The following is a 55,436-nucleotide window of genomic DNA, read 5'->3' as shown; positions in this document are numbered from 1 at the left end:
GATCTCACGCAAGGTGTAGCCGGTCAGCCGCTCGGCGGCGTGATTCATGTAGATGCACTGCTGGCGCTCATCCATCAGGAAGATCGAAGCCGTCGCGTTGTCCAGAACCGCTTCCAGCCGGCGGTGTACGTCGTCCAGCGGACGCGGAGGACGCAAAGTTTCGTTCATGCCGTGACCCGCTTCATTCAACCCACCTCCTCGATTAGCTGCGCTAACGCCTTTGCCGGGCGTTTGTGCCCTAGGAGGAGCAAGACTCGCCGCCTTTCCGCACCGCCGGCCGCGCCGCCCCGATCCGGACCCGCGCCGCTGCGGAAGTCCGGCCCGCGCGGTGGGGAATCGGGTCGGCGAGCGCGGGCGACGCAAGAAATATGCGACGTGGCGGTTGACAGAACCATGGAACCCGCACAAATCCCGCCGCCGCGGCCCGATGGCGGAGTGGTTACGCAGAGGACTGCAAATCCTTGCACGCCGGTTCGATTCCGGCTCGGGCCTCCACATTCCGGCTTGGCAACGCGGCCCTTCCGCGACTAAAGGCCGCGCGGGCGCCGCTTTAGCTCAGTTGGTAGAGCATCGCATTCGTAATGCGGGGGTCACAGGTTCGAGTCCTGTAAGCGGCACCACTCCCGGTCAAAGATGGGCACTTCGCCCTGAGCTGGCCCGTGGTCATATGCGAGCGTCTTCTCGAGGCTGTTCGTCGGTCCCAAGATCCGGATTTCTTCGGCCGAAAGCTCAACACGGCTGACGAAGAGCCGGACGTAAGCTGCCCTGAACGTCGGCTCCCCTTCGCGAAGGGCGCGAGTCATCTTCTCACCGAACTCCGCGATCATTTCCTCCGTGATGCGCTTCTTCGAGGTCGAAAGCTGGCGCTCCAGACTCTGCACATCCGCTTGGAGGGCAGCCTTGCGGGCCCGGTTGTGTGCCATCCGTTCCACGAACAGCGGCTCGTCTGGCCGCATCGCTCCACCCTCGATCGCCAAGAGCAGGTTGGTGATGGCCTTGGAAACTGTGGTCAGTTCCCCCTTGGCGAGTGCGAGATCCTTGCGTCGGCGCTTGATGACATGTTCCGACCTATCGAGCAGGTGTCGAAGCAGCTTTGCGAGCCGCTCTTTCTGGAAAATCCAATCGACGAGCGCGTCCAGAACGAACTTATCGAGCTCCTCCCGGCGGATGGGCTTGAGATCGCATGAGGCTGCACCTTGATTCACGCGGACACTGCAATTGTAGTAATGATAGCGTCCACCCTTGCCGGTGCGGACTGTGAGACCAGCATCGCATTCCGGTTGCCCGCATCGAGCGATGGCAGCTGGAAGCATGGTGACGCCGTTCACGACGCGAGGCGGGGTGGCCTTGGGCGACCGCTTCGCACGCAGCGCGGCAACATCCAAGAATTCCTCCTCGGAAATGATGGGCGGACACGGTACCGTGATCCACTGATCTTCCGGCAGTGGTTCCTTGAACTCGTTTTGCTTCCCGTCGAGGTAGTAGCCTGCATAGTGTGTACGGCTGAGGATCGCGGCCGTGTTCGAGTTGCTGAAGCGGCCGCCACGCAGGCTATAGCCCCGGGAATTCAGCCACTGCGCGATGCCCCGCGCGCCCATGGGCCCCTCGCCGTCTCCATGCTTGGCCAAGCGAAAGATGCGCCGGACGATCTCCGCCTCATCCTCCCGGATGGCGAGCTTCTTCTTCTCCTTGTCCTTACGCTTCTCTACAGTCACAGACCGATAGCCGAAGGGTATCGGCCCGCCGTTCCAGTATCCTTCCGCGGCATTGGCATTCATCGTGCGGATGGTGTTCATCGCCGACTGGTCGGACAGGTGCTGGTTGAAGGCACCGACCATCGAGCGCATGAGATTGGCGTTCGGGCCCTTGCCGAAAGATTCGCTCACCGAAGCCAGTTCGACGCCGGAAGCCTTAAGCTTCTCGAAGGCTGTCGTCTGGATCGCGAGATGACGCGCGAACCGACTGAGTGAATAAACGATAACGACGTCAAACGGGCGTGCGGTCGAGCTCGCCCGGCTCATCATTGCGTTGAACATCGGCCGGCCGATATCCTTACCCGAAAGGCCCGGCTCCTGTACCGTTTCGACCAGCACCCAACCCTTGGCCTTGCAGAATTCCTCGATCTTCTGGATTTGGCTCGGGATGCTGATACCATGCTGCGCTTGGTCGTCAGTGGAAACCCGGACGTAGGCGCAGGCTTTCATCCGGCCCTTGTCCGCGCTCTCTAGCTTCATGCCGCACAGTCCTCGACAGGCGTGCCGGCCCGGGTGACCAGCCTCAGCCGGATGCCGGCAGCACGAAGCCGCAGCCGCGTCGCGGCGAACTGAGCCCGATCGAAAATGACCGGGTCGACAATCATGGTGAGTTGGTGCGTGCATTCGGGGGCGCCCGGCCCCTGCCCGGTTCTTTTCATCGCTTGATCCTTCCGATGTGTTGTTGGAGTTGAAGCGTTCCGTACCCGACGGCTATTGCTGACCGCCGGGCGCGGGTTGATCAGCGTAGGAGGACCCACGTCGGCGCCGTGTCAGCGATGTTCATCGGGTCCAGAACGACGAGGGTCACACGAGCCTCGGCGAGCCGGCCCCTGATCCTTTCGAACTTCACGAGGTCGCGGGTGAGCCTGCTTGCCGCGTCCACGACGAAGATATCGAAGGGGCGCTTGTCCGAGGTTGCATGATGCAGCAGTCGCTTGAGCTTGCGCTGCTTACCGCAACGTTCTGCCTCGATCACGGTGCGCGTCAGGATATGATGACTGTTGAGGCAGTAATCCCCGATGCGAAAGGACTGCTGAATCAGCGGCGTATCCGGAATGGCGTCGGACGTGGAACTGCGGACATAGCCGCAAGCGGTTTGATAGTAGCGGAGTTCGTGCATTTTACTTCCTTTGCGCTTTGACCGGGTCGAGGGCTGCCGCTCCGTCGCCGCCGGCCAGGTCGGCGATCAGTCCTGTGAGCCAGGTCTCGATGAGTTCCACCTCGCCGGGGAGCACATCGAGAGGGGCGGGCAGGTCGCACCTCACGCGCCGCGTAACGGCATCCGATGAGGATGACCCGGTAGGTGGCTTCGGGAGAGGCGAGTGGAACGACATGGCGACCTTATGCGCCCTGCCGAACCGCCAGTTGGCGACCGGGTGCTTTGGTACTTTCGCCTGCCACGTCGCCGAGACGGCGGCGATGAAGATGGCTAGTGCTTGGTTCCCATCAGCAGTTAGCGGGTGTTCAGCATTTGGACGATCCGCCGGCCGGAGATCTTGGCCAGAGGCGAACCAGGGCGGAAACGTGGATCGGTTGTCCGTCCGCAGAACGGCGCTTCCAATTGCTCCGCACTCCGCCAAAGACGGCCGGGCAGTCCCCGTACTGGCACCGCCCAGTCACAAGTAACCAATCGTGCATATCGGCTCTAACTCATCGGCCGGAGCTATTTCATCCGACATCAGAATGTCACCTCGATCGACGGCGGCGGCGCAGTGGTGAAAGTGGGCAATTCGCAGAAGGCTGCGAGGCTGGGATTGTCGCGCGTGTGCGGCGTGAGCCAACGCGACAACAGTTCCCAGCGCCCGCGCCCGAACCCCGGGTGCTCGCAGGAGTCCCACATCTGCGCCGCGAGCCAAGTGGCGACGACGTCCGTCTCGCAGTAGTGTTCAATATCGCGCCAGCGACCCTCGGCGGCAAGGCTGGCGACCGAGTTACCCGCGCCGCCGCTCTTGGCTGGGATCGAGAAGGCCGCGCACAAGTGCGCGAGCTTGATGCCGGCGCCGGATCCCTTGATCTGCTGATGTAGATCCTGGTGCAAGCCCGGCCGGCACTGATGACCAAGCCTGGCCAGCGTCGGCACGTACTCTTCGGCGATCGCGGCGCGGGCGAGCAGCACCGGAATGTCGAATGCTCGGCCGTTGTACGTCAAGACCTGGTCGGCCTGTTCTACGGCGCGTTCGACGGAAGCGATGATGCCGCGCTCTGTCATCTGAAGCAGCGAGTAGCTGTGCAGGTTGAAAGCAAGATCGTTCAGGTCAACACGGTCGATCGTAAGCGTTGAAGCGCATGCAAGGCGGTGAAGCGGCCAGGGCGCGAATACGCCGGGCTCTTCCTGGTAGCCGCAGCGTTCCATCGCCGCGCTGTCGGCGATGGTCTCGACATCGAGCACGACAGTCCTCATTTTGCGACTCCCTTGCGGAACGCGCCCGCTTCACGGACGGCGCGAGCGCGCGCCGTTGGCGCCCTGTCGCCGTGGTGAGTAAGGCGGCGAGAAGCAGAGCGGCGCCGAAGCACGCCGACCGCGGTCATCGCGTCGGAACGGAACGATCGAACGTTCATGGTTTGAATTCCTCGTTGATGGTAGGCGCTCCTCAACCCGACCTTTTTCCTTTCGCTCGGGCGGAGCACATCGCCCACTGCTTCCTTTGCTAGGACCGCCCACGTGCACTTGGGCAGTGGGGCCCGCGCTCCTCATGCGCAGGCTAAAAAAGTTGCGGAGGACCGTCGCAGATGCGGCCGCCCTCCGTTCTCGTCGGCATCTCAGGCGGGAGCGCTGAGACGCACGCGTGCCGAACCATCGCACTGCCAGCCGAAAGCCGTGATGAACCGCCAGTCGGCAGGCTGGTTGCAAAGTTCGGCCCAGCAGTGGTTGAACAACTCGTGGCCGCGGCGGCTTTCCTCTTCGGAGAGCTCCAGAGGCACCATGGCATCTCCGGGATCGGCACCCTTCAAGTGCTTGGGAAGGTGTTCGCCGTCCTGAAGGAACTCGATGCGGACGACATGAAAGAGCTGGCGCAGGCGGAACTTGGACCACTGCTTGAATCGCTTCCCTTTGCATGGCCTGAGCACCTCCGGGAGGTGTGTGTCGAGCATCTTGCGCAGGTCGTCGGTTGTGTCCGCTTTCGCTGCAAGCCCAGCGAGGTCACAGGTGCGGGCGCAGACGATGGCGGTCCGGTGCACTGCCGAGATGGGCGCGGTGAGCACGTCCGCCCGCCGGCCGGCCAGGCTTACGCCGTCGGGACCAACAAGGAACGAACGATAGCGGCGATGGTAAACATCGGCTTCATCGGCGAAGTGTTGCAGAAGCGCTGGGATGCAGCCGAACCGGTTTTCTCCGAACGCCGAGAGGATTTCCTTTTCGCTCGCGCGATTGATCCCCCCCAAGCCCATCTTGCGAAGCCTTCGCTCGAGGCGGTTGACGGTTCGTTTATCTTCGATCCTCTCGACATCGTTCTTGAGATTTTCGAAGTAGAGCTTCAGCATCTCGTGAGCGAACGCGTGTCGCTTGGTCTCAGGCTTGAAGATCTGGCCGATCGTCCAGCGCTGGCTAGTTGCGTCGCCCCACACCTCGTCTAGTTGCTTGTGAATGAGCCGCCAGCCGAGGGCTGCTTCACGCTGCTGCTCTAACGCTGCCCAGCAGACGAACATCCAGGCCACTGGGCCGACCAGACCTCTCCTGACGGCCCCCTTATGCACGGCATCATCAATCAAGCCTGGAGCGTCGTCCAGATCGCCGCGGAAGAGCGCCGCGACCAACTCGGGCTGGGTCACTTCCAGCGCCGCGAGATCCTCGGCAAGGGTTTCTGGATTGAATTGGCTTTGAGAAGCGTCGTCGTATCGAGGTCCGGCTTCGTCATCGGGCCCGATCTCGCCCTCGGGCGCGACCTGGCAAACCATCACATCGATCGCTTCCGCTGCGCGATTCACTCGCTCCCAATTCGATGACCGCGAACCTGCGTGCCACATCCAGTCGATCCGCTCGCGCATCGCGTCCTCAGCCACCGGCACATCCAAGATGCGGATCCGCTCCGCCTCGAGATGCACGGCCTTCACTGTGCGGAACTCGGCCGAAGCGAGTATCGCCTCTCCGCTATCCTCGGGTGTAGGCGCGTCTTGCAAAGCAACGAGCAACTGCTCGCAGACCAGCGCTTGGGCAATGGTGATGGTGCTGGCACCGGGCAGCAGAGGCTGACCGGCGTCGAAGACTTCGAATTTGTCCTGAAACATCTGGTAACTCCTTCCAAAACGGTTCTTGCATGAACCATTCTGGTGAGTCCCAGAGCGCCACAAAAATAGAACGCGGCCGGCTCCCGTCAAGAACAAATTACCGAGCATTAGAAATCTACGAGCAGTTCGATCGCGCGATTGAGCTGACCGCTGGCCGTGAGGTGGTCTTTGTGCAGACGCGCGAGAAGTGACGCGATCAAGGCGTCGCTGGCCGGCAGTGCTTTGAGTTCGGCGAGGTTGGCGGCAACCGCCGTCTGACGCCGTTCGATGTCCTCGATCAGCGTCAGGAGCTCGTGGGTGTGGGCGAGGAAGTCGTGAAGGTCCATGGCTCAGCTCTTCCACCATTTGGCAGGCAGCGGCGGCTTCACGAGGAACCGCGGGTTGCCGCCGTTGGCGGCGATGAACTCATATGCCTGCCCGCGGTTGGCGAGATCCGGTACCGGCACCCCAAGGATGCGGTGGATCTCACCAATCAGATAGCGTTGAGGACGAGTGATGCCTTTGCGCCGCCAACCGCTGCGATGGAAGGCGTCGGATTTTCGGAAGTCTTCGACCTCCTCGCGGTAAATTGCCTCGAGCCGCGTCCACTGGAGCCAGACGCCTTGCGCGCGGGCCCATTCGAGAACCTCAGGCTCAAGCAGCGCGAGACTTAGCCCGTCGATAAGCCGCTCCGGCCTTGGGGCATCATCCCCCAAGCACGCCACGAAAGCCTCCCAAGGCAGCGACAACAAGCCCGTCAGCGCCAAACTGTCGACGTTGAGCGCCTCATTCGCCTCGAACGCGAAGCCGAGATGATATTTGAGGTTGTCGCGGCTTGCCTCGATGTCGCAGCGCCGTTTACCATATTGGTGGACCTCGCGCCGGAGATCATCGAGCGGCGTGATCGCAGGGTCCTCGTCAATTCCGAAGCGCTCGAGAAGGGACCGGATGCGATGATCCGGGTGAGAATGGGCTGACATTTGTTCCTCCGTTGCAGTGGAGGAAGTTCAGGTAGCCGATGGCTCGAGCTCAGTTGGCGACCGGGTGCCGCGGTACTTTCAGGTCATGGTGCCTGGCAGTTGGCCTCGATGGTAGGCTCTCACGCTGTACAACATCAATGCCGTTCTCGTGCATCAATCCGAGCGCGGAGCGTCCGCCAAACAACGGAGCTCGGTTCGTGGCGCGCATCCACGCGTTAGCGTGTTCCGGATCGGAGATTAGCGCGCCGATCAAGCGAAAGATGCCGAGCAGGAGCACAAGGGTCGGCGTGGATGTCGTCGCCCCAGCTTGGCGGATGCCTGATAAGCTCCGCCGGTGAACGAGCCCAAGCAGGGTGATTTGCTTGAGCTGGTCAATTGCTCAGACACGGGCGAGGCCCGCACAATGCGCCGCACGGCTGCGCTCGGCCGGCAAGAGGCGGTCTAGCCAGCTCATCTTTGGGACTGCAGCTTTCATCAGCCATTGGAGGCATCCCGCCACGCCGCCCATTCTGCATCGAGCAACTCACGGCCCTGATCGGTCGCCAGTGGCCGGGCGAACTTTCCGAAGCCGGTCGGCAGAACCTCTCGCGCAGGGATCAGCACGTGGACATGAGGTGCGCCAGGCCGCGCGGCACGGGCCGGTACATGCATCACGCAGACCGCGCCCACATTGTGGGCCCTGACCAGCCGTTCGAGCGTGAATGCGCGGGTCATCTCCCAGACATCGTGAAGCCTCAGCGGCTGCGGCAGCGCTTCGACTTCCGGAAAGCGCAGTGTGACCACAACGACAAGGTCGACGAGGCTGAACCCCTGCTCGTCGTAAGCGCGAGCGAGCCGCTGCGGGTCGTACCAGTCATCGCTGGCTCCGAACGGGAGCAGCACGTCGTGGCGGAAACAGGTCGGCCGTGACCAAGGCAGCGCCGGTTCGTCGGGCTTGAGGATCGGGTAGAGCCGGCGGAACATCGCGCCCTCGGCGGTGTTCACCTTCTTGGTGCCGGTTGTGGCTTGAACTACGCCGAAGCTCAAGTCTTCGCGCGCTCCGGTGATAGGCGCGTAGTCGAGCCCGGGAGGAGGTGCGTGCTTCTTCGTCGCCATCTCACCGGGCCTCCCAGCGCAGAAGCGGAAGAACGTGGACGAGCCTGAACACATGGTCGTCAGAGACCACGCCTTTAGCTTCGCGGGAATACATGTTTGAGGAACCCCTTCACTACAGTTCGGGCGTGCCACCGTGGCGCGTCCGGGCTCCCCCTTTTTTCATTCAGCAGGAAGCTCACCTGCTCCCCTTCGTCCCTCCGTCCCTGTTCTTTAGGTCCCTTTGGCGCGGGCCGCGCTGGTCATCCATTATCTGCCCTGTTCTCCCCTGCCGGAGGTCCGGATCTTGCCGGATGCTATCCCTCGGATCATCAGATCCCAGTCCTCATCTGCTTTTGTTTGCGGTGCAGACAGCGGCGCGGCAGCGAGTTGGAGTGGCGCCTGGGGTTCGGCGACGACCGGACCCACAGGGGTCGACGCAGCAGCGGTCTCTTCCGCCCGCTCATCCGCCGGACCTTGGTCGAACCGAGACGACCTGCGGCTAGACCTCTGCTCATCCAGTAACCGGTCCTCTAATCGGAGAGCGGCGGTGTGACAGGCGAGCATCGCTTCCCGTACGCCGTCCAGAACGACAACTTCAGGCGGAAAGAACGCGCGAAACTCCGGCAGCAGATTCAAGCGCCCATCGAATAGGATGATCGGCTGCTTCTGCAGCTGCGCCAGCCTCTGCTGGCGGATAGCTTCCTTCTCACGCGCGATTCGCTTCTGGCGATCGTGCTCTGCCACGATCCGCCGGTGAGCTTCGGTAAGGGCCTCCTGCACGATGTCGGGCAGCGCCGGTGCGTGGATCAAGTGGCGGTACTGGGGCTTTAACTTCTCTTCTACCAGTTCGGGCTGCCCGTCCCTGTCCCTGATCAATCCGACGCCGTCTCGCTGGAGTACAACCATCAGATCGAAGGCTGGAGAGTACCATCGGTCGGCAGCGGTATCAGCTGCCGTGAAATCCGCGAAGTGGAGTGCCGATAGACCCCTCAGCCGAAGCGGGTCCGGGAAACGCTCGCGTAATGCAACAAGCGCCGGCGGCAACCCAGGTTGGGACCGAGACCGAGACTGAGACTGAGGCTGAGGCTGAGGCTGAGGCTGAGGCTGAGGTTGAGGCTGACCCTCGACTTCGGCTTCTGCCTGCCCGGGCGGGACCTGAGCGCGCGTTGCTGTTGCATTCTCGATCTGGGCCCCGAGCGAAGCTTGGCGTTCCGCGGCACGCACGACGTGGGCGGCAAGGCCGCGCATCAGCCGGTCCCGTTCAGCACCGTCTTCCTGTTCCTTGCGCTTGCGCGCGGTGCCCACAGGCCCGTCGTGAGCCTCACCAGTCGATGGTACCCCGCGCCTGGCCTGCGACAGTCCAGAGTATCGCAGCGGATTTTGCTCTTCTTCGAGAGCGGCATTGAAGGCGTCGGCGGCTCGTTCGCGAAGCCAGCCGATTCCGGGGGCAAGGTTGAACTCTGTCGCCTTGGCTGCCTCGAAAGTCCAGGCGAACGGCCCCTCGACCGCGAACGGCCTGGTCGCCATCATGATGTGCGCGTGGAAGTTGCGGACATCCCCTTGTGGGTCTGGCTTATGCAACGCCGCGGTGAACGGCAGGTGCAACTCGTCAAGGTTTGCGCAGAAGTCCTCCAGTGCGCGCTCCCGCCCCTCGGGGCTGAGTTCATGTGGCATGGCGAGGATCAGGTGTGAGTAGACATTGCCGCCTGGTTCGGCTTCGGCCTCGAAAGCCTCGAGGGCATTCCAGAAGGCCACAAGCTGAGCAACGCGTCGCTCGATGTCAGCCTCGGGCAGCGAATGCTCGCCGTCCACCTCGATGATGTTCGTAAAGCGGGCGATAACACCTTCTTCGAGCCCAAGCTCCCGCAGGATGTAGCGCACGAGATCCGCGGCTTCGCCGGCTCGATATCGCCGGGTGTTCTGCCCGCGGCCGCCGTAACCGCGCATGATCTTTCGCAGCACGATGTTCTTGAAGCCGTCCGCGGCGATGCGCGAGCGAGTCATCGCCTGTGCTGTTCGCGCTGAAATCTCCGGATAGAGCCGGGAGTACAGACTGCGGGGACAGATCGATTGGAGCTTGGGCTCGGCGCCGGGCATCCACCGGGCTAGCGTGCGCTGCATAGCTTCGGCCTCGCGAGCGGATCGCCGACTGAGATATCCAATGCGCGCAAGCAGCCTGTCGAGTTCGTGAGCCTCGCGTTCGTCTTTGCGGCGCTTCTTCGCAGTCGCTGTAGCGAGTGCCTTTGCCTCCCTCTGTTCAGGGGTCCGCGCCCGGTGCGCTCGCTTCGGTGCCGGGCCTTTCGGTTTGCGTTGACTGCGGAGCCAATCCCTGGACGCCGCGCTGACCAACGTCTGAAGCTCGTCGGCTGTGACTGTCCGTCCGTCGATAGTGAACGAGGGGCGCTTCATGCCCTTTTGTGCCGTTTGCTCATATGAGAGGGGGTGGTCGTAAAGGATGAAAAGCGCCCTAACGGCCGGGCGGTTTTTGTCCTTAATTGCGCACCACCCCCTTCACTCTCTTGCACGGGCGCATAGTGGCCGACCCAGCAACTGCTTCATCGACTCCGGCGGAATTCAGGCGGGGCGCCAGCGCCGTCTAACGCGCCGTGCTCCAACGGGGTTCGAAACTCTCCAATGTGTCAACAATCCGGGTCAACGCCGTGCTGTCGAAGATGTCGCTAACACCGTTCGGAGCCGAATCCGTGAAAGGCGGCTCATAGAGGGCGGCAGGATCCATCCTCCCGGACGAGGTGAGATATTCAACGATCAGCTCGACGAAGTGGATTTGATGCGGCGACAAGGCGGTACCGGCTAGCGCCTCGTTGAAGGCAACCTGCGCCGCGCGCCGATCCAATCCGACGAGCGAACGGATGAACTCCGGAAGTTCTGGAATTTGGCGGATGCGCTCGAACTCGGTGTTCTCGGCAATCCCCACCTTGAGGAAAAGCTTCTGCAACTCGTCAAGATCAGTTGGCGTAAGAGGACGACCCTGCCGCAGTCGAGCCAGCGTGACGTGATCGGCGTGAGCATCGACATAGGCCCGCGCCTTGCGCCGGAACTGCGCCAGCGATGATGCGCCGCCCAGGTCGACCAAATCGATCTCGCGCTTTTCGCCCATGATGTCGGCGAGGTTCGTGTTGATCACCACCTGCTTCTCCGGCTCAATGAGGCTCATCAGCGATCGCAACCGGCAGCGAACCTCCTCGACCATGTCGAGCGTGGCGCCGGTCCACCAGTCGGTGGTCTGGACTTCGAGGATCAGCTCCATCTCGCGGACGACATCGGGTACCGCGGCCTTCGCTTCGAGCTGGTGAACCTGATTGACCAGCGCCTTGCGCAGCGGCTCGTATGCAGCCTTGCGCAGCATCGCAAGCTGGATGCGCAAGCACAGCAGGTCGAAGCGCTTTGCGTCGGTGTCGGTGTCGGTCTCGCTAGTCGGTAGCCCCGCGACGTGTTCGGTCAGCTCGTGGCGATCCTCGTCGCCAAGTCGGTCCCAAATTTCAGGCTTCTGGAACTTCTCGACCCAGCGGCGCTGTGCACGCACAATGAAATTGTCGAGCGGCATGCCTGCCACTTCGCGGGCCAGGTGTTCCTTAACGCTCTGGTATAACGCATCATCGGGTAGCGCCTTGATCAGAGCATCGCCCGCGTAGAGCAGACCCAGCAGGTCGACACGTGCGTTGAACAGCCGTTCGCTTAGCGGCGTGGCGGCGCGTGCCTCGGTGCCTGCGATCTGAGCGTTGAAGAAATCGAGATTGCCCAGATAGTCGAAGACGTAGAAGAATTCCTTGTCCAAACGATTCCCGTCGGCGTCCACGAAGATGCCGGGGCGCAGGCGCGTTCCGCGGCCAATCATCTGCCAGAACTTCGTTTTCGACCGGACGATCTTGAAGAACACTAGGTTCAGGATGTCAGGGATATCGATGCCGGTATCAAGCATGTCGACGGAAACGGAGATATGTGGCGCCTTTTCCGGAACCTCGAACTCGTCGATCAGCGCGTGCGCGTACTTCACCTGGTTGTCGATCAGCTTGCAAAAATGGCCGCGCAGCGCCGGGTAATTCGCATCGAAGCGTTCGACGATGAACTCGGCGTGGCGGTGGTTCTTGGCGAAGATGATCGTCTTGCCGAGCAGGTCGCCGCCTGCGACCTTCTGCCCGTCCTCCATCAGCTGCTTCAGCATCTGATCGATGGTGTTCTGGTTGAACAGCCAGTCGTTGACAGCGGCGCCATCGACGCTGTCGGGTGGCCCGTCCTCGCCCCAGTCCAGCGCGTCCCAGGCTTCTTTGTCCTCGTCGGACAAGTCGTCGTACTTGATGCCGTCACGCGGGAATTGCAGCGGCACGTCGACTGCCCTTGGTGGCACTAGGAACTCGTCGCGCACGGCTTGCGGCAGGTCGTAGGCGTCGGTGGGAACGCCGTCCTCGAGCTCGAACAGGGTGTAGGTGTTCTTGTCGATCTCGTCCTTGGGCGTGGCGGTCAAGCCGAGTAGCGGCGCATCGAACCAGTCGAAGATCGCCTTGTACTTGCGATAGACCGAACGGTGCGCCTCATCGATGATGATGAGATCGAAATAACCGGGGCCAAAGCGTTGATTCCCGTCCTGCCGGGCCTTCTCGATCAGGTTCATCATCGTCGGATAGGTGGAGATGAAGATGCGTCCGTCCGCATTGGGATCTAAGATAAGGTTGACGGTCGCCGCCGTGGGCAGGTGCTTGCGGAAATTTCCCGCAGCCTGCTTCACGAGCGGAATACGGTCGGCGAGGAATAGGACGCGCTTGGCCCAGTTGGCGCGCATCAGCACGTCCGAAAGTGCAATGGCGATGCGCGTCTTGCCTGAGCCGGTGGCCATCACCAGCAGCGCCTTGCGCTGGTTCTCGCCGCCATGCTCCCCATCCTCGAATCGGTGGCAGACGGCGCGGATGGCCTTTTCCTGATAGGTGCGGCCGTGCCCGCCAGCGATCTCGCGGTTGGTCAGCGCATCGGCGAAGGGCGTACGAGTGTTGCGGCGCTGGATCATCAGCGCCAGTTCGTCCTTGGTGCGAAAGCCGGAAACCTGCCGCGGCGGGTAGCGCAGATCGTCCCAAATCCAGTGATCGTAGCCGTTGGTGTAGAAGATCACCGGCCGCTGGCCGAACTGCGCCTCAAGGCAATCGGCATAGAGCCGCGCCTGTTCCTTGCCCTCACGCGGGTCCTTGCGAGCGCGCTTCGCCTCGATCACCGCCAGCGGCTTGCCGTCATCTCCCCACAGCACATAATCGACGAAGCCCGCGCCCTTGCCGTCCGCGCTGCGGTCGTTGGGCATGCCGTAGACGGGGAACTCGAGGTCTCGCGTGTCGGCCAGCGGCCAGCCTGCTTCGCGCAGCAGCACGTCGATGAACTCGATCCGGGTAGTCGCCTCGTCATAGTCGTGCCCAGCGTCGCGACCTTCGTTGGCCTGGCGCAGCGCAGTCATATCGGCCTTCACGACGGCGAGTTCAGCCTCCAGCGCAGCGCGGCTGCCGGCATCGGCCATCCGGGCCTTGCGTTCGGCCTCCAGTGCTTCACGCGCCTTTTCGGCCTCTTCTTCGAGACGACGGGCCTGATCGGCACTGGTTTGCGCGCCCGCGTCGCTGCGCGGTAGGCGATCGGCGGAAAAAGCTAGATCGGCGGGCGGGGGAACTTGCGAATAGCGCGTGGCGAACCACAGGCCGATGTGGAACAGTTCGCGTAAGGAACTAACGGCCTGGCTGGGGGCGAACTGGCCGGGATGCGCGGCGCGGTTCCCGATCTTCCGCACAAGGTCGATCTTGGTGCGGATCATCGTGCCGGCAAGCCTAAGGAACGTCGGCTCAGCGGTCAGCGCGGCAAGGTGATCGTCATAAGGCGCGCGCAGCGCGGTATCGTGATCATAGAGCCAGCGGACCATCGCCTCGACCGCTAGGCGGGCATGCACGGCGGCGCCGCGCGGATCTGATAGCGCCTGCCGCTCGGCCATGACGACGTGTTCGGCCATGAAGCCGAAGGAGGCAAGAAAGGTGAACTGCGCAGCGGGCTCGAACGTGGATGGATCGGGCGCGGCGGCCGCACCCCCAACTGATAGCGTCTTGCGCCCGCCTTGTTCGTGCTTGCTCATACGTCAGAGTTCCCCGCGGAAGGCGCGATGCTGGAGGGAGGCGAAGAGGCCTTCATACCGTAGCAGTTCAGATTTTAGTTCTTCTTCTTGCTTCCAAGTTGCTTCAATAAATCTACGAAATCCAATTTGCTTGTCATATGGCACCTGTGGAAGTGGGAAGGATTTCAGTTTGGACCAGTAGACCGCCCAGACACTCGTTGTCCCGCTTTTGCGCTTCTCCAATTCACGCCTGCCCGCTCGTGATCGGAAATATGCTTCCACGAAAGCTGAATCCCAATGTGTGCCGAAGCGGATCCGCATGATGTTGTTATTGAACACAGCGTCTTGCATTCCGCGAAAGATGGCAGTTTTACCGACAAGATCGCGCGAATTTCGAGTGTTGAAAAGCAGGTCGCCATCCTTAAGCGTGTATCGGTCTAGCTCTGCGGCGTTGACGTTAGTTCGCTGAACCAACGCAGGCGCGAATTGGCCATTCCTCGTGATCGCGTCCATTCTCACATATGGGTGCGAGAAATGCTCACCGAATTGTTCCGCGCTGCGAACGAGGCCGATGAGCGTTCCCTCAACAGCATCTTCCAGCGGCACCGTCCCTTGGACAGCACCAAACATTTGTTCGAACCGCGCCTGCCCAAGGCCGGAGAGGCCGGAGAGGGATCGACGGCGCAGGAGGCGCAGCGCGTCCGCCTCGTCCAGAATGGCCGCAATCCGCCGCTGCTCCGGCATAGACGGAAGTGGGATTTCCAGTTGCCTCAAGACATCAAGGGTGATGCCTTTGACGGTCGCGCCAGTCGCAAACCGAACGAGTTTCTCGCTAGATGCAAGCAGTGCGTGAAGCAAATAGCGGGTGTCAATGTCGCCTTTCGGGAACAGCGCCTTAAGGTCCTGATTAATCGCGAGGTCCATGCCAGCGATCGCCGCCTTGCCAACCGCCATGCGGGTGGGCACGATAATCGTTCCGCGGGGGATCAGATTGCTGGCAGAATTTTTTAAGCCAAGCTCTGAAATAGTGTCCACGGTGCTGTCGAGTTCAGCGGACTTAAAGTCCTTCACCGAGGCCCACGGAATGCCGCCATTCCAATAGCGTTCCACCTTCTTATCAGGTGTTCCTCCGCCTTTGAACTCAACCAGTTCACCGAGTGAAACAGTTGACCAACTCACGCCAGCATCTCCTCGAGCGCTGTGAGGCCCTTCGCGATCTCGCCCTCCAGCGTGCGCAGCTCGCGGATGATATCTGCGGGGGCGGCGTGCTCGACCTCGGCGTGCACCACTTCTTTGTAGCGGTTGATGGACAGGTCATAGCCCGCCGCGATAATGTCTTCCCGCGATACGCAGAAGCTCTGCGCGGTCCGCGGGTTGTCACATTCGACGCCGCTGCGATCTGCCCAGCGGGCCAACAGGTCTGGCAGATTGTTCTTCGCGTGCTCGTCCTCGCTTAACGCACGCGATGGGGCGGGGCCGAGCAATGTTTCCTCGAGCAGCGGGTTGCGCTTGTCGTCTAGGCTCCAGCCATCGGCCTGCACATCGTAATACCAGACCTTGTCGGTGCCGCCGCGTCCTGTCTTAGTGAACACGAGAATGCCGGTTGATACGCCTGCATAGGGCCGGAACACGCCCGAGGGCAGCGAGATCACCGCCTCCAGCCGATGCTCGTCCACCAGGGTCTGACGCATCGCCTTGTGCGCCTTGGAGGATCCAAACAGCACGCCTTCAGGCACGATCACCGCCGCTCGTCCGCCGGTCTGCAGCAGGCGCAGGAAAAGAGCGAGGAACAGCAACTCGGTCTTCTTCGTCTTGACGACCTTAAGCAGGTCCTTCGAGCAACTCTCATTGTCGAGGCCGCCGGCAAAGGGCGGGTTTGCCAGAATCATCGAATAGTGGCCGACATCAGCCCCGCCACCTTCGGCCAAGCTGTCGCGGTAGAAGATGCGGGGTTCCTCGATGCCGTGGAGCATCATGTTCATCGCGCCGATGCGCAGCATCGTCTCGTCGAAATCATAGCCGGTGAAGGCTGCGCTCTCGAAATGCTTGCGGCTGTCGGCATCATAGAAGACGCCGGGATGTTCGCGCCGGACGTGCTCGGCCGCCATCATCAGGAAGCCCGCCGTGCCCGCCGCCGGATCGCAGATCGTGTCGCCCGGGCCGGGGTTCATCAGCCGCACGATCAAGTCGATGATGTGGCGCGGCGTGCGGAACTGTCCGTTCTCGCCTGCACTGGAGATCATCGAAAGCAGATGTTCGTAGACGTCGCCCTTGGTATCGCGATCGTCCATCGGTATCTCGTCCAGGCCTTGCACCAGCTTGTCGAGCAGCGCGGGTTTGGTGAAGGCAAGGCGTGCGCCCTTCATGTGGTGCGCCATCACGCTTTCCGATCCGCCCAGCGTGCGCAAAAATGGCATGACGTGATCGGAGACGATCTCGTACATCCGCTCGGGCGGCTCATTCTTGAACCTCGACCAGCGCATCAGTTCATAAGGGCAGCCGTCGGGAAAGCCGGGGGTGCCGAGCTCATCCTTGCCCTCCGGGAACACGCGGCGGGTAAGCGGGCGCTTGAGTTGGTTGGCCTTAGCCTCTTCGCGCGTCTGGATCTCGTCGATGCGTTTGGCGAAGAGCAGATAAGTGATCTGCTCTACGCCCGTGAGCGGGTTGGATACGCCGCCTGACCACAGCGCATCGCGCAATTTGTTGATCTGATTGCGGATTTCACCTGTTAGCATTCACTCTTCTCCAAAATCCGCGGGCATTTGCCATAGCTCGGCCCACAGGTGGCGCTGGCGCTCGGCCAAAGCTTCCTGCTGCTTCTCGATCTGTTCTCTCGCCGCGACCAATCTACTAAGCTCTGCCTCCGCGCCGGCGCATTCTTCGAGAGTGGGTACCGGGATGACGAGACTGCGCAGTGCACTCATCGGCAACGACTTCACGGTCGAGCCTCCTGCCATGCTTTCCAACTTCTCCCTTACCCAAGGCGCGGTGAGCAAGGCATTGAGAATGGTGGGCGATGACACGTGCCGGTTCTGCTTGAGGCGTACGATTGCGAGGCTCTGTGAGATGATCCAAGGATCATTCAATTGCTCTGCGACGCTCGCATAAGTGTCGACGATTCCCACATTTCCGACGTTGCCCTTGATGCTCACTAGGATATCGCCTGGCCTCACCGTGACCCCCCTAACACGCGATTCCTCGCGAAGTTCGAACGCCTGCTGACGGCTGGGTATTCGAACCCGGCCGTCGACGAGGTCCATAGGCGCAATTTCCATCGCAGTCAGAGGCGGGTCTTCCGTGGCGTCCCTAAGAGGGAGCGGAGCCTTGCTGCGCTCCACATCGGCTATCTCGCCCAATGTCACCGTTTGGCGCTCCGCGAGCGACTTTTCCACTTCGGCCAATGTTCCTGACCTGAGGTATCGGTCGGGCAACAGGCTGAAGCTGTTGCGGGCAATCTCCTCCGGCCCAACGAACGTTTCCCTTCTCGGCTCTTCCACGCGAAGGCCGCGGAACTGTTCGAGGTGCTGGACGATCAAGCCTTCCTGGACGCGGCCGCTACTGGTCTTCTTCATCGATCGGCCGTCAATCATGCGAATTGCTTGCCCCCCCGGCTCGAGCATCAGGAGGCTGGCGGATACTCCCGATGCTGGCCAGTACATGCCCGGAGGCAGGCTCATGACCGTCACTCGGCGGTTTTCGACCAGCTTTCGTCGCAGTTCGGTCTCGAACTTCGTTTCGCGAAACAGCACGCCGTCTGGCACCACGGAGGTGAAGGAGCGGGTAGCGCGCTCGGCCAGTCGCTCGAGATGGAACGCCTCGTGCGGCGCTCCCTTAGCTGGCCCCTCCTCGATACGTCTGCCGAACGGCGGAACGGAAAAAATGTGATCGAAATGATCGAATGGCGGCTGGTGCGTTGGGCTGTCGTAGACGAACGGCCCCGGCATAAAGGTGCCGGCGAGAGGGTTCCGGCGGCTGATTCTCAAAGGGCGGCACGCTGCACGTGCCAACAGAGCAAGGATGATGGCGACTTCGCGGTCGGCGTGCAGGACCACGTCGCGTTCTTTGGCAAGAACCCAAGCTACAGTTGCCGAGCCGGAATAGAGGCAGGCAAATGTTCCGCCGATCGGCAGGTCGATTGTCCGTGACACGGCCTCCGCGAGCGGTAGCGAGAGAGACATGGTTCCGTGCTGGACATGAGCATCCAGACACGCGCCTACTTCGGTCGTCCAGTTGATCGGTGAAGCTTCCTTGCAGTGCAAGTAGTCTAGGGCAGCATCGAGCATAGCCCAGTCCTTCACCGACAAGGCAGGATCACTGAGCCAATTCTCTGCCGCCTCGACACCTCCGCCCATGCACTCAGGCGAAAACCGTTCCGCAAGTCGTTGGAAGAGGCTCCTAGCATCGGAGGCGGCGCGATCCTCGTTCCACGCAGCTAATGTTGCAGCGGCAAGCAACGTTGCCTCTGAACCACGCGTTCCGCGGTCTCGGAACCGCCGAACCAGTTCGGCGACCATTGATCCTTGCATCAGTGCCGCCGACGATCAGGCAAGTTGTACGTCGTGATCTCTGCGCCATCGGCCTCCACCACAACGAGCCCCCCCTTGTCGAGGGCCTTCAGCGCGACGCGACGAAGTCGGTCGCATTCCGCAATGAGCGCTTGGATGCCCTTGCGGGTCAGGATACAGCGATCTCCCCTCCAGCTTCCGTTCGCTAAGGCGAGCTCAACAAGCTCACGCGTTATGCCCCTTTGATTCATTCTACGGTCTAAATGCAGCGTCATATTGCCTCCTGCAGTCGTAGTATCAGGCGTTATCCCCATGTCAACGGATTATTGCCTGATACCGGGACTGGCCGGCTACGTCACCTCAGCGGAGGGAAAGAAGTGTTCGGGAGCTCTATGAATTGGAATGTCCGGCACTTGCGAAGGGAGTCTGAGCTCCAGCAACTCAGGTACGTCTCTTGTCAGCCCGAACGCTAGGAGTAGTCGAGACCGGTCGCAATCTGCCGACGTGCACGAAGGGGGCGGCTCTGGCCTGACGATGGGCAGCGAGCCCAAGATCGGAGGTGTGTTCTTCTGATCGATGAACTCGGCATGCAGCTCGCTGGCACATCCCCCGCCGGTGGTGATGAGCTGTACATCGCGTGAGCGAAGCACTGGGCTAAAACCGTTGCTGCCTCGGCTGCGTCGACAAGCGTCACCAAAGACTCCGTGAAATTGACGATCGCACGCCGAACGAAACACGGCCTCCTGCACGTCATTTTCGCAGGCAGCGACCAGCGAAGCCGAACCAAGCAGTTCGACTCCGGCGCTGATTACCGCAATCCGTTCTCCGCGCAGCAGATTGAAGGCGACAATGTCGAGAGTGGAGGCACCGACATCGATGAGCACGTGCGATCCGGACTGGGATGTCGGGTCGGCCGCATAGCCGGCAATCGCCGCAGTCAGCTCAGGGATGATCTCCCATCCGGCAGGGAGGGCATCGCCGGCTTGCTGGTGTGCGAGCCGGACTTGGGAAAGGGTTAGATGGTCGGCCGAAGCGACCAGTTCCCGGGCGGCCGCGACGATATGCCTGAATGTTCTGAAGGCTTGGACGTCATCGTGCGCCGCCACTGGGATGCCGATGTTGATCGAAAGGAACCAGTCGCCGCCTGCTTCCCTGAGTGGGCGCTCCTCGCCGTACCAACCAAAGAAGTGCGCCATCTGCATAGCGACGAAGGCTATTGCTGCCTCCGACCGTGTGACCTGCAGGTCGAGCCGAGCTCGACGGCCTCCATTGCCGCCGATGATGCCGGTCTTGAAACCCTCAAGAAGTTCCAGCCCAGGTCGCGGAAAAAGTGAAAAGCTCTCGTCCGCTGGATCGTACCACACGGCGGTCTGCCACAGAAAGGCATGGCCGCCTGACCTTAGCTCAGCTGGTACGGGCATTACAGCAAGGTTTTCGCCGGCCCGATAGGGCTGCCTGACCGCGAGTTTCAACGAACTCGTCCCGAAGTCGAAACCGACGATGAAGCCGTTATCGATGTCGGGATCTGGCGCGGCAGCGAATGCTTGCGCTCCTAGAGCGATGGCGTGACTTATCTTGGAGCTGGTTCTGCCAGAGACACTATCGGGCCGCTTCTCGATAGTCGGTGAGCAAGTGCTCACCACTTCACGGATCAACCGAAAGCGCTCCTTCTGTTTTTCACTGTCATCAGCATGCGGTTTGATCGAGCGCTGAGCGGCGTCGCGGGACTGCTGCGCCGCCTGCTCGGCCTCCAGATGCTTCTGGTAAGCGGCTTTCATGCCTGGTGCTTTGAGGATGACCTTGGCCGCCTTGCTTCCCGGTACCTTCTTTATCTTCGCGGAAACGCGGGCGCTCCCTTGACCGTGCTTCTGCCGCGCGGCCAAGTCCGAACTCGTCTTGGCACTCTCCGCCATCTGCCGTTCGAAGGTGACCGAAGGACTTACAGGGCGCTGAGACGGTTTGGGCGCGCATTCTGGCGGCTGCGGTTTCGCCTTCACATCAGTGGCGAATGCCATTCGCAGCATGTCGGCAGCGTCGCTCAGTGGCTGGAATTTGCCCTTCTTATCCCTCATCCTCCGCCTCCCCCGATTCTTATCAGTGCAATCCCGACGAGCGAAGGCTCGGGGAAATTTAGTCGAGCTCCTCGCTTGGTCACGTCGGCGAGCTTGAGGTCCATGCGGGCCAGGAATTTGTCCAGCTTGCCCTTGACCGCAAAGGAAACTTGCATCCGCTTGGCGCTCCCTGACAGACGCAGTTCTCGGATCAGAGCTTCGGCGCGGCGGGCTTCTCGTTCCTTGTGCTCGAGAATGAGTGCGCGCTGCGTCTCGACGAGATCGAAGTGGCGCGCCGCCTCGGCATCTTCGAAATCGTTTCGTGCCCCATTGAGCGTTGGCACGAGCAGTTCGTCGACCAGCGCGATGGCTCGCAAGAGATCGGTGGCGGCCGGTGACCAGAGCGACGGACTTTCCGTGAGGGCCTCCATTAGCATCTGCTCGGCCGCCTCCTCGGGAATAAGAGCCCCGTCGTGCATTCGGCCGCCGACAAAGGAGAGGCGGTCGATTGGTGATATGCCGTCGATCGACCAGCGTTGAACGGCAACGGCGTACGTGCCTTCCGGCAAGCCCCATTCGTCTCGATGCGCCGCCTGCAGCGCCGTGACGGGCCGAGGCGCGATCCCGAATTGCCTTTCTTCCATGATGTCTGCACAGAAGCGGGCCAGCGGATGTGTCATCGGGATCGCTTCGATCGCTCGATAGCGGACCGGGTTGGGATTGCTGCCAAAGACGGCTCGCACACCCGCCGCCGAATCGCTCGAGAATCGCGTTGGGTATCGTCGGGAATGCGCCGCTCGGTATTGTGCGAACTCCGCCTGTGCCCGCGCAGAGAGGCGGATGTCGTAGGAGTCGATATCCTTGTCACCGACCGCCTGAATTCGCGTGCCGTCGAATACGTTGACGAGCACGTTTGCGATGTAATCCCGCAGGTCCTCCGGGGTTAAACGGCGGAACGGAGCCTGTGCCTCGTTGATCCGCTGAAGGATGCTGTCGCCATGCGCAACCAGGCCCGGCGCTTCGCGTTCGAGTTCCTCGGCCTGGATCTTCCGTTGCTCAGCGGCGAGGATCGACTGGCTGAACTTGGCAGCTCGCTGCTCTGCGGTGAGCTCCGGATCCATGAGGATAAGCTCGATGTCGCGGACGATCTCGCCGAGGATGGGCTCGAAGTCGCCGAGCGTCTGCTGGATGATGCCCAGGCGAGCGTAGAGCCGCTCGTAGATTTGCTGTTCGATGGTGTCCGCGGCAATCAGATTGATGATGTCGATCGAGGGGGATTGTTGGCCGATCCGGTCGATCCGACCGATGCGCTGCTCGACTTTCATCGGGTTCCAGGGCAGATCCCAGTTGATCAGCACTCGGCAGAACTGAAGGTCGAGCCCCTCGCCGCCGACTTCCGACGTTAGCAGGACCGTTCCCCCGCTCGACTCCGCAAATCGCGTGACCGTCTCCTGGCGGTCGATCTTGATGCCGCCATGCAGTTCCATGGTCGTATAACCCACCTTGGCCAGACGCGAGGCGAGGTAGTCGATGGTCTTGCGAAAGCTCGAAAAGATGATGATCCGCTGGTCTGGGTCGCGGCTGCGGAATTCTTCCAACCACGACACGAGCCGATCGAACTTCGTGTCGTGAGCCTCCAGTTCGCGCAGCACCGAGGGTTCGTCGCAGATCTCGCCCAGGGCCGCAATCAGCGGGCCCGGTACAAGGCTACGATCAACGTCCTCGTCCTCATCATCGAGGTCGAGGAAGCCGCTTCTTCCGCCCCAGTGGCGATATGCCGTCGCGAGGCTCGAGGCGAGCAGGCGCTGGGTCTGCGCCAGCAGGAAGCGAGCGTTGATGTCGTTCTGGTAGGCGTAGGCCTCAATCTGTTGCGTGGCGGCATCATAGAAGGCTCGCTCCGCCTCGTTCATCGTCCATAGCGGCGCCTGGGGTCTGCGCTCGACCTTGAACTCGGCCACGTCGCGTCGGCGCGTGCGGTTGATGATCGACCCGAGGAGCGACATTTCCTCGATGCGAGCAGCGAGCTTCACCCGGTTGGTCGGTGTGTCGTCGAGCCGCTTCGCAAGCTCCGCCCGCAGGCGCTCGAGCCGTTTCCCTGTCTTGAGTACCTGACCCTCTGGCAGATCTTCGATTATCTCTGCGACCTTGCTCAGCGGAACCCGGGGGTCGCGAGCGGCTTCCCAGGCGCGGATGAGCGGAGCATTCTCCTCCTGTAGGACATCGAACAGCCACTCGCGCTCAAACGTGTCCGGATCTATGAGTTTGAGCAGCGCTCGCAAGTCATTGGCGCGCAAGTTGATTGGCGTGGCCGACAAGAAGAGCGTGTAGTCGGCCACACTGGTGACCAGCTGCCCAAGCCGATGGTGAGTATTCTCGGTGTTGCGGAGGTGGTGAGCTTCATCGAAGATTGCCAAATCGAAGAGATCGTCTTCCGCGTCCGCGAGAAAGGTCGCCAGATCAGCGCGCGGACCCGTCGCCGACCAGTCCGGGTCATTCCATTTTCTGGGGGGGCGCAAGGCTGACAGAGAGGCGATTATCGCAAAGCCTTCGCGTCGAAGCTGATCATCCTTAAGCGTATCGAGCAGCTCCCCGGCGCTGCAGACACGCGCGTTGACGTTGAACTTGTTGCGCAACTCGTCGCGCCATTTGAGCACCAGCGATTTAGGGCAGACGACGAGCAGTCGGCGACTGTCGAAACGAGCAACCAGCTCGGTCCAGATGAGACCTGCTTCTATCGTTTTGCCGAGGCCTACTTCGTCGGCGATCAAGAGCCCTCGAGAGGGCGAATTCAAGAGCTTGAGAACTGGCTTGAACTGGTAGGCGTGAAACTCGGTATTTGTCGCGCCCATGCTGTAGATCATGTCGGCGAGCCGGCCAGTCATCCGAAGATGGGTGAGAGCCCGCCGCAGATCTACTGGCGCAGAAAATTTGCCGGCGCGCAGATCCACTAGTGCGTCAGGAGGTGAAGCTACCCGCTCGAGCTGATTGGTTGGAAATGAAGCAAGGCCTGAAGGCAGCTCAACCTGGATGAAACGGCGTCCAGCCCGTTCGAAGCCGCTCGCGCCAGACACGACGCCGACCACCGACGGGTCGTGAATCAACCTGACGCGGTCCCCTGTCGAAAACATGAAATCCCCCGTTCCCGCCACCATGTGTTCAACAGGTTGCTATCTAGTCAACGATATTCGGGTGCACTTAGAACCTACCAATGCCTCTGAGCGGCGGTGATGAGCTGCCCGTGAGGGGGCACTGCATGCTAGCAGCCGAGCAGCTGGTTCTGCTAGTCACACAACCGCTTCGCGGTGCTGCGCTGTACACCGACGCCAACAAAATATATGCGATCCAAGGGAATGGGGGGCTATCAGTGGCAAATGGACAGACCCGACATGTGTCGGTGAGAATTCCTTGGCATGATGCCAAGTGGGATGGCACGGTCTGTCGTAATCCCAAGGGAAATTCGGCTTGCCTCGCGATCGGTCTGATAGCCGAGCAGCGGGATGATGAGTTCGAGGCGAACGTGGCTGGGACTGCGTTCGCTGACCTGGCCCCCAGCCAACTACCGCCTTGCGTTCGGGAACGAGCAGGCTTCCTGTCAGGGACACCGCAGCAGCTGCGGGTGACGATGCCGTATTCACAGTGGAGCGACCATCACGCCCATATCCTGCCTACGGATGTGGCACTCCCTGGGTATGGGGGCGTGCTCGTGCCGTACCGTTGGATGCTGCGGGAACCGGCTCAACAACGCGCCGAAGCATTGAGCCTTGATCTCGATCCCGACCGTGAGCCGCAACCGCCAATGCCGGATTTCATGGTCAACACGGCTTGGGTGCAGGACGTGGAGAACCAGCGCAGCATGCTTCAAGGCTTTGCGGCGCCGCTAGAGACGGGCACGTCGCTGGTGTTCTTCTATGCGAGGCGCACGCCCCTTGCGGAAGGATTGGGAAATCCGATCGTCGCCGTCGCCACTCTCGAGCACGTGGGAACGGTCGACGAATACCCGTACAAAGGCGGCGGCGCGAACGGCCGCGTTCGCTCTATGATCTGGGAGCGGCCATTCCAGCATTCCTTGCGCCCGACGGACACGGGTTTCGCGGGCGGTGTCGTTCTTCCTTACCATGAGATCCTCGCGCTTGCCGAAAGCGACAAGACCATCGACACCGGTGACTTCCTTGCATTTGCGCCCGAGGAGGCGCGGGAGCAATTTCTCTACGGCAGCGAGCACGTCGAACATGGGGCCGCTATCGCCGCGCTTCAGTCAGTCCGCAATGCCGTCGAGCGAGCCGCCGAGAAGGTTCCGGGGGATTGGGCTGCCTCGCTCGAATGGATAGACGCAAGGCTCAGCGAGCTTTGGCGCCTGCGCGGCCCGGCACCTGGTCTGGGCAGCGCGCTTTCTTGTTTGCAATATGGTCTCAAGGGCACGCTCTTCGCTCATGCATTAGCGCCGCAGCTCGAGGATGCCGCCGATCCGTGGCCCGTGGTCACGCAGATTTTTGCAGACAAGCGTCCGGCACCCTTTGGCGGTCCCCAGCTGACGGGTCATCAAAAGAAGCTGTTTCTTCATCTGCAGGCCAAGAAACCCGAGAAGTACGCTCTCATGCAAATGCTCTCGCGTTTCGAGCTTTCTAAGGACCAAGCTCTCGCGATCTGGGACGAAGGAACTCCACTCGACTTCGTCAAGAACCCCTATGAGTTGTACCAGCGAACTCGGTTTACCAAGGAGCCTATCGCACTTGGGACGATTGATCGGGGGTTGTTCGGGGGAGCCATCGAGGACCGATGGCCACTTCCTGACACGTGCCAGGTCAATCCGCATGAACCGGACGATGTTCGCCGTCTTCTTGCAGTTGCGATCAAGGTCATGGACGACGCGGCGCTCGAAGGACATACTCTCCTTCCCGCCGACCAGCTCGAAGAGCGCGCGATGGCTTTGCCGCTCTCTCCAGCTGCGCCGCTCGGAGCCGAGGCGATCGAGATTTTGCAGAACGATTTCGCTCCTGAAGTTCTCGTGACGGGATGTGAAGGCAGTCAATTCGCGCAGCTTGAACGCTATGTCGAAGCAGGCGAGGTCATCCGCCGCGCTGTCACGGCCAGGCTGGGCGCCACGGCCACTCCGTCGATCGACTGGCGGCCTAAGTTGGATAACGAACTCGATCTTGATTGCACGGCGGAGCAGGTGTCCGCGATGAAGGTTGATCCTCTGGAGCAGGCTGCACGCGAAGAGAAGGCGCTGGCGCTTGAGCAACTAGCCCAGCACAGGATCGCCGTGCTGATCGGCCCGGCCGGATCGGGCAAGACAACGCTGCTCAAGATCCTTCTCAACCAGCCAGATCTGGTCGGCGGCGACATCGTTCTTCTCGCGCCAACGGGTAAAGCTCGAGTGAGGCTCGGTGATCAGACGAAGATGCCGGAACGCGCGCAGACACTCGCTCAGTTCCTTCTGAGAGAGCAGAAGTGGGACCCAGACACCGGCGCATATATGTTTCCTCGAACCGGCCCGACAGCGCAGATTAGTACGTGCATCGTTGACGAGGCATCAATGCTAACCGAGGATCAACTTGCCGCGCTCGTTAGCTCGCTGCCGACCGCGGCCCGCCTGATCCTCGTCGGCGACCCGCAGCAGTTGCCCCCTATCGGCGCGGGGCGCCCGTTCGTCGATTTGATTGCGCACTTGGCAACCCAGGATGGACCATCGGGTATAGGTCACTTGAGCATCAGCCGCCGGCAAAAGCGGGAGGGAGACGGCTCGGACTCGCTCGAGGACATTCAGTTGGCTAAGCTCTTCAGTGGCGACAGGGCTGGCGCCGGTGAGGATGAAATTGCCGGCTTGAGTCTCGGCGGAGCTACCTCCAAGCGCTTGCAGTTCCTTGAATGGGACACGCCTGAAGCGCTGCGCGCGCGCCTTGCCGAGGCGTTGAGCACCGAATTCAAGTGCTCGCCTGACGAGCTGGAAAAGATGGTCGACCTGTCGCTTGGCTCGACCAGCGACGATCCGCGCTACTTCAATCCAGGCGCTGGGCGCCGCGCCGAGCGTTGGCAGATCCTTACGCCCCACCGCGATCTTCCCAGCGGCTCCGCTGAGCTCAATCGGCACATCAAACGGCTAACTCGAAATGAGCGACTGCAGTTCGCGCGACGCGATGCGAAGGCTAACGAGTGGAAAGTCGTGCCTCCGCGGGGGCCAGATCAGATCACCTATGGGGACAAGGTAATCTGTCTTCAGAATCATCCGCGCAACCGATGGAACGTCACTGAAAAGGGAAAAAGCGCCGGCTATCTTGCGAACGGCGAAGTCGGTGTCGTCATCGGGGCTGCCGGACACGGTGCGATCAAGTACACCAGGGTCGAATTCGCTACCCAGCCTGGCCATACGTTCAGCTTCGGCGCAAAGGCGTTCGCGGATCATACCTCGCCGATGCTCGAGCTGGGCTATGCAGTGACCGTACATAAGGCGCAGGGGTCGGAGTTTGGCACCACCTTCCTCGTGCTACCCGCCAACAGCCGTTTGCTTACCCGCGAGCTGCTGTACACTGCTCTGACGCGGCAAAAGGACCGCCTCTGGATCCTGCACCAAGGGCCGTTTGGTTCATTCTTCCGCTATCGTTCGGAATTCCACTCGGAGACCGCAAGGCGAGTCACGAACCTGTTCGAGGCGCCGCTTCGCGTCGAAGTGACACCGCCCGTCGGCGAGCCACCGTCCGCGAGGCGGACTTTCCTCGAGGACAAACTCATCCATCGCACCCGACGGGGCGATCTGGTCGCTTCCAAGTCGGAGATCGTGATCGCCGACATCCTCTATGAGCTCGAACAAAAAGGCAGCATCCGCTTCAGCTACGAGAAACCGCGGATGCTTGCCGGCGTCGAGCGGTGGCCGGACTTCACGATCGAGCACGGCAGCGAGGTCTGGTATTGGGAGCACTGCGGAATGCTCAAGAATTCGGACTACGCCGCACGATGGAAGCGTAAGAAAGCAGCTTACGTGCAGGAAGGCATTTCAGTCTGGTCTCAGGGAAACCCAAGTGGCCGCCTGATCGTTACAGAAGACGACAACGCCTCTGGGCTTGATAGCCATTCTTTGCATGAGCTTGCTGCCTCGTTGTGGGGCTGAATGGAGCTTGCGCCTCGGCTTTGCGAGTTAGTCCCAGCCCTACGCGAAGCACCAGCAAGCTCGTCTTTGTTGATCGAGCGAAGCGCCGAACGCCCAGTGCGAGGACCCCTGAGAACTAGCGCTTGGAGAGAAATGCCGTGGGAGCGACGAAAGCAGCCGCTAATTTTGGCTGCTGCGTGCGAAAAAGCGCCGCCTTTAGGGCGTAGATCCGAACGTTCTGATGAGAGAGATTACACTCTCACGACAGTCGTTATTTGGCGGATCAAGCGAAACAGCTCGGCTTGATAAAGCGCGTCGTGAAGGGCATCATGGTCGCCCTTCAGCTCAGGTTTCAGATGCGCCGCGATGCGGCTCGAACGCGTGTTGCTCCAATCGCAGCAGGTCGCGCCCATGTAGAGCGCCTTGATGTCGAGCGCGGTGAAACCGAAAGGATTCGAGCCGATGAACCGGTGGAAGTAGTAATTGACGAAGGACCAATCGAACGGCGCGTTGAAGCCTACGAAGACCGGCGTTGCGTCAGGTCCCGCCGACGCCTCGACCCACCTGGCGAATCCCGTCATCGCCTCGTCCGGCGTCATTCCGCTGATCCTTAGTTCTTCGAGCGACATGCCCGTTACCGCGAGCGCGTCCATGTCGAACGCGTCACTGATCGGCTGCAGCAGTGCGGTGAAGGTCGTCTCCGGTCGGTCGACCAGGCACGCCCCGATTGAGAGCATGCTGTAGACGCCCGGGATCGGTCCCGAAGTTTCCACGTCCACCGAAACGAAGACTTCCTGACGGCTCTCGGTCATTGCAGCAATCCTTCGCTTTCGACGAGCGGCGGCCGGTTACGCACGGCCTCCAGGTGTTCCTTGAACGCGCGCCGACGATCGCTGGTGTCGCCCGACGCTTTCCAGTGATGCCCCGCGAACGTCGCGATGTCGAATGGGGTGTCGAAGCCTTTCCGCGCCGTCACCACGGTCGGCAGCGTCCTTCCCAGCGAATAACCGAGTTCGAGGAAGCAGTTGGGCCTACTGCCGGTGAGGTCCGCGATCGTGAGCGCGGACCTGTGGAGCTTGGCAAAGATCTCCTGGTCGATGCGCGCATGATCGTAAGCTTGGCGGCCGTCAATGATCGCCAGCCGGTAGCCGAGGTCGTCCTCAACGACCGGCCGCACGACGTTGTCGAAGAAGTCCTGCACCGCTGGGTATTCGGCATGCTCATCGTTGAGCAGGCGTACTGCGAAGGCCCGCGGCCTTTCGAGGGCTTCGATCAGATCAACCAGCGTCTCGATCCGCTGCTCGACAGTCCGGCGCGCGGGAAAGCGGATGCGGTTCATCCAGTCGTGCGGATTGCCACCGTCGGCCAGCTGGAACAGCTTCCTGCTGCTGGAGCTCGCCATTCCCCAGGCGTTCAGCCTGCGACTGCCTTCCCCCTCGCTCACGAGCGCAAGGTCGAGCGGCACCACGGGCCGACCCGCCTCGTGATAGAGGTTTGCGAGGTAGATCACCCCCTCCGCCCCACCGAAGGTGATCAGGATGTCGCCGTAGCGGGCCTGGGCCTCCATCCGCTTGCTCGCCATGTTCCATTGCGCGGCGCTCTCGAGCTTGACGTTGGGCCCGTCGCGCAGCTCATCCCACAGAGCGACGCGGTCCACGGGGATCTGCTCCTCGGTCTTGTGGTGAAGCACGCCTACAGCGAGCGGGCCGGGCGTTCCGGCCGGCCGAAGCGCTAGTCCATCGCTGATCGCCTGCCAGACGATCCAATCGAAGCAAATGGAATAGCCATCGGCGCGTTTCGGTTCGGCATCGACTGGGACGACGAAGTTTGCCCCTTTGCGCATAAGCGCACGCACGAGGCCAGCAACGAGCTTCTGCGCGCCTTCTACGTCTGCGGGGTTCGCCACAGTCGGATCGGCCGAAATGCTGCCAGAGATGTGAATCCGGCGGCCGGCGATCGGGGAGCGGCTCATCAGCGGTCCTCCATCACGCGGGATGGCCCGCTCTCGAGCGCGGCAGCTCTCAGCAGGGCGAAGGTCAGCGCCTCATCGGGAAACGCCTTGGCGACAGCTAACGGATAAAACCGGGTTCGGAAGTCGGAAAAGGTCCACCCCGGCCGGTCGCCGTCCGGCCCAGTGATGGCGATGAGCTCCGCGAGTTCCTCGTGGCTGAGCGTCAGGCCATCGAGATCCATTTGGAGCAAGGCGCCGCGTTCTTCGTCCGTCGGCCTGCCGAACCCCTCGACCAGCGCGGCTCGCCGCAGCAGGGCCGGGTCGAGCGCGGAAAGCCGATTGGTGCACAGGATGACCGCGACGCGACCCCCGAGGCGGCGCATGTCATCGATGCCCTGAATTAGCGTGTTGACGGCCACCTTGTCCTCATGGTGGCTGTGGTCCTGCGCCCTCGAGGCTGCGATGCTATCGCCCTCATCAATAATGAGCACCGCGCGCCGATGCTTGCCGACGGACTTGACGACCTTCTCGAAGGCCTCGCCCAGCAACGTTCCCATCTCGCCGACAAGCCCACTTCCGCGGACCCGGTTGGACAGCCGGAACAGCATGGAATCCTCAGTTCCGGCATCAGTCAGGAGCCTATTCGCTATGCATTCGGCGGCGGCGGTCTTGCCGGTCCCCACGTCGCCGTGGAAGACGATGAAGGGGTACTGATCGGCGACACGGTCGCAGATCGGCAGGACTGTGCCATGGTGCTTCTTGCTCCATACGCCCAAACGGTCAGCATGGAGCAGCAGGTTGAGCTGGTCACGCACCCGCTGATGCCTAGCCTCGAAGCCGATCAGGTAGTGTTCGCGGCCTGATAGCGCCTCGTCGGGCACGACCGTCTCGTAGTCGAAGATCTTGGTGGGGGTCACTGGGTCCAGTCCTTGCGCTGCATGCCGAAGGAGTTGCTGGTGTAGTCGCGGCCGCCAGCCGGAGTGAGTGTCGAATGACTGGTGTCCGCGCTGGTAGGACTCCAGGCGATCTCGAGGCGATGGCTTAACTTGCGCCTGGCCTCGTCGTCGTAATCGTCGGTGTAGAAGAGGATAATCCTCAAATACGCCCCGGCCACCCGCGGCCACAGGACCCCGCCGGGCCTGCTCGACGTGAGTAATCCCGTGTTGGTGTCGACGGTGTACTGCACCGCGGTCTTTTCGACGCCGTAGGAGAGGAGGGTTAGGTCGACCTTCCGCAGGTATCCGCTGACGAGAAGGACCTCGATATCCTTCGCATATTGCGAGGCCTCGTCGCGCGTTATGGCCCCGGTGCTATCGGCGATCATGATGAGATCGGCCTTTACCCGGCGCACGACGTTGACGACGTCGACCTCGGTGTAGGTCGCGGTCCTGGTGGCGGTGTTCATCACGCGTCCTCCGTGCTGAAGCGGGGGCCGAAGATTTCCTTCCAGTGCTCAGGGTCGTGCTCGACGGACGCGAAGTGCGCGACTTCCCAAGCCTCGGTGGCGGCGGCGACGATTTGCTGCCGCTCCTCTTCGCTGATGCGACTCGCGACGTTGTTCGTGCTGCAGACCGGATCGATGATCACAACTGGGTCGCTGAACTGTGGCTGGAAGATGCTGTTTTCGGGAAACGAAATGGTTTCCTTGAGGCCGCTCTGCGCGATGTAGAGGAGGAAGTTGCAGAATTTGCGCTCGATGCTCCCGCCGGGACCGTCCCTGTCGAGCAGATAAGCGAGAATGAGCTCGATCGCGAAGGACTTCAGCGGCTTGATTTCGACGTGGTTGCGCCACTTCTTCGCTAGGCGGATTAGGGTCCGGTGGTCCTTGTCGACATCCTTCCGGTCCCGCACGAACTTAATCTGACATGGGGCGCAGGTCTCCACGCGCGAGCCGTCATGGATGTCGAACTGCCATCCGTAGCCGTCACGAATGTTGTTCGCGACCACGGGCACGATATCGACGCTCAGGCCGCTGCCGACGAACCGCACGGTCGCAGCTTTGCGCTGGATCTCGAAATGCTCGACCGACTTGTTCGGATACTGCTTGATGAGCAGGTCGTGGATCTGTTCGCTTAGACTCTCGAAGGTTTCTGCATCGACGTCCTTGCCCTCGATATAGAACACCACATCAACGTCGACGGGGTCGGTCTTGGTGCGCCGCAGGATCGTGAACTTAGCGAAGGATCCAGCCTTCACCACCTTTGTGATCTTAATGTCGGTCTTGTTCCGGATGTTCGTGCACAGGTTCTCGATCAGACGATCGACCTGCTGGTGGTACTCCTTGCGCTTGTCGGCAGGCAGCCGCAGCACGTTCGAGTCATAGCGCCGCAACTGGGCGTCAATGAGGGGCATCTCGGCAAACTCCCTGGTAGCCCGGCGATCGGAGCCGGAATTGACATGATTCGCGATTGGGCATAATCTTTATATGGGTATAATAACTGTGTCCATATAATTTTCATACGTATCCGGAGTCGCTATGTCAGATCCTGCTAAGAACCTGCGATGGGGAGCCGAGCGCCGGCTCGAGTTCATCGAATTCGAGCTTGCCTGGGAGGGTGGGGTAAGGCGTTCCGACATACGGAGAGTATTCGGGGTCTCGGAGCCCCAGGCATCGAACGACCTGACCGAGTATCAGAGACGTGCCCCGGATAACGCCATCTACGATGCGCGCCTCAAGCGCTACGTCGCCAATCCGTCATTCCGACCTGCGTTTCTTCAAGGCGCGCCATCGGAATATCTGCTGCGGCTGCGGTCTCTTGCCGAAGGCATCGTCGAGCCCGAGGATTCCTGGATTGGTACACCGCCGGACGTCGACATCGTCCTGACGCCCGCGCGTGAGATGGACGCAGCATGCCTGCGGGCAGTGCTCGATGCTATCCGAGCGAGGGGCTCGCTAGAGGTCCGCTACCAGTCGATGAGCCGCGACAGGCCGGAGCCGATATGGCGCAGGATTACCCCTCATGCGTTTGGCTTCGACGGCCTGAGGTGGCACGCGCGCGCCTACTGTCACGTGACGGAGTGCTTCAAGGATTTTCTCCTCCCTCGCATTCTCGGCTCGCGCGCGCCGGATCAGGGAGGGTTATGGGGCGACCATGATGAACTCTGGCAGGAGCGCTTCTGTCTCGAGATCACGCCGCATCCTGATCTGGGCCCGGCGCAGCGATCGGTCGTGGAGCGTGATTATGGCATGACGAGCGGCATCGCGGGTCTCGACGTGCGGTATGCGATGTTGTTCTACGTCCTTAAGCGCCTCGGCCTTCTGGACAATCCCGAGACGAAACCAGCGCGCAGTCAGCACATCGTCGTGGCCAACAAGGAGGAGACCATGGCGGCCCTCAACAGGGCTGACTGGTCTCTGTGACAAACCTCTAGCCCTCGGGGGCGCGTGCGCTGACTCGCCTCCTTCTTGGAGCCGCTTTCCCCGGCTGCGGCCCGGGCCTAAGCCGGCGTTCGGATTGCGGATCGCCAATTGGCAGCCCTCGCAGGTGTCGGAGCCATGAGCAGATCGGCGGCGCTCGGCCAAGTTTCTGTCGTGAGCTGAGCTATGGCTTCTTAGGCGTGGATGCCGGCGTCGACCGCTGCGATGTACTCCCGGACTTCCGCAGCCCGTCCGTCCAGGACCAACTGTTGCGCCGTCAGCCCGCTGAAGCCGGGCACCGGCTCTTTCTCGAACCACCGTTGCGCGAGCTCTAACGATCCGAACCGCGCCTTGATTGTGGCCAGAATACCCGCTGCATCGCTTGTGGCTTTGTCCATGGCCGAGGTTATGACGCAGCCGAGCTTCTGATGGAAGCCGATCTAAGGTCTGGCTTATCATGCATCTGGTGAGAGCGGCACGCTCAGCACCCCAGGTTAGGCGCTTCAATCCTCCGTTCAGGGCCGTGGCAGGATGATTTCCCAATGATTTGAGTGCCCATTTTTGTCGCCTTTGGGGCACCATTTCCGAAATCGGCGGAAAACCGCCAATTGCAAGCACCCCCATAGAGGACACCTGAGAACTAGCGCTTGGGTAGCAGCGCGGCGGCCGGCTGTTCTTCGTCCGCTTCGCGCCCAATGTAGGTCATTCCGGGAATAGCAAGCGCGCCCTCTAAGCGGACGTTAGATCAGCACCCAAGTGGCCATCTTGAGGGAGCACCGCCGTGCTCTTGCTGGCTACCAGTCGAGACTGCACCGGCTGACATGCGTCGCCGCAAGCTGTTTCACCAGCGGCGCGATGCTGTTACCGCTCGTCAACGGGGCATTGGGACATCCATAAAGATGATGAAGTCGATCAGCTTGAGACCTCCATCGTTTGCCGGGTGTGGCCGCTTAAGATGACTGAGCTCTGAAACGCTGGGAGGGAGTATGCGCATGAGGAACGCTATGGTCGCGTTCGCCGTCGCGGCACTGTCGGCTTGTACGACCTTGTCCGATAGCCTCCATCCCGTTATCCCCATCGGAGGGAGCTATGTCGCGATGGGCAGCTCGTTTGCTGCGGGGCCAGGTTTGGGCAGCCCTAAGGCAGGCACGCCAGCGCGCTGCGCTCGCGATGAACGCAGCTATCCCACCTTGCTGGCTCAGTCCCTCGGACTCCGTCTCTTTGACGTGACGTGCAGCGGCGCGACCACAGACCATATTTTGGGTCCTTGGGACGAATTGCCCTCGCAATTGGACGCGCTCACGTCAGATACGCGGCTTGTGACGCTGACGATTGGTGGCAACGACGTGAATTATGTAGGCAACCTGTTTGCAGCCTCCTGCGACCCTGCCGCGACCGCGCAGCCGTGCGCACCGGTCCGCATGCCCGATGAGGCAGACTGGAGCAAACTTGAGGTCAACTTGCGTGAGATCGTCGCGCAAGTTCGATCAAGGGCTCCCCTGGCCAGACTAGTGTTCGTCGATTACGTGACCCTTGTCCCTGAGCGCGAGACCTGCGCCGCACTGCGGCTGTCATCGGAGATTTCAGCAGGCATGCGTCAGCTTGGTGAGAGGCTTGCACGCATAACCGCTCGTGTGGCGCGGGAAAACGGCGCCGAACTGCTGCCGGCGGGTGAGCTGTCGCGAGGTCGCACCCCATGCCACGAACAGTCGTGGAGCGTGGGTGCTCCAGGCACCGGTTCCGGAGCGCCTTGGCACCCGAACGCCGCCGGGATGAGCGGTATCGCCGAAGCGCTCGCGAGGCGGCTATCATGAAGCGGCGTTGGCTGTTGATCGTCGTTCCGCTTGGCGGTCCTATCTCGCCATCGGAGTTGTAGGGGGCAACTGGTCGAAGCCGAGGCGAAGATGGCAGAGCGGCTGCCCGTCTCTGAGCCGCCGCGCCTGCTGCCGGTGTCGGAAGCCCGAAAGAGCCTGACGGCATGGCTGGCACGCCGTCGCGGCGCTATTCATGATTTCCTCTTTCCTAGCCGCGTAGACTACCTCGGCCACCTCAGCACGCGGCAATATGCTCGGCTGGTCGATGAATGGGTTGCGACCGTCGGCCTGGATCAGCGTGAGTACGGCACCCACTCGTTGAGGCGAGCGAAGGCTTCGCTCATCTACAAGGGAACGGGAAACCTGCGAGCGGTGCAGATACTGCTCGGCCATACGAACATCGAGAATACAGTGCGCTATCTTAGCGTTGACATAGACGACGCGCTGACCCTTTCCGAGAGAACGGAGATATGAGCTATCACCGGCTTCCCGAGTAGCTCGGAGAGCCGGTACGACCATGTACCGCTGGCTGTGTGATGCTGGCCGCGTCATGCGACTGCGCAGCGGCAGCAGCCGTTCCGCTCGACCCATAGCGGTCATCGGCGAAGTCCGAGGCTTTTCCGCGGAAGTGTGGTAGACAAGCCGCAGAGTGCGAGGAGCTAATGATGCATCCGAAGCGGCTGAGCTGGAACGACTTGGGATGGGCATCGAACATCCTGGCGGACGCCTTCCACGGCCGTCCGCCTGGGTCCGAGTTGTTTCGAGAACCAAACTCATCCGCCAAGCTCAGGTACTTTTGGGACCGCACCTGCAGGTATGCCCTGCTGTTCGGCGAGTGCTACGGATCAGAAGATGGGTCGGGCGTCGCGCTCTGGCTGCTCCCAAACGGGACGGCAATGACACCGTGGCGGATGTTTCGTTCGGGGATGTTCACCGCTCCCTTCTATATGGGAATGCGCGATTTCAAGGCGTTCGTTGCATTTGCTCAGCATACGGACGCCATGCACCGGGAAGCTTTGCCGGAAGCACATTACTATCTCTTCGCTCTAGGGGTTCGTGCCGACAAGCAAGGTTGTGGAGTGGGCAGCAGCCTTACGCGCGCAATGCTTGGCCGAGCTAAGAGTGAAGGTGTGCCGGTTTTTCTTGAAACACAGACTACTGAGAACGTTCGCCTCTATGAACGGCTAGGTTTCGAAGTCGTCAGCGAGGTCCCTATTCCCGGTGTGCAGCTTCGAAACTGGGCCATGGTGAAGCGATGAACCGATAGACCTCATCGCCACTCGTTGCTTGTCGCGCTCATCGTAAGTGCAGCGTTGTCCGCCCCAGCGTGACTCAGGAGTTCTTCGGTTAGTACTACCTCACGGCGAGCGTCAGCTTCCCACCAATGTGGGCCCTTGGTTTACGGCTGTGGCGCCACGAAGAGCGGACCTTCAGGAATGCCAGGCCTCTCGGGCGAGGCCGCTCTACATGCGGCGGCAGTTCGCTTGAGGTTGGCGACGCTTCTGGCAGGCTTCGGGGCGGTCCGCTCATCTGCTCGGCGTCACAACACTAAGGCACCGCGCTTGTTCAGCTCCGATGCCCTCTGCTGATGCTCCATGGTTCGCGAGGAACCCGCGTTTCGGCGGGCGGTTAGTCGGTCAGTCAAGGAGAAGAACCATGCAACGCGATGACCAGGCCGGAGATCGTAAAAAGGCCTCGCAGAAGGAGCAGTCCCACAGCGGAGAGCAAGAGGACACAAGCATGATCAAGGCTCAAGAAAAGGCTGCGGAAGAGCGCAAGCGCGAAGGCGGGTATCAGTAATCTGAGGCCCAGAGCTGGATTGCTGCGGCCAATGAATCACCTCACCGTCTGGCCCGGTCCGTGATCCGCACCGCCCTGCGGTGGCTGCTCGCTGTGTCATACGCAACCGCCGGCGTTTTCCATGCAATTGCCCCAGACCCATTCATCCGGCTCATCGAGGGCTTGGTGCCTTTCGCGGAGCAGGTCGTGAAGCTTACGGGCATTGCCGAGTTGCTTGGGGCCATAGCCTTGGCGTAACCGTGGCAGTCTCGCTTGCGCCGCGCAGGTGCCATCGGCCTCGCTCTTTATGCACTCTGCGTTTGGCCGGCTAACGTAAGTCACCTGCTGATGGATCTTGAACGCACCGATGGCGGGCTGAGCCTCGCGTATCATATCCCGCGCCTGCTAATGCAGCCGGTATTGATCTGGATGGCGTTATGGACAGGGGGCGTCACCAAATGGCCATCGAGCGCAGCCAGTCCTCGCGCCTCGTGAGGGCCTGCCCTTCCTCAGCATCTCACCATCACTGCCGATCAGATTGACTCGCCGTCAGCCACACCGCACGTTGAGCTATGTGCAATTTGTACCGCATGAGCGCCTCATCAGCGGAAGTAGCGAAGCTCTTCGGCGCCGCTGAACGGACGCCATCCAATGCCAGTGCTGAGGTGTACCCTGGCTATCCTGGAATCGTGGTGGCAGGCGGAGAAGTCCGCTCCATGACCTGGGGTTTCCCGTTGGTTCTGAAGGGCAAGGCCGGGCAGCCGCTCAAACCCAAGCCCGTAAATAACACTCGCGCCGACAAGCTCGATAGCTTCATGTGGCGCTACAGCTTCCAAGAGCGGCGTTGCCTCATTCCAGTGACGGAGTTCGCGGAAGCCGAGGGAGAGAAGGGCTCAAAGACGCGAACGTGGTTTGAGCTACCTGACGAGCCGATCTTCGGGGTTGCCGGGATCTGGCGCGACACGCCTGAGTGGGGACCCGCCTATTCGATGGTGATGACGGAAGCCTGCATCCATGTAGCGGATGTGCACGATCGTATGCCAGTCATACTCCGGCGACAGGACTGGGGCGACTGGCTTGACGGTCCGCCGGATCAGGCGGCTCTTTTGTGCCGTCCCTATCCCGACTTGATGGTCCGCAATCGGACAACTGATCCTTGGGTTCAGAGGAGAGCTTCAACCCGATGATCGGTCGCTTGCCCTTGTCTGCTCCGCCATGAGCAAGGATCAGGAGCCCGTCACAACGCCCGACGGGCGTTACATCGTGGTGCGAGGGCGCTTGTGGCGCGCTGCGAACCCGCTCTTGGACACCGAAGTCCGCGAAGAACTGGTGAAGGACCTGATGAGCGCGAGACGGGCTGTCCGCGCCGCGTTGAAGGCCAGGAATGACGATGACCTTTCATCGGCCAGAGCACGGGTGCAAGCGGCAAAGGAAGCGCTTGGGGAACGAGGGGACCCCTGGTGGTCCGATGGGACGCCGGACTTCAACCGCCGGATGGTGAAGAACACACCCTACGCGGCGTGGTGGCAGGGGAAGCCGAACGGGTAGCTCCCATCCAGAGCTTGCGCGCGAGTTCTGCGTTTGTTCTAAACCGCCGGATGGTCCGGTACCGACTCGAAACTCTCTCCGACCTCGCCCGGCATGGCTATTGGGTGAAGCTGATCTGCCGGTGCGGTCACACGGCTCGAGTGGACCCGTTGGTGCTGCTTGAACGGCTTGCGCGGGCGAGAGCGAGCACCCGGCTGGATCGGCTTGGTGAGCGCCTCAAGTGCCAGGAATGTGAAGGCAGAAGCTTCGACGCCCAGCACTGCAGCGGCCCTGAAGTGTGGTCCCGCTAAGCAACAGTCGGAGCTTGCGCCTACAGGTCACAGATGCCGGTGAGCGTCGCGTGGCGCAGCGTCTCCTCATTGCGCAGGTATCGGGCCGTTACTCGCAAGCGGGGCTCCAGCCATTGTGCTTCGGAGCGAGCCATCCTGATGGCTGGCCTGGCGGCACTCAGCGCTTCGACGGCACGCCAGAACCCCTCACGTTCGGCAGCCGCCAGAGTGACTGCGGCGTTGCCAGCGTAGCGAAGCTGCCCATCCTGTTCGCGCGCCAGGAGCGCCACCGTAGGTTTGCCGGGCTCGCGATGGACGCCCAGCACTACGAACTCAGCTTGTTCGAATGTCTTGATCTTCAACCAGCTCTTGCTGCGCCCTGAGCGGTAGCGGCTGCCGAGCTTCTTCGAGACGATCCCTTCGAGGTTATGAGCGTCTGCCGCTGCGAAGAACTCCTCGCCACTGCCAACGATATGCGTGCTCATTTGCAGGCAATTACCAGGTCGGTTCTCGCCCAGCAGGTCAGCCAGTCGGGACCGGCGATCCTCGAGCGGCAGACGGCGAAGGTCGCGCCCGTCGAGCTCCAGTAGATCGAAGGCCATGAATGCCAAACGAGCGGGGCTTTGATGAATTGCGGCTCGCAAGCTGTGGAAGTCGCTGCGGCCCGCTTCGTCCTGGACGATTACCTCTCCGTCGATCAGCGCGGTCGAGCACGCAAGCGAGGCAGCGGCACCGACCAGTGGCCGATACTTCGACGTCCAGTCGTGTCCGTTGCGCGTGAACGCTCGGGCAGAGCCGCCACTCACAGCGATCTCCGTTCGGTATCCGTCGTACTTTATCTCGTGCTGCCAATCGTCGCCACAAGGTGCGTCATCGGCTAAGGTCGGCATCATCGGTTCGATGAAGCCGCGCGGCATGGTCAGTTAACCGCCGGCTCGCGGATTGTGATGCCAATCAGCACCAGGGTTCCCTTCTGCCAGACCAAGTTCGCGCGAGGCCTTCGCTCACGAGCACATCCCCCACCGAGCGCCCACCACTCGTCACGACAGCAAGCGTGCGGCCATACCGATCCGTTCCCTGGCGATGCACCACGAACTCGCCGCGGCTGAGCAGCGCGCCCAAGCGATCACGAGCTTGTCTCGCTCGTTCCTTTTCGCTCGCGCATTTGCCGTTGATCTCAGGTGTGTCGATGTCCGCGATCCTGATCTTCTCGCCGGCAGACCAGAAGGTATCCCCGTCCACGACACAGTTTTCCCGAACCTTGCCGCACACCCTGAAGGGCTCGCTTGAGTTCAATGCAGCTGCGGGATCAGAGAAGTTGAGCAAGTTCGCGGCGCTAAGCCCAAGCAAAATACCGGCAGCCAAGCCACTCGCCGCGAGCTTCGCCGTCTTCCGCCTCCGCTTGTGCTTCTGCTTGGTCAGCTCAGTGCGGAAGTCGAACTGCTTGGATCCCCATGCCATGCCTGCATAGTAGCGCAGGAGCCTTGCGACCAACAGATATGATCGAACCGAGCTTTGTAGCCCGCGTTGCTCGACCAAGACTTACAAGGGAAAGGAGTGCGAGTCACCAGCACTGAGGAGGCCTAAGCGGTGCCGGATGCACGGTGGGACAGATCCCCGCGCGCCTAAGAGCGACCGCGATTGCGAACATCCTAGCTGAACCGGCCGGTCGACTAGTGACCCAGCACGGACCTTCATTTCCGCAGGTACGATACTGACCGGACGCTCATGCACTCACATTGAGCAAAACTTGCTTCGCGCCCCCCTCAAGTGTCGTACACGGTTCTTTACCGTTCCACGGTATGGCGCCTGTTATGAACGGTGCCTTCCACTCCTACCCTTCCACTGAGAGCGCCCTCAGCGCACGATTTCGTGGCCACCGCGATCGTGACTGGAAAGAGTGGGGAGAGCGACATTACTTCGAGGCGGCAGCTCAGATCCCAGGAGAGGCGACGCGAGCCTGGGTAAGCCGGCAGAAGCTGAACTATCGGGCGATCGCTGATAAGAACGCTCTAGCGCACCTGATCGCCGCTAACGTGGACCAGCCGTTCCTCGAGGCGATCGGGCAGCTTTCGCGGCTCCGGAGGCTGGAGTTGGAGTGGCCGTTCCTCGGGACTGACCTGACGCCGCTTCTCGCCCTCAAGGAGCTTGAGCACCTCAGCATTGACAGCCCTCGTAAGCTGTCCGATTTCTCCCGTCTGCTCGAACTGCCCTCCTTGCGGACTTTGCTAATCACGAACCCCAAGAGGATGCCCAACATCGAATGGCTGAGTGGCGCACACCATCTTGAAGTTATCGGGATCGAGGGTGCCATCGACAGTCTCTACAAGATCGAGAGCTTTGCTCCTCTTGCGGGCCTCAGGTCCCTCCGCGCGGTTCTGTGCGTGTCGACGCGGCTCGCAGATAAGCGCCTCTCGCCCCTCGCTCAATGTCCGCAACTGGAATACCTCAGCATCGCAAGGTGCGCCCCTCGTTCGGAGTTCGAGCTTCTGCGCGCAGCGAGACCAGATCTAGTGTGCAGCTGGTTTGATCCCGAAGCTTGGAGGAAGCCGGTCATCAGGCCAGCTGGCTGATCGGCGCTCCGACAGTGTTATGCCAAGTCGATCATGTACGTCCGCTTTTCACCCAATTGCCGCACGCCGAGCTACCGTTCGCCATCCTGACTACCGGCCATTCGAGCAGTCAGCTTGAGTGGCGGGCCGCTAAGCGGACCTTCCGTCGCGGCGGTTTGCAGCGACCGCCGGCGCGAAGGTCTGAGTGCTTGACCCGTCCGCCGCGTGCTCTGACACCGCTGCGTGCCGCGTCGATTACCTGGGCGGCCGCATGACCTGCACGCTGTCCTAGAGGATGCAGTCCTTCTCGGTCCGTTCGGGCTCCGGCGCTGGATCCATCCTCCGAAAGTGACGTTGCTGGGCTCGCTCGAAGGTGGAAAGCATAGCCAGTTCGGTATTCTACCGCTCCGCGGTAGTGGGATCGATGGTGGTCCTTATCTCGGAAATGCTATTCGCTGGGAAGCCGGCAGTGTCGGCATGCTGCTGGATCAAATCCGCACTAGGCGCGCGGTAGATGCAGTAGATCTTGTCATCGGTGACATAGCTGTGAACCCATTGAACGTCTGGCCCGAGGTCATGCAGCACCGAACACGACTTCTGTGAAGCGCTTCTCAGGTCATCCGGCGTGAGAGAGCCGGCACCCGGCATTTCTCTTTCGATCACGTACTGAGGCATATCACGCACTCCATGCTTAAGCCGTGCTTTGCCGGTACGCTCATGCAGCAGCGGCTTGGACAAGTTCCTCGTACCGATTAGCCAATGCGTTCAATTCCCCCGCTGCATGCCCTTCGAACGATGAGCCATGCATCAGCGCGAGCCGCTTCGGTGTAAGCTCCGCAAGCTTCCGGATCGTCGGCGCGGTGAAGGGGCCGAGGCTTGTGAAATGAAACATCTGTTCTGCGGCGATGGCTGGCCCCACGATCCCTTCGCGGGTGAGGGGCTCCCCATCACCCACGTGGGTAAAGAGGTCGCCGCAAAAGAGCGTCTCGGTGGTCTCTTCGTAGAGGACCTGAGCTTCCCATGCATGAGGCACATGCGGTGTAGCGATCACGCGAACTCGCTTGCCGCCGAGGTCCAGCACCTCGTCCCGTGCCAACGCGCGCGGCGGCCGGTCAGCGAGATCGTTGACTGAGATTTCGCAGCCTAGCTCGCTATAGATCACTTGAGCTTCAGGAGCGGCTTCGAGCCACAAGTTCATTGCCCCACATTCATCTGCTTCGATGTGCCCGAAGCTGATCCAGCGCAGCTGCTCCACGGGCAGTATGATCGAGACCGCGGCGGAAACTGACGGAAACATCGCCCTCGGTCCGCAGTGGAACAGCAGTGGCTCGCGCGCGGTAATCAGGAACTGGTTGAACGTTAGCCCGTCAGGCGGTGCAATACCCGGAACGTAAGTCGACAGCCGGTAGATGCCGTTCGCGATCTCGTCTGCCTTCGTCTCCATAGGATCATCTCCTGATGGGTGTCCGTGTAAGCTACTCCTGAAGAGCGTGAGTAGCAATGTTCGCATAGCAGTCGAAGGTAGCCCCCCGCGGTTGATTTGGCGGTAAGGATCGGCGGGCAGAGCCGAGCGGCCTGGGCGGTTTGGCTTCGAAAGGGATCTGCGCGGGTGAGGACCGCCTTCCCACGACGAGGTATTGACTTCAGGACCCTCATGGATCTCGAGACCGCCCTAGGGCAGGCACTCGTGGATCCAACTAGATGCGCTGCGTACCCTCTCGTCGAGCGTCGCAACACGCTTGTCGACCAATCATCCTGTTTTGCGCCGGATGGGCGCTTCAGCCTTGGCAGAGGAGATCAGAACCAGTCAGTCCGCCACCCCTTCGCCTGCTCTCGTTTCAGCGTCGCAGGCGGCTTCTGTCGTGGGCTCACTACCCCAATTCCGCTGGATCTCGCGGCGGCGGGGATCATTGGGTGACAAGTAACAGTGCGGCAAAGCTGTCACGTTGTAGAGGCCTTCTATCCGCTCGCTGATCCGGCCGAGAGTGACTGTCGCGATTATGGAGCAGATTGCGATTATGGCCAAGGCCAAGGCTGTCAGGAGCTTCCAACCACCCTGAGTTGCCGCACTGCTTGTGGCAAAATCAGCCCGCTGGGATTGGGGCTAATTGTGGACGTCACGCGGGAGCTGTCGCAAATCTCCCTGTGATGTGTTACAATCTGTGCAGCAGCGGTCGGTATTGGAAGCTTCGGTGGAAGCTGGATGATCACACCCCACTTGGTCAGCAGGCGGTCATTCCTCGCGATGACCGCGGCAGCTAGCGCAGTTGCAGCGCAGGCGAGGATAAGCGGAGGTTCGAGTTCGCACCAGCGTCCGAATATCGTCCTGATTACCGCCGATGATTTGGGTTACGGAGATCTCAGCAGCTACGGCCGCGCCGACTATAGAACCCCCGTGCTCGACCAATTGGCGGCACAGGGCACACGCTTCACCCAAGCATACTCAATCGCTCCCATCTGCACTCCCACCCGGGTAGGGCTGATGACTGGCCGGTACCCTGCGCGGCACCCTGTCGGCCTACGTGAGCCGCTGACGCTTTCCGAAGAGGATCGCCAGATCGGCCTAGAACCGTCTCACCCGACCCTCTCTTCACTTCTAAAGGAAGCAGGCTACACGAACGGGCTGTTCGGCAAGTGGCACCTGGGGGTCCGTCCCGGATTTCATCCCAACCGGCATGGGTTCGACGAGTTCTTCGGACCGCTCAGTGGCGTCGTCGATTACACCTCCCATGCCGATCCGCTTGGTAGGCACGATCTCTACCGGAACACCGAACCGGTTCATCCTACCGGATATTTGACTGACCTCATCGCGGAGGAGGCAGTCCGTTTTATCCGTCAAGGCCGTGAACCGTTCTTCCTGAATCACCAGGGCACGGCACCGCATTCGCCCTGGCAAAGGCGCGGTGACGCACCACTTCGCGCCAGCGGTGATGGTCCTTTCGACGTCGGTCCGCCGGACCGGTTCCCTGATATGATGCGGGCGCTGGACGAGGCCGTCGGACGTATTCTATCGGCGCTGGAGGAGACAGGCCTCACTGAGCGAACGCTTGTGATCTTCACCAGCGACAACGGAGGCAAGCAATACTCCAGCATGGGTGGGCTCGCAGGCGGCAAAGGCACTCTGTGGGAGGGCGGGATCCGTGTGCCGGCTTTCGTTAGCTGGCCCGGAAGGGTCCCCGCCGGCGTGACCACAACTCAAGTTGCAAGCACGCTCGACTGGACTGCCACCATTCTCGCGGCGGCCGCAGCATCCCCAAGCCAAGCGCACCCGCTGGATGGGATCGATCTGCTGCCGGCTCTGGATGGTGGTCCTCTCTTGGAGCGCAGCATCTTCTGGCGAACGAGCCAGCGCTCGCAGCAGAAAGCGGTGCGTCATGGCAGCTGGAAATATCTAAGGGTCGGAGACGGCGAGTACCTCTTCGATCTCGCCCTCGACCCTGGGGAGCGGGTGGATCGGAAGGCTGCCGAGCCGGACCGCTTCCGGGCGCTGAAGGCGCAATATGCTAGGTGGGACGAGCAAATGATCTCGCCAAGAGTTGGGCTGGTCCGCTCGTAGATCGCACCATGCTAGGGCGCTGAGTCTCGAACGGGTGGAATGTCCGCGGTGGGTCGGCTCCCGACAGTCCGCTTTCCCGCGCTGTAAGCCATAGAGCTGCCGTTCCGCTTGCGGCCCAGAACCAGTCGTGAGTGTTGACTCTCTATGCGTGAATGCCGGCGTCAGCCGCTGCAATAAACTCTCGGAGCTCCGCAGCCCGTCCATCCAGGACTAACTGTTGCGCCGTCTGCCCGCTGAAGCCGGCCACTGGTTCTTTCTCGAACCACTGCTGCGCGAGCTCTGACGATCCGAACCGTGCCTTCATTATGGCCAGAATCCCCGCTGCGTCGCCTGTGGTGTTGTCCATAGTTGCAGCTATGCTCCAGTCGAGCTTCTGATGAAAGCCGATCTAGAGTCTGGCCGATCATGCATCTGGTGAGAGCGGTACGCCAAGCCCGCCGGGTAGTCGCTCCAATCCTCGGTTCAGGGCCGCGGCAGAAGAATTTCCCAATGATTTGAGTGCCCATTTTTGTCGCCTGTGGGGCACCATCGCCTCCATGCTTCGGCCCGAGCGGGCTACTCCATCACCACCACGTCCTCTGCCAGCCGCTCCACTTCCGTGGGCGAGTGGCTGACGAGCAGGATCGGCAGGCCCAATTCGTCGCGGATGCGTTCGATCAGGCGCAGGATCTCCTCGCCGCGTGCCGCGTCCAGCGAGGTGAGCGGCTCGTCGAGCAGGAGGAAGCGGGGCGCGGCCAGCAAGGCCCGGCCGATGGCGACTCGCTTGGCCTCGCCGCCCGAGAGAGTGGCGGGATAGCGCTCTGCGAGGTGGGCGATGCCGAGGAACTCGAGCGCTTCGGCATGGCGCATCCAGTGGGATTCGCGGCGCTCGCCATAAGCCAGATTGGCGGCAACGGTCATGTGCGGGAACAGGCGCAGATCCTGGAACACGTAGCCGGCCCGGCGCCGCTCCGGCGCAAGGTCGGTTGCGGATGCACTGTCGAACAGCGTTTCGTCGCCGATGCGGATGTGCCCGTCGAGCGGGCGGCGCAGCCCGGCGATGCAGTGGAGCAGGGTGGTCTTGCCCGCGCCCGATGGGCCGGTGACGGCGACCAGCTTCGCCGTGCTGGCGATGGCGCATTCACGCTCGCGCTCCCCGGCCTGGTACCGGACTGCGATGTCAAAGGACATGGGCGCGCCTGCCGTGCGAGCGGCGCACGAGCATCTCGGAGGCGAGCAGCGCCGCGACCGAGAGCAGCACCGAGATGATCGCCAGCCTGGTCACCGCCGCTTCGCCGCCGGGCAGTTGCAAGCCGGAATAGATCGCCAGCGGCAGGGTGCGGGTCTCGCCCGGGATGTTGGACGCGAACGTGATCGTCGCCCCGAACTCGCCCAGCGAGCGGGCGAAGCCGAGCATCGTGCCGGCGAGGATCCCTGGCAGGCTGAGCGGCAGGGTGATCGTCAGGAACGCGCGCCACGGCGTCGCACCGAGGGTGCGGGCCGCGCCGACCAGCCGCCGGTCCACCGCCTCGATCGACAGGCGCATCGCGCGGACCATCAGCGGCAGGGCCATGACCGCGGCGGCAAGCGCGGCCCCGGTCCAGCGGAACACCAGCACGAGGCCGAAAGTCCTGTCCAGCCAGGCGCCGATCGGGCCGGTGCGGCCGAACAGGATCAGCAGCAGCCAGCCGGTCACCACCGGCGGCACGACCAGCGGCAGGTGAACGGCTGCGTCGAGGAGGATGCGGCCGGGGAAGCTTCGGCGGGCGAGCAGCCAGGCGAGCGCATAAGCCGGCGGCAGGGTCAGCGCGACCGCCACCAGGCTGACCTTGAGCGAGAGCGCGATGATCGCCCACTCGGCAGGGTTGGGCCAGGCGCTCATGGCGCGGTGAAGCCGTGGCGGCGGAGGATCGCCTGGCCTTCGGGTGAGAGCAGGAAGGCACGGAAGGCGGCGGCATCGGGGTAGTCTGTGCCCGCCACGAGGGCGATCAGGTAGCGGATCGGCGGGTGGGACGCTTCGGGCAGTTCGGCCACGACAGCCACGTCCGAGGCGGCGTCGGCATCGCTGGCGTAGACCAGCCCGAGCGGCGCTTCGCCCCGTTGCACCAGTGCGAGCGCGGCGCGGACGTTCTCGCTGGCACTGATGTTGCCTTCGGCGGCTGCCCACAGGCCCAGGCTTTCAAGAGCCGCCTTGCCGTAACGCCCCGCCGGAACGCTCGCCGGGTCGGCGAGGGCCAGTGGACCGGCGCCGAGCGCCGCCGCAAAGGCTTGCGGCTCCAGCGGCAGCGGTTTCGCCTGGGCCGAGGGCGCGACCAGGGCCAGCCGGTTGCCGGCCATGGTTGAGCGGCTCGCCGGATCGATCCGCCCGGCGCGCTCGAGCTCATCCATCCACTGTGCGTCCGCCGAGACGAACAGGTCGGCCGGAGCCCCCTGCAGCACCTGGCGGGCGAGCGAAGGCGTGCCGGCGAAGGACGTGACCGGGCGCGGATGGCCCTGCGCCTCCCAGGCATCCGCCGCCGCCTCGATCGCTTCCTGCATGCTGGACGGCGCCAGGACCAAGGGACCGCGATCCTCCTCCGCCGGTTCGCAGGCGGCGAGGCCGAGCAGGGCCAGAAGCATCAGCGCAGCGGGGATCAGTCGGAAGGACATGGCGCAGGCTATATCTAGCGGTATACAGCTGGTCCAGCGCCCGTCGCCCAGGAGATCCGCCATCGTCACGCTCAAGCTCAAGGTCCAGCTCTACTGCGGGGACGAGATCGCCATGGGCCCGGGCAAGGCGGCGATGCTGGAGGCGATCGCGGAAACCGGCTCGATCTCCGCTGCCGCCCGCACCTTGGGTATGAGCTACCGCCGGGCATGGCTGCTGGTCGACACGATGAATCGCTGCTTCGCCGCGCCGCTGGTCGAAACGACCGCGGGGGCGGGCGCGCGGGTCACCGAGGCGGGAAGGGCGGCCCTAACGGACTACCGTGCTTTAGCGGAGCGTGTGGAAGCCGCCGCAGCGGGTGCGGCTTTCGAGCGGCTGCAAGCGGCAATTCGAACACAGCCAGTCTTAAATTCCTCCCCGGGACGGGGAGGTGGCAGCCGCGCAAGCGGCTGACGGTGGGGGCGAGGCCTGGTGCAACCGGGCCGGGCCCCCTCCACCACCGCCTGCGGCGGCGGTCCCCCTCCCCGTGCCGGGGAGGATCTTAGGGCGCGATCAGCACCTTGCACTGGCTGGTGCGGCGCTTGAGGCTCTCGAAGATCTCCGGCGTGTCGGCCAGGGTGATCGTGTCGGTGACCAGCAGGCGCGGCTCCATCGCTCCGGCGTCCAGCGCGTCGAGCGCGGCTTCGTATTCCTGGCGGGTGAAGAACGCGCTGGTGACCAGCCGCACTTCCTTCGAGAGCATCGCGAAGCTGTTGAAGGTGTCGGGCTTGGTGCACAGGCCGAGCAGAAGGATGGTTCCGCGCGGCTTCACCTGGTCGACCGCCTGCGCAATCAGGCCGGGCAGGCCGACACATTCGAACACGATGTCGGCTTTGCCGCCCAGCCCGCGCTCGGCGCTGCCGACCGGGTCGGCGGGATCGACCACAAACACGTCCGCGCCCATGTCCAGCGCGCGTTGTTCCTGAAAGTCGGCGATGTCCTGCACCGCGACTTTCGCCGCGCCCATGCGCCTGGCCCAGAAGGCGACCGCCAGGCCGATCGGGCCGGCGCCGAGGATCAGCACCTTGTCGCCGGCCTTCATGCCCGACAGGTTCACTCCGTGCAGCGCCACGGCCAGCGGCTCGATGATTGCGCCGTCGGCTATCGAAACGTCGGTGGGCAATCTGACGCATTGGTTGGGACGTGTGACGGCATATTCGGCATAGCCGCCGCCCTGCAGGCCGAACTGCGTGCACCATTGCACCTCGCCCTTGCGGCAGCTTTCGCACGCGCCGCAGCTCACCAGCGGGATCACCGAGACAAGGTCGCCGGTCTTCAGCCCTTCGACTTTGCTGCCGAGGCCGACCACTTCGCCGGCGAACTCGTGGCCGAGGATGTCGCCGTGCTTGCAGCCGTAGGCCGGGTCCTCGGTCATGTGCAGGTCGGAGCCGCAGATGCCGCAGCGGCCGACTTTGACCACCACTTCGCTTGTCCCCGGCGTCGGGTCGGGCAGCGCCTCGAAGGCGAGCGGCTGGTGCAGACCCTGGAAAGTGACGGCGCGCATCATTCCTTCCCGATCACCAGCACCGGCTTGACCACTTCGCCGCTCTCGCTGGCGGCGATGGCTTCATTGATCTGCTCGAACGGGAACGTGCGGATGAGCTTCTCGTAAGGGAACCGCCCGGCGAGGTGATGCTCGATCAGCTCGCAGAGGAACGGGCCGACGTCGCTGTCGCCGCCGAGAATGCCCATCACTGTGCGCCCGCCGCCCATGAACTGCGATTCGTTGAACTTGAGCATGGCGGAAGGATCCGACGCGCCCACGATGCCGCAGATGCCCTTGGGCGCCAGCAGGCCCCAGGCGTCCTCGATCACCGAGTTGATCCCCGTGGTGTCGAACACGTAGCCGAGGCCTTGCGGGCACAGCTCGCGGATCTTGCCCGGTGCGTCGTCCTTCGCGTTGAAGGCGTGCGTGGCGCCGAGCTCCTTCGCCAGGGCGAGCCGGCCGTCGTTCACGTCGACCGCGATGATCGGGTTCGCGCCGGCGATCTTGGCGGCCATGATGGCGGCAATGCCGACCGTGCCGGCGCCGAACACGGCGATCGGCAGCCCGGCGCGCACTTCCATGCTGCGCAGGACAGCGCCGGCGCCGGTCATCAGGCCGCAGCCGATCGGAGCAAGCCGTTCCAGCGGGATGTCGGCCGCACTGTCCGGCACTTTCACCACGTTGCGCTGGTGCGCGATGGCGTGGGTGGCGAACGAGGACTGGCCGAAGAAGTTGGCGTTCATCGGCTCGCCGGCCAGGGTCATCGTCGGCGAACCGTCGGCCCGCTTGCCCGACCAGTTGTGCGGGAAGAAGTTGTAGCAATAGGTCGGCGCGTCGATGGCGCAGCTCGGGCAGTCGCCGCAGCTGTTGAAGCTCATCACCACCCGGTCGCCGGGCTTCGCTGCGGTGACGGCGCTGCCGATCGCCTCGACGATCCCGGCGCCTTCGTGGCCAAGAACCACCGGCAGCGGCACCGGCAACTGCTCGTCACGCACGGCCAGGTCCGTGTGGCAAATGCCGCAGGCGACGACGCGCACGAGCAGTTCGTCCGGCGCGAGATCGGCCAGTTCGACCTGTTCGATGGTGAAAGGCTGTTCGTGGCCGCGGCAGATCGCCGCCTGTGCGTTGGTGGTCATTCGGTTATCCTATGGGCTTGATCGGGCCGAGCTGCATGCCGCCGTCGATCATCACGTGGGCGCCGGTCATGTAGCTGCCTGCGTCGGACGCAAGCAAGAGGGCCAAGGGCTTGATCTGGTGGGTTTCCGCCATGCGCCCGACGGGGACCAGCTCGTCCCACGCCTTCTTGGCGGCCGGGTTCTTCTTGACCCAGCCGTCGCCGATGTTGGTGACGAAAGGCCCGGGAGCGATGGCGTTGACGCGAATCCCGTAGGCCGCGAGCTCGTAAGCCGCGTGGCGCATGAAGTGCTTCACGCCGGCTTTCGCGGCCATGTAGGGCACGCCGACGATCGCCTCGTTGACCTCGGCCGCGTTGGAGCTGGTGATGACGATCGACCCGCCACGGCGATGATCGTTGCGCTCGTGCGCCTTCATCACCCGGGCGGCTTCGCGCACCGTGTGGAACACGCCGGTCAGGTTGATGCCGATCGACTTGTACCAGCGCTGCGGATCGTAGACGTCGATCTGCCCTTCCGGGTTGCGGTCCCCCTCAGGCGTCCAGAACCCCCCGCCGACGTCGAGCCCAGCATTGGCGAACGCGATGTCGCACCCGCCGTAGGCGGCGACGTGATTGTCGAAGGCGGCAGCGACCTGATCCAGCTGGGACACGTCGCACACGTCCCAGCGTGCTTCGTAGCCTTCATCGACCAGCCGCTTCGCCTCCCGCTCGGCGCCTTCGGCGTCGATGTCCGTGAGCGTGACCCGCGCCCCGGCTTCGGCCATGCATTCGGCGTAAGCCAGGCCGATCCCGCTCGCCGCGCCGGTGACCAGCGCGGAGCGGCCCTTGATGTCGAACTGATCGAGTGTCTTCGGCCCTGCCATTCATCCTCCTCTTGTGAACATGCCCACCGGCGTGTGTGGCGCGGAAAGGCTCAGGCGGCTGCCGGCTCCAGCCCGCGCCGCGCCAGCGCGGCGGGTGCGGTTTCCTTCAGGCCCATCGACACGAACCCGCTGATCACCGCCAGGACCATCAGCAGCCACAGGAACGTGTCCCTGCCGAACGCGTCGTTCAGCGCGCCCGCCAGGGTCGGCCCGAACACGCCGCCGAGAACCTCGCAGCTCCCCATGGCCAGGCCCAGCACCGTCGCATGGTGGCGTGCGCTGAAGGTTTCGGAGGGGATCGTAGCCATGAAGATCGGGAAGATCCCGTTCACCGCCCAGCCCACGAAGATGATCGGGATCAGGACCACGCCATAACCGGCGATCGCCAACCACGAGAACGGCGCGACGCCGAACCCGTCGAACGCGCCGGGGTCGAGGAACAGGACGCCGAGCGGCCCGACGATCGACAGGAACGGCAGGACCACCATCACCGGCTTGCGCCCGATCCGGTCCGACAGGCCGGAGACCAGGAAGGAATAAAGCGCGGCGGCGATGCCGAGCGAGCCCACGACCCAGCTCATCGAGCTTTCGTCCAGACCGCGCTCCTGCACTAGGAAGATCGGCATGAAGGCCCAGGTAATCACGAAATGGGCGACCATCAGCACGCCGACGACAACGCAGATCCACATGTTGCGGACCTTCAGCGCGTCGAGGATGCTCAGCTTGTCGTCCTTTTCCGCTGCCGTCAGCGCCGGTGCCGGCACGGGTTCCCTCAGCATGAGCCAGATCAGCGCCGCGCTGACCAGGCCGGGCACGGCGGCGAGGTAGAACGCCTCCCGCCAGCTGAAGGCGGTGGCGAAGGCGACCAGCACGACCGGCGCGGCAAAGCTGCCGAGCAGGTTGGAGCCGAGGTTCTGCGCCACGCCTTGCGCCAGTCCGCGCCGGGCCGGGTTCACCTCGCTCGCCACCATCGCGTGGCTGATCGGCATCACGCCGCCTTCAGCCGCACCCATCAGCAGGCGCGCGGCGAACAGGAACACGAAGCTCGTCGCCAGGCCGGAGATGAAGGAGCAGACCGAGAAGGCGATCGTGGCGATGATCAGCAGCAGCTTGCGCTTGCCGATCGTGTCCGACAGCTTGCCGACGAAGAACGCGGCGATGGCCCAGCTGAAGCTGAGCCCGCTCGCCAGCAGGCCGATCTGCGTGCCCGAAAGCTGCAGGTCCGGCTGCACGAAGGGCATCAGTGCGTTGAGCGCCTGCCGATCGAAAAAGACGATCCCGAAGTTCAGGCTCAGCAGGAACACCAGCAGCGTCTGGTATCCGGGCGAGTTCGTCATCCAGTTGGCCTGCGGCGGCTGGCCGACAGGCGTTGTTGCGGGTGCAGTAGCCATCGAGATCGGTCTTTCAGATGAAGGAGCGGACGGGCTCGGTGCCGTCCCAGTCGAGCGAAGCGCGCCAGAAGCGGGTGAAAGTCTCGTCCATGCCGCGTGTCACCGGCAGAAGCTCGATGAAGCCCCATTGCGGCCCGCTGCCGTTGTCGAGGTAGACCACTTCGCCCCCGGTCGGCACCGCGGCGCGGAACGCTTCCTGATAGCCGCGAGCCTGGTACTCCCGGCTGGCGGCGTTCACATCTGCGCAGGCCATCCCGAAGTGGTGGAAGCCGTAGCCGCGGTGCCGGATTGTCTCGCGGTAGACGGACGGGTTATCGTCAAGCGGCTGGATCAGTTCGATCAGCATGTGCCCGGCGAAGCCCATGGCGATGGTAATGTCGGCGCGCGATTCCTCGCCGCGGTAGGTCTGGCCCGGCACCAGGAAGTGCTCGAGCACGAAAAAGGGCCCTGCTTTGCAGTTGGTTACCCAGTGATCGATCGCCGCCCGCAGGTCTTCCACCACGAACGCGGTTTGCGCAATCCCACCCATCGGCTGGCCATAGCCGAGCTCGTTTGCCATTCATCTTCTCCCGGTGCCGGCCGCGCCGGTCTTGCGCCATCGCTCGCCAATCGGCGCGACAAAGTCAATCTGTTGTCGGGGCGGCCTTGCCTTTCCCTCCACCGTCATGCTGAACTTGATTCAGCATCCATCCTGCCCTCACGAACGGACGGCGCGTGCGGAGAGATGGACCCTGAAACAAGTTCAGGGTGACGGGCTATGGTCTGGGGACCATTTTCGGGTAAGCCTTGCGGCGAGAGGAGCAAGAATATGGCCACCCAGCTGGAGCGCGAGTTCAAGTGCAGCGAAGCGGAATGGACGGCGCGGCTGGAGCTCGCCGCCTGCTACCGCATCTTCGACATGCTCGGCTGGAGCGAGTCGATCTACAACCACATCAGCGTGCGCGTGCCGGACGAGGAAGGCGCCTTCCTGCTCAACCCTTACGGCCTGCTCTGGTCGGAAGTGACCGCATCGAACCTGGTGAAGATCGATATCGACGGAAACAAGCTCGACGGCAGCACTTTCCCGGTCAACAAGGCGGGCTTCACGCAGCACAGCTACTTCCACCGGCATCTCGATTGGGCCCACGCCATCGTCCACACGCATACGCCGGACACGATGGCGGTCTGCTGCACCGAGGAAGGGCTGACGCCGACCAACTTCTATTCCTGCTTCTTCGAAGGCTGCATCGGATACCACGACTTCGAGGGCATCACCGTGCGTGCCGAGGAAGGCGAGCGGCTGCTGCGCAACCTCGGCAACGGGCGCCAGGTGCTGATGCTGCGCAACCACGGTCCGGTGGTGCTGGGGCGCACGCTGCCGGAGATGTTCTTCCTCTACTACATGCTCCAGCGCGCTTGCGAGATCCAGGTGAAGACCCGTGCCGCCGGAACGCCGATCGTGGTGCCGGAAGAGGTGATCGCGCAGCACCAGCGGGACCGTGAATCGGTCGCCCTGCCGGGCGGCTTCGGCAAGGCGGACTTCGAGGCCTGGGTGCGCAAGCTCGATAAGGTAGATCGGAGCTGGCGCGACTGAGGGCCGGGCCTTCTGGAGAACTGCGCCGAAAGCGGCTAACGGCAGCGAACGATGACCGCGATGATCGTCAACCAGCGGCCCGTGCGCTTCCAGATGGACCCGGCCACGCCGCTCCTGTGGGCGCTGCGCGACGCGGCCAATCTGACCGGCACGAAGTATGGCTGCGGCGTCGGCGATTGCGGGGCCTGCATGGTGCTGGTGGACGGGGAGGCGCTGCGCAGTTGCCTCGTCACGATCGGCGAGGCGGAGGGGCGCAGCATCGTCACCATAGAGGGGCTCAGCCGGGACCGTTCGCACCCGGTGCAGCAGGCGCTGGTGGCCGAACAGGCGATCCAGTGCGGCTTCTGCACGCCGGGCATTGCCATGGCCGCCGCCGGCCTGCTGGCGAAGAACCCCGCTCCCGGTGAGGGAGAGATCAGGCAGGCGATCCCCAACTTGTGCCGCTGCGGCGTCTATCCCCGGCTGGTCCGCGCCATCCAGCGGGCGGGACGGGTGGGCGCGCGGCGGGAACGGATCAGCGCCGCGCCCGCTCCCGGCATCAGTGCGGAGGATGCGGCGGCAGCGGTTCCTGCGCTGCGCTCCGCCGGTAACGACGAGGAGGAACGATGAAGGCCACGATCTGGCACAACCCGAACTGCAGCAAGTCCCGCGCCGCTCTCGAGACTTTGCAGGCGCGTCCCGGCATCGAGCTGGAGGTGGTGCAGTACCTCAAGGCCCCGCCGAGCCGCGACAAGCTGGCGCAGCTTTACCGGGACGCGGGGATCAGCCCGCGCGAGGGCCTGCGGCTGCAGGGCACCGATGCGCGGGAGCGGGGTCTCACCGAAGCCGACGACGACACCGTGCTCGACGCGATGGCAGCCGATCCGAAACTGATCGAGCGGCCGCTGGTTGAGACCGACAAGGGTGTGCGCCTGTGCCGCCCGCCGGAGCGGATCGGCGAAATCCTTTGATGCGCCGTCACTTGCTAGGCGTGGCCATATCTGCAAATGCGCGCAGCCGACCGTCGCCCCTTTCGGGGCATCGCAAAGGGCCCGGACTCTATGGATGCTAACGAGCTTGCCGAAGACCGCAGCGGCGCAAGGCTCAAGCGGAAGGTCGCCCTGGCTCTCGGGCCCGCCGGCGTGTTCTTCCGCGGCTTCCTGGAGCATCCCCGGATGGTCGGCTCGATCATCCCGTCCTCCCGGGCGACGATCGAGAAGATGCTCGCCCCGGTAAGGTGGGACGAATGCAAGCTGTTCGTCGAGTACGGCCCCGGCGTGGGGACCTTCTGCCGCCCGGTGCTCGACCGCCTGCCGCGCGACGGCGCGCTGGTCGTCATCGACACCAACCCGCTCTACATCGACTACCTCAAGCACACGATCGGCGACAGCCGCTTCCACCCGGTGCTCGGCTCGGCCGAGGATGTCGAGGCGATCGTCGCGGCACTGGGGCATGAGAAAGCCGATTACGTCCTCTCCGGCCTGCCCTTCTCGACCCTGCCCGACGGGGTTGGCCCGGCCATCGCCGCGGCGACTTACCGCGTGGTCCGCCAGGGTGGAGCGTTTCTGACCTACCAGTTCAGCGCCGTCGCCCGCGATCTCACCGCACGGCACTTCAAGCGCATCGAGACCGGCTTCGCCTGGCTGAACGTGCCGCCCTGCCTGCTTTGCTGGGGCTGGAAGGACTGAACGGCGCTAAGAATCCTCCCCCCTTGGGGGAGGTGGCGCCGGCCGCAGGCCGGTGACGGAGGGGGCTTGGCCTGGACGAAC

51 protein-coding genes, 2 tRNA genes and 1 pseudogene (1 of these 54 only partly in view) are annotated in these 55,436 nt (G+C 62.6%); 18 read left to right on the top strand and 36 right to left on the bottom strand.

All coding sequences use genetic code 11. The annotated features are described in order from the left end of the window. Positions 1-168 carry the start of a sensor histidine kinase gene (locus GRI75_RS09540; protein ID WP_160746719.1) on the bottom strand. The gene continues 852 nt to the left of window position 1, outside the view, so only the first 168 of its 1,020 coding nucleotides appear in the window; the start codon lies at positions 166-168; its stop codon lies off the left edge, out of view. 253 nt (positions 169-421) lie between these two features. Between GRI75_RS09540 and GRI75_RS09535 the strand changes: the two genes are divergently transcribed. Both GRI75_RS09535 and GRI75_RS09530 read left to right on the top strand, forming a co-directional pair. Further along, positions 422-495 (top strand) — tRNA-Cys (locus tag GRI75_RS09535). Between the two features lie 49 nt (positions 496-544). Next, a tRNA-Thr gene (locus tag GRI75_RS09530) sits at positions 545-620 on the top strand. On the opposite strand, the gene GRI75_RS09525 is transcribed toward GRI75_RS09530, so the two are convergent. The 16 genes from GRI75_RS09525 to GRI75_RS09450 form a co-directional block, all read right to left on the bottom strand. After that, positions 591-2,234: a recombinase family protein gene (locus GRI75_RS09525; protein ID WP_160746718.1), complete on the bottom strand. Its 1,644-nt coding sequence runs from the start codon at positions 2,232-2,234 to the stop codon at positions 591-593. The two genes, GRI75_RS09530 and GRI75_RS09525, sit on opposite strands and share 30 nt — an antisense overlap. Beyond that, positions 2,231-2,413: a hypothetical protein gene (locus tag GRI75_RS09520; protein ID WP_160746717.1), complete on the bottom strand. Its 183-nt coding sequence runs from the start codon at positions 2,411-2,413 to the stop codon at positions 2,231-2,233. Before GRI75_RS09520 ends, GRI75_RS09525 begins: the two co-directional genes overlap by 4 nt. An 80-nt stretch (positions 2,414-2,493) precedes the next feature. Next, on the bottom strand, positions 2,494-2,874 hold the full coding sequence (locus GRI75_RS09515; protein WP_160746716.1) for a recombinase family protein: 381 nt from the start codon (positions 2,872-2,874) through the stop codon (positions 2,494-2,496). A 558-nt stretch (positions 2,875-3,432) separates the two neighbouring features. Next, the gene (locus GRI75_RS09510) at positions 3,433-4,155 is read right to left on the bottom strand and encodes a ribonuclease H-like domain-containing protein (RefSeq protein WP_160746715.1); all 723 of its coding nucleotides are present in this window, start codon (positions 4,153-4,155) and stop codon (positions 3,433-3,435) included. A gap of 359 nt (positions 4,156-4,514) precedes the next feature. Further along, positions 4,515-5,981, bottom strand: coding sequence for a hypothetical protein (locus GRI75_RS09505; RefSeq protein ID WP_160746714.1), 1,467 nt, complete (start codon positions 5,979-5,981; stop codon positions 4,515-4,517). 107 nt (positions 5,982-6,088) lie between these two features. After that, the gene (locus tag GRI75_RS09500) at positions 6,089-6,307 is read right to left on the bottom strand and encodes a hypothetical protein (protein WP_160746713.1); all 219 of its coding nucleotides are present in this window, start codon (positions 6,305-6,307) and stop codon (positions 6,089-6,091) included. Between the two features lie 3 nt (positions 6,308-6,310). Further along, on the bottom strand, positions 6,311-6,940 hold the full coding sequence (locus GRI75_RS09495) for a hypothetical protein (RefSeq protein WP_160746712.1): 630 nt from the start codon (positions 6,938-6,940) through the stop codon (positions 6,311-6,313). A 49-nt stretch (positions 6,941-6,989) separates the two neighbouring features. Next, positions 6,990-7,217 (bottom strand): antitoxin Xre/MbcA/ParS toxin-binding domain-containing protein, encoded by a 228-nt coding sequence (locus GRI75_RS14610; RefSeq protein ID WP_328597958.1) that lies wholly within the window; start codon positions 7,215-7,217, stop codon positions 6,990-6,992. A 197-nt stretch (positions 7,218-7,414) separates the two neighbouring features. Then, positions 7,415-8,035 (bottom strand): hypothetical protein, encoded by a 621-nt coding sequence (locus GRI75_RS09485; RefSeq protein ID WP_160746711.1) that lies wholly within the window; start codon positions 8,033-8,035, stop codon positions 7,415-7,417. A 246-nt stretch (positions 8,036-8,281) separates the two neighbouring features. Then, positions 8,282-10,111, bottom strand: a complete 1,830-nt coding sequence (locus GRI75_RS09480; protein ID WP_160746710.1) for a MobA/MobL family protein — start codon at positions 10,109-10,111, stop codon at positions 8,282-8,284. Positions 10,112-10,610: 499 nt separating this feature from the next. Next, positions 10,611-14,129, bottom strand: coding sequence for a DEAD/DEAH box helicase family protein (locus GRI75_RS09475; protein WP_160746709.1), 3,519 nt, complete (start codon positions 14,127-14,129; stop codon positions 10,611-10,613). A gap of 3 nt (positions 14,130-14,132) precedes the next feature. Further along, positions 14,133-15,287 (bottom strand): restriction endonuclease subunit S, encoded by a 1,155-nt coding sequence (locus GRI75_RS09470; protein WP_160746708.1) that lies wholly within the window; start codon positions 15,285-15,287, stop codon positions 14,133-14,135. Beyond that, positions 15,284-16,843 (bottom strand): type I restriction-modification system subunit M, encoded by a 1,560-nt coding sequence (locus GRI75_RS09465; protein ID WP_160746707.1) that lies wholly within the window; start codon positions 16,841-16,843, stop codon positions 15,284-15,286. The genes GRI75_RS09470 and GRI75_RS09465 overlap by 4 nt, the downstream gene beginning before the upstream one ends. Further along, positions 16,844-18,622 (bottom strand): N-6 DNA methylase, encoded by a 1,779-nt coding sequence (locus GRI75_RS09460; protein WP_160746706.1) that lies wholly within the window; start codon positions 18,620-18,622, stop codon positions 16,844-16,846. It lies immediately after the preceding gene. A gap of 341 nt (positions 18,623-18,963) precedes the next feature. Then, positions 18,964-20,685, bottom strand: coding sequence for an acetate and sugar kinases/Hsc70/actin family protein (locus GRI75_RS09455; RefSeq protein ID WP_235911431.1), 1,722 nt, complete (start codon positions 20,683-20,685; stop codon positions 18,964-18,966). After that, positions 20,682-23,816, bottom strand: coding sequence for a helicase-related protein (locus GRI75_RS09450; RefSeq protein WP_235911430.1), 3,135 nt, complete (start codon positions 23,814-23,816; stop codon positions 20,682-20,684). The genes GRI75_RS09455 and GRI75_RS09450 overlap by 4 nt, the downstream gene beginning before the upstream one ends. A gap of 101 nt (positions 23,817-23,917) precedes the next feature. Between GRI75_RS09450 and GRI75_RS09445 the strand changes: the two genes are divergently transcribed. Further along, positions 23,918-27,769 (top strand): AAA family ATPase, encoded by a 3,852-nt coding sequence (locus GRI75_RS09445; RefSeq protein WP_160746705.1) that lies wholly within the window; start codon positions 23,918-23,920, stop codon positions 27,767-27,769. A 230-nt stretch (positions 27,770-27,999) separates the two neighbouring features. On the opposite strand, the gene GRI75_RS09440 is transcribed toward GRI75_RS09445, so the two are convergent. Genes GRI75_RS09440 through GRI75_RS09420 form a run of 5 tightly spaced genes read right to left on the bottom strand, consistent with a single transcriptional unit; the run spans position 28,000 to position 32,051 of the window. Continuing rightward, complete coding sequence (locus GRI75_RS09440) at positions 28,000-28,560, bottom strand: 3'-5' exonuclease (RefSeq protein WP_160746704.1); 561 nt, start codon at positions 28,558-28,560, stop codon at positions 28,000-28,002. Next, positions 28,557-29,720, bottom strand: a complete 1,164-nt coding sequence (locus GRI75_RS09435) for a hypothetical protein (RefSeq protein ID WP_160746703.1) — start codon at positions 29,718-29,720, stop codon at positions 28,557-28,559. Before GRI75_RS09435 ends, GRI75_RS09440 begins: the two co-directional genes overlap by 4 nt. Beyond that, positions 29,720-30,616 (bottom strand): AAA family ATPase, encoded by an 897-nt coding sequence (locus GRI75_RS09430; RefSeq protein WP_160746702.1) that lies wholly within the window; start codon positions 30,614-30,616, stop codon positions 29,720-29,722. The genes GRI75_RS09435 and GRI75_RS09430 overlap by 1 nt, the downstream gene beginning before the upstream one ends. Then, complete coding sequence (locus GRI75_RS09425) at positions 30,613-31,104, bottom strand: HORMA-1 domain-containing protein (protein WP_160746701.1); 492 nt, start codon at positions 31,102-31,104, stop codon at positions 30,613-30,615. The genes GRI75_RS09430 and GRI75_RS09425 overlap by 4 nt, the downstream gene beginning before the upstream one ends. Continuing rightward, entirely contained in the window at positions 31,104-32,051 is a 948-nt protein-coding gene (locus tag GRI75_RS09420) for a CBASS oligonucleotide cyclase (RefSeq protein ID WP_160746700.1), read from the bottom strand. The genes GRI75_RS09425 and GRI75_RS09420 overlap by 1 nt, the downstream gene beginning before the upstream one ends. A 124-nt stretch (positions 32,052-32,175) precedes the next feature. Here GRI75_RS09420 and GRI75_RS09415 point away from each other — a divergent pair, with 124 nt between their 5' ends. After that, the gene (locus GRI75_RS09415) at positions 32,176-33,060 is read left to right on the top strand and encodes a WYL domain-containing protein (RefSeq protein ID WP_160746699.1); all 885 of its coding nucleotides are present in this window, start codon (positions 32,176-32,178) and stop codon (positions 33,058-33,060) included. Positions 33,061-33,251: 191 nt separating this feature from the next. On the opposite strand, the gene GRI75_RS09410 is transcribed toward GRI75_RS09415, so the two are convergent. After that, complete coding sequence (locus tag GRI75_RS09410) at positions 33,252-33,455, bottom strand: antitoxin Xre/MbcA/ParS toxin-binding domain-containing protein (protein WP_160746698.1); 204 nt, start codon at positions 33,453-33,455, stop codon at positions 33,252-33,254. Between the two features lie 606 nt (positions 33,456-34,061). Between GRI75_RS09410 and GRI75_RS09405 the strand changes: the two genes are divergently transcribed. The 6 genes and pseudogenes from GRI75_RS09405 (at position 34,062) to GRI75_RS09380 (ending at position 38,198) form a co-directional block, all read left to right on the top strand. Further along, positions 34,062-34,871, top strand: a complete 810-nt coding sequence (locus GRI75_RS09405; RefSeq protein ID WP_160746697.1) for an SGNH/GDSL hydrolase family protein — start codon at positions 34,062-34,064, stop codon at positions 34,869-34,871. Between the two features lie 123 nt (positions 34,872-34,994). Continuing rightward, positions 34,995-35,345 (top strand): annotated as a pseudogene (locus GRI75_RS09400) (tyrosine-type recombinase/integrase); the annotation flags it as partial. Positions 35,346-35,533: 188 nt separating this feature from the next. After that, the gene (locus GRI75_RS09395; protein ID WP_160746695.1) at positions 35,534-36,130 is read left to right on the top strand and encodes a GNAT family N-acetyltransferase; all 597 of its coding nucleotides are present in this window, start codon (positions 35,534-35,536) and stop codon (positions 36,128-36,130) included. Between the two features lie 397 nt (positions 36,131-36,527). Next, complete coding sequence (locus GRI75_RS09390) at positions 36,528-36,671, top strand: hypothetical protein (RefSeq protein ID WP_160746694.1); 144 nt, start codon at positions 36,528-36,530, stop codon at positions 36,669-36,671. 551 nt (positions 36,672-37,222) lie between these two features. Next, a complete protein-coding gene (locus GRI75_RS09385; RefSeq protein WP_160746693.1) occupies positions 37,223-37,837 on the top strand; it encodes an SOS response-associated peptidase in 615 nt (204 codons plus the stop codon). A gap of 28 nt (positions 37,838-37,865) precedes the next feature. Beyond that, the gene (locus GRI75_RS09380; protein WP_160746692.1) at positions 37,866-38,198 is read left to right on the top strand and encodes a hypothetical protein; all 333 of its coding nucleotides are present in this window, start codon (positions 37,866-37,868) and stop codon (positions 38,196-38,198) included. Positions 38,199-38,508: 310 nt separating this feature from the next. On the opposite strand, the gene ligD is transcribed toward GRI75_RS09380, so the two are convergent. Together ligD and GRI75_RS09370 are read right to left on the bottom strand one after the other, a co-directional pair. Beyond that, the gene (ligD, locus tag GRI75_RS09375) at positions 38,509-39,384 is read right to left on the bottom strand and encodes a non-homologous end-joining DNA ligase (RefSeq protein WP_160746691.1); all 876 of its coding nucleotides are present in this window, start codon (positions 39,382-39,384) and stop codon (positions 38,509-38,511) included. Positions 39,385-39,421: 37 nt separating this feature from the next. Further along, positions 39,422-40,006: a thermonuclease family protein gene (locus GRI75_RS09370; RefSeq protein WP_328597957.1), complete on the bottom strand. Its 585-nt coding sequence runs from the start codon at positions 40,004-40,006 to the stop codon at positions 39,422-39,424. Positions 40,007-40,040: 34 nt separating this feature from the next. Here GRI75_RS09370 and GRI75_RS14820 point away from each other — a divergent pair, with 34 nt between their 5' ends. Together GRI75_RS14820 and GRI75_RS09365 are read left to right on the top strand one after the other, a co-directional pair. Further along, positions 40,041-40,127 (top strand): hypothetical protein, encoded by an 87-nt coding sequence (locus GRI75_RS14820; protein ID WP_407925141.1) that lies wholly within the window; start codon positions 40,041-40,043, stop codon positions 40,125-40,127. A 154-nt stretch (positions 40,128-40,281) separates the two neighbouring features. After that, positions 40,282-41,040, top strand: coding sequence for a leucine-rich repeat domain-containing protein (locus GRI75_RS09365; RefSeq protein ID WP_160746690.1), 759 nt, complete (start codon positions 40,282-40,284; stop codon positions 41,038-41,040). A gap of 378 nt (positions 41,041-41,418) precedes the next feature. Here the strand turns inward: GRI75_RS09365 and GRI75_RS09360 are convergent, their stop codons facing one another. Both GRI75_RS09360 and GRI75_RS09355 read right to left on the bottom strand, forming a co-directional pair. After that, entirely contained in the window at positions 41,419-41,694 is a 276-nt protein-coding gene (locus GRI75_RS09360) for a DUF4242 domain-containing protein (protein WP_160746689.1), read from the bottom strand. Between the two features lie 40 nt (positions 41,695-41,734). Continuing rightward, the gene (locus tag GRI75_RS09355) at positions 41,735-42,463 is read right to left on the bottom strand and encodes an oxygen-binding di-iron domain-containing protein (protein WP_160746688.1); all 729 of its coding nucleotides are present in this window, start codon (positions 42,461-42,463) and stop codon (positions 41,735-41,737) included. 759 nt (positions 42,464-43,222) lie between these two features. On the opposite strand from GRI75_RS09355, the gene GRI75_RS09350 reads away from it, so the two are divergent. Beyond that, a complete protein-coding gene (locus GRI75_RS09350; protein ID WP_160746687.1) occupies positions 43,223-44,575 on the top strand; it encodes a sulfatase-like hydrolase/transferase in 1,353 nt (450 codons plus the stop codon). A gap of 142 nt (positions 44,576-44,717) precedes the next feature. Here the strand turns inward: GRI75_RS09350 and GRI75_RS09345 are convergent, their stop codons facing one another. The 4 genes from GRI75_RS09345 to modA all read right to left on the bottom strand — a co-directional run bounded on the left by GRI75_RS09345 (position 44,718) and on the right by modA (position 47,203). Further along, positions 44,718-44,921, bottom strand: a complete 204-nt coding sequence (locus GRI75_RS09345; protein WP_160746686.1) for a hypothetical protein — start codon at positions 44,919-44,921, stop codon at positions 44,718-44,720. Positions 44,922-45,130: 209 nt separating this feature from the next. Continuing rightward, the gene (locus tag GRI75_RS09340; protein WP_160746685.1) at positions 45,131-45,745 is read right to left on the bottom strand and encodes an ATP-binding cassette domain-containing protein; all 615 of its coding nucleotides are present in this window, start codon (positions 45,743-45,745) and stop codon (positions 45,131-45,133) included. Next, on the bottom strand, positions 45,735-46,436 hold the full coding sequence (gene modB / locus GRI75_RS09335) for a molybdate ABC transporter permease subunit (protein WP_160746684.1): 702 nt from the start codon (positions 46,434-46,436) through the stop codon (positions 45,735-45,737). Before modB ends, GRI75_RS09340 begins: the two co-directional genes overlap by 11 nt. Then, complete coding sequence (gene modA / locus GRI75_RS09330) at positions 46,433-47,203, bottom strand: molybdate ABC transporter substrate-binding protein (protein WP_160746683.1); 771 nt, start codon at positions 47,201-47,203, stop codon at positions 46,433-46,435. Before modA ends, modB begins: the two co-directional genes overlap by 4 nt. Positions 47,204-47,315: 112 nt before the next feature. Here modA and GRI75_RS09325 point away from each other — a divergent pair, with 112 nt between their 5' ends. Next, positions 47,316-47,654, top strand: a complete 339-nt coding sequence (locus GRI75_RS09325; RefSeq protein WP_235911448.1) for a winged helix-turn-helix domain-containing protein — start codon at positions 47,316-47,318, stop codon at positions 47,652-47,654. An 88-nt stretch (positions 47,655-47,742) separates the two neighbouring features. Here the strand turns inward: GRI75_RS09325 and GRI75_RS09320 are convergent, their stop codons facing one another. Genes GRI75_RS09320 through GRI75_RS09300 form a run of 5 tightly spaced genes read right to left on the bottom strand, consistent with a single transcriptional unit; the run spans position 47,743 to position 52,674 of the window. Next, on the bottom strand, positions 47,743-48,747 hold the full coding sequence (locus GRI75_RS09320) for an alcohol dehydrogenase catalytic domain-containing protein (protein WP_235911429.1): 1,005 nt from the start codon (positions 48,745-48,747) through the stop codon (positions 47,743-47,745). Then, a complete protein-coding gene (locus tag GRI75_RS09315) occupies positions 48,744-49,862 on the bottom strand; it encodes an NAD(P)-dependent alcohol dehydrogenase (RefSeq protein ID WP_160746681.1) in 1,119 nt (372 codons plus the stop codon). Before GRI75_RS09315 ends, GRI75_RS09320 begins: the two co-directional genes overlap by 4 nt. 4 nt (positions 49,863-49,866) lie before the next feature. After that, positions 49,867-50,724 carry an SDR family NAD(P)-dependent oxidoreductase gene (locus GRI75_RS09310; protein ID WP_160746680.1) on the bottom strand — a complete coding sequence of 286 codons (858 nt, stop codon included), beginning with the start codon at positions 50,722-50,724 and terminating at the stop codon, positions 49,867-49,869. A 50-nt stretch (positions 50,725-50,774) separates the two neighbouring features. Beyond that, positions 50,775-52,115, bottom strand: a complete 1,341-nt coding sequence (locus tag GRI75_RS09305) for an MFS transporter (protein ID WP_235911428.1) — start codon at positions 52,113-52,115, stop codon at positions 50,775-50,777. 13 nt (positions 52,116-52,128) lie between these two features. Further along, on the bottom strand, positions 52,129-52,674 hold the full coding sequence (locus GRI75_RS09300; protein ID WP_160746679.1) for a VOC family protein: 546 nt from the start codon (positions 52,672-52,674) through the stop codon (positions 52,129-52,131). Between the two features lie 249 nt (positions 52,675-52,923). Between GRI75_RS09300 and GRI75_RS09295 the strand changes: the two genes are divergently transcribed. The 4 genes from GRI75_RS09295 (at position 52,924) to GRI75_RS09280 (ending at position 55,355) form a co-directional block, all read left to right on the top strand. Next, positions 52,924-53,688, top strand: a complete 765-nt coding sequence (locus GRI75_RS09295; protein ID WP_160746678.1) for a class II aldolase/adducin family protein — start codon at positions 52,924-52,926, stop codon at positions 53,686-53,688. Between the two features lie 51 nt (positions 53,689-53,739). Beyond that, complete coding sequence (locus GRI75_RS09290) at positions 53,740-54,297, top strand: (2Fe-2S)-binding protein (protein ID WP_160746677.1); 558 nt, start codon at positions 53,740-53,742, stop codon at positions 54,295-54,297. Beyond that, positions 54,294-54,638: an arsenate reductase (glutaredoxin) gene (gene arsC, locus GRI75_RS09285; RefSeq protein WP_160746676.1), complete on the top strand. Its 345-nt coding sequence runs from the start codon at positions 54,294-54,296 to the stop codon at positions 54,636-54,638. The genes GRI75_RS09290 and arsC overlap by 4 nt, the downstream gene beginning before the upstream one ends. A gap of 90 nt (positions 54,639-54,728) precedes the next feature. Beyond that, a complete protein-coding gene (locus tag GRI75_RS09280; RefSeq protein ID WP_160746675.1) occupies positions 54,729-55,355 on the top strand; it encodes a class I SAM-dependent methyltransferase in 627 nt (208 codons plus the stop codon). Positions 55,356-55,436 lie beyond the last annotated feature (81 nt).

This window comes from Croceibacterium soli, from assembly GCF_009828065.1.
In the GTDB taxonomy this organism is placed as follows: Bacteria; Pseudomonadota; Alphaproteobacteria; order Sphingomonadales; family Sphingomonadaceae; genus Croceibacterium_B; species Croceibacterium_B soli.
This window is presented reverse-complemented; position numbering and strand designations above follow the sequence as displayed.

What these genes read in the sequence shown, in the direction of transcription:
- GRI75_RS09525 (WP_160746718.1), bottom strand. Translation starts at nt 2,234, where the DNA reads ATGAAGCTAGAGAGCGCGGACAAGGGCCGGATGAAAGCCTGCGCCTAC.
- GRI75_RS09520 (WP_160746717.1), bottom strand. Translation starts at nt 2,413, where the DNA reads ATGAAAAGAACCGGGCAGGGGCCGGGCGCCCCCGAATGCACGCACCAA.
- GRI75_RS09515 (WP_160746716.1), bottom strand. Translation starts at nt 2,874, where the DNA reads ATGCACGAACTCCGCTACTATCAAACCGCTTGCGGCTATGTCCGCAGT.
- GRI75_RS09510 (WP_160746715.1), bottom strand. Translation starts at nt 4,155, where the DNA reads ATGAGGACTGTCGTGCTCGATGTCGAGACCATCGCCGACAGCGCGGCG.
- GRI75_RS09505 (WP_160746714.1), bottom strand. Translation starts at nt 5,981, where the DNA reads ATGTTTCAGGACAAATTCGAAGTCTTCGACGCCGGTCAGCCTCTGCTG.
- GRI75_RS09500 (WP_160746713.1), bottom strand. Translation starts at nt 6,307, where the DNA reads ATGGACCTTCACGACTTCCTCGCCCACACCCACGAGCTCCTGACGCTG.
- GRI75_RS09495 (WP_160746712.1), bottom strand. Translation starts at nt 6,940, where the DNA reads ATGTCAGCCCATTCTCACCCGGATCATCGCATCCGGTCCCTTCTCGAG.
- GRI75_RS09485 (WP_160746711.1), bottom strand. Translation starts at nt 8,035, where the DNA reads ATGGCGACGAAGAAGCACGCACCTCCTCCCGGGCTCGACTACGCGCCT.
- GRI75_RS09480 (WP_160746710.1), bottom strand. Translation starts at nt 10,111, where the DNA reads ATGCCCGGCGCCGAGCCCAAGCTCCAATCGATCTGTCCCCGCAGTCTG.
- GRI75_RS09475 (WP_160746709.1), bottom strand. Translation starts at nt 14,129, where the DNA reads ATGAGCAAGCACGAACAAGGCGGGCGCAAGACGCTATCAGTTGGGGGT.
- GRI75_RS09465 (WP_160746707.1), bottom strand. Translation starts at nt 16,843, where the DNA reads ATGCTAACAGGTGAAATCCGCAATCAGATCAACAAATTGCGCGATGCG.
- GRI75_RS09460 (WP_160746706.1), bottom strand. Translation starts at nt 18,622, where the DNA reads ATGGTCGCCGAACTGGTTCGGCGGTTCCGAGACCGCGGAACGCGTGGT.
- GRI75_RS09455 (WP_235911431.1), bottom strand. Translation starts at nt 20,685, where the DNA reads ATGAGGGATAAGAAGGGCAAATTCCAGCCACTGAGCGACGCTGCCGAC.
- GRI75_RS09450 (WP_235911430.1), bottom strand. Translation starts at nt 23,816, where the DNA reads ATGGTGGCGGGAACGGGGGATTTCATGTTTTCGACAGGGGACCGCGTC.
- GRI75_RS09445 (WP_160746705.1), top strand. Translation starts at nt 23,918, where the DNA reads ATGCTAGCAGCCGAGCAGCTGGTTCTGCTAGTCACACAACCGCTTCGC.
- GRI75_RS09440 (WP_160746704.1), bottom strand. Translation starts at nt 28,560, where the DNA reads ATGACCGAGAGCCGTCAGGAAGTCTTCGTTTCGGTGGACGTGGAAACT.
- GRI75_RS09435 (WP_160746703.1), bottom strand. Translation starts at nt 29,720, where the DNA reads ATGAGCCGCTCCCCGATCGCCGGCCGCCGGATTCACATCTCTGGCAGC.
- GRI75_RS09425 (WP_160746701.1), bottom strand. Translation starts at nt 31,104, where the DNA reads ATGAACACCGCCACCAGGACCGCGACCTACACCGAGGTCGACGTCGTC.
- GRI75_RS09420 (WP_160746700.1), bottom strand. Translation starts at nt 32,051, where the DNA reads ATGCCCCTCATTGACGCCCAGTTGCGGCGCTATGACTCGAACGTGCTG.
- GRI75_RS09415 (WP_160746699.1), top strand. Translation starts at nt 32,176, where the DNA reads ATGTCAGATCCTGCTAAGAACCTGCGATGGGGAGCCGAGCGCCGGCTC.
- GRI75_RS09410 (WP_160746698.1), bottom strand. Translation starts at nt 33,455, where the DNA reads ATGGACAAAGCCACAAGCGATGCAGCGGGTATTCTGGCCACAATCAAG.
- GRI75_RS09405 (WP_160746697.1), top strand. Translation starts at nt 34,062, where the DNA reads ATGGTCGCGTTCGCCGTCGCGGCACTGTCGGCTTGTACGACCTTGTCC.
- GRI75_RS09395 (WP_160746695.1), top strand. Translation starts at nt 35,534, where the DNA reads ATGATGCATCCGAAGCGGCTGAGCTGGAACGACTTGGGATGGGCATCG.
- GRI75_RS09390 (WP_160746694.1), top strand. Translation starts at nt 36,528, where the DNA reads ATGCAACGCGATGACCAGGCCGGAGATCGTAAAAAGGCCTCGCAGAAG.
- GRI75_RS09385 (WP_160746693.1), top strand. Translation starts at nt 37,223, where the DNA reads ATGTGCAATTTGTACCGCATGAGCGCCTCATCAGCGGAAGTAGCGAAG.
- GRI75_RS09380 (WP_160746692.1), top strand. Translation starts at nt 37,866, where the DNA reads ATGAGCAAGGATCAGGAGCCCGTCACAACGCCCGACGGGCGTTACATC.
- ligD (WP_160746691.1), bottom strand. Translation starts at nt 39,384, where the DNA reads ATGCCGCGCGGCTTCATCGAACCGATGATGCCGACCTTAGCCGATGAC.
- GRI75_RS09365 (WP_160746690.1), top strand. Translation starts at nt 40,282, where the DNA reads ATGAACGGTGCCTTCCACTCCTACCCTTCCACTGAGAGCGCCCTCAGC.
- GRI75_RS09360 (WP_160746689.1), bottom strand. Translation starts at nt 41,694, where the DNA reads ATGCCTCAGTACGTGATCGAAAGAGAAATGCCGGGTGCCGGCTCTCTC.
- GRI75_RS09355 (WP_160746688.1), bottom strand. Translation starts at nt 42,463, where the DNA reads ATGGAGACGAAGGCAGACGAGATCGCGAACGGCATCTACCGGCTGTCG.
- GRI75_RS09350 (WP_160746687.1), top strand. Translation starts at nt 43,223, where the DNA reads ATGATCACACCCCACTTGGTCAGCAGGCGGTCATTCCTCGCGATGACC.
- GRI75_RS09345 (WP_160746686.1), bottom strand. Translation starts at nt 44,921, where the DNA reads ATGGACAACACCACAGGCGACGCAGCGGGGATTCTGGCCATAATGAAG.
- GRI75_RS09340 (WP_160746685.1), bottom strand. Translation starts at nt 45,745, where the DNA reads ATGTCCTTTGACATCGCAGTCCGGTACCAGGCCGGGGAGCGCGAGCGT.
- modB (WP_160746684.1), bottom strand. Translation starts at nt 46,436, where the DNA reads ATGAGCGCCTGGCCCAACCCTGCCGAGTGGGCGATCATCGCGCTCTCG.
- modA (WP_160746683.1), bottom strand. Translation starts at nt 47,203, where the DNA reads ATGTCCTTCCGACTGATCCCCGCTGCGCTGATGCTTCTGGCCCTGCTC.
- GRI75_RS09325 (WP_235911448.1), top strand. Translation starts at nt 47,316, where the DNA reads ATGGGCCCGGGCAAGGCGGCGATGCTGGAGGCGATCGCGGAAACCGGC.
- GRI75_RS09320 (WP_235911429.1), bottom strand. Translation starts at nt 48,747, where the DNA reads ATGATGCGCGCCGTCACTTTCCAGGGTCTGCACCAGCCGCTCGCCTTC.
- GRI75_RS09315 (WP_160746681.1), bottom strand. Translation starts at nt 49,862, where the DNA reads ATGACCACCAACGCACAGGCGGCGATCTGCCGCGGCCACGAACAGCCT.
- GRI75_RS09310 (WP_160746680.1), bottom strand. Translation starts at nt 50,724, where the DNA reads ATGGCAGGGCCGAAGACACTCGATCAGTTCGACATCAAGGGCCGCTCC.
- GRI75_RS09305 (WP_235911428.1), bottom strand. Translation starts at nt 52,115, where the DNA reads ATGGCTACTGCACCCGCAACAACGCCTGTCGGCCAGCCGCCGCAGGCC.
- GRI75_RS09300 (WP_160746679.1), bottom strand. Translation starts at nt 52,674, where the DNA reads ATGGCAAACGAGCTCGGCTATGGCCAGCCGATGGGTGGGATTGCGCAA.
- GRI75_RS09295 (WP_160746678.1), top strand. Translation starts at nt 52,924, where the DNA reads ATGGCCACCCAGCTGGAGCGCGAGTTCAAGTGCAGCGAAGCGGAATGG.
- GRI75_RS09290 (WP_160746677.1), top strand. Translation starts at nt 53,740, where the DNA reads ATGACCGCGATGATCGTCAACCAGCGGCCCGTGCGCTTCCAGATGGAC.
- arsC (WP_160746676.1), top strand. Translation starts at nt 54,294, where the DNA reads ATGAAGGCCACGATCTGGCACAACCCGAACTGCAGCAAGTCCCGCGCC.
- GRI75_RS09280 (WP_160746675.1), top strand. Translation starts at nt 54,729, where the DNA reads ATGGATGCTAACGAGCTTGCCGAAGACCGCAGCGGCGCAAGGCTCAAG.